The following is a 57,671-nucleotide window of genomic DNA, read 5'->3' on the forward strand; positions in this document are numbered from 1 at the left end:
TACTTTCTTTAATAGCTCGATATAAACAGGATCCTGCTTTAATAAATGATATTAAAGGTTTACTCAATAAGGTAGACATTAATTATAGAGATAAAGATGGTGATACGTTTTTACATGCTGCTATACAAGAAGAACATCAAGATGTTGTTAAACTCATACTAGAAAAAAGGGCAAGGATTGACATCGAAAATAATGCAGGTAAAACACCACTAAGCTTAGCTAATGAGCTTGATAATAGAAATCCTAATAAACAAAGTATCATTCAAATGCTAGATCAATCTTGGCAAAAGGATGATAAAAGGAAACGTAAACAACCTCCATCTGATCCTAATAAAAGGCAAAAATTTGATCAGGACAATAGCTTTCAATTTGCTGAGAAAACATTAAATCAACAAGATTATCAAGTATGGCTGACGCAGGAAGATGTTGCTAATATTGCAAGGATTAAATATGGGTGGTACGGAGAAAATAGTAATGTACTGTTTGAAGTGATTGGATCAGTAGGACAATTAGATGTTGAGTTAAAACGACATAAAGAAATACCAAAAGCACCTAGTAAACAATCACTGATATTTATTATCAATTTAAATAGTAATCATTGGGTAACACTGGTTATTATTCATCAAAATCAGCAATTTTCTGCTTACTACATTAACTCTTTTGGTGATGAAATAACAAGTGATATTCGTGATAAATTAAACTCAGCAATGCCAGGAATTCAGATCAGTAATCCCAAATTTAAGCAGCAAGAAGATGGTTATAATTGTGGAATATTTGCTTTAGAGAATGCGAGAATAATTAATGATAAAATAAAGTCTGGCAAGACTAACCTAGAAATTGAACAGGCATTGAAAGGTTATGAACTAACTTCAGATGATTTAAAGAACAAGAGGAAAGAATTTGCAGAAGAATTACAACAGCAAAAAGCTAAGCTTGATTATGAAGGAAGTACGCTAAATGATAGTAGTGCTAAAAAATCAAGTTCAACGGAAATACAAAAACCTAAAGCAGTGAAGAGGCCAAATAATGATCAAGAAGTACCAAACAAAAAAGTAAAACCTTCGTCTCAAAAATATTCTAAATCTGGATTGGTGCATACCTTACATGGAGATATTTATCAGCTAAAGTTATTAATGCTGTTTGTGAAAAGAGGATTAGATAGAGGGTATCTTTTTGAATTAGCAACAGAAATGGATGTAGCTGAAAAGTTTGATGATTTGGTTTTTCAATATGAAAAGAATAACGCAGATGGAACGGAAGAAAAGGTAGGGAGATTTTTGCAGGCTAAACATAAACAAGATGAGGATAAAAAGATCTCTGTTAATGATTTACTTACAGAAACAAATGGAGAATTTAGTCTACAAAAATACTTTATTTCTTATCGTAAAATCCAACAAAATCTGGAGTTTAAGAATAGTAATTTACAATATAAAGGTTTTATTATCTGTACGAATATTGGTTTTAAATTTGGTGATAAAAGAAGCAATCTGGAGCTAAGTGAAGATATTTTTGATCACGAGACGGATGAAAATGAAATCTTAAACACTAAGCTTTTTCAATTTAAGGATGAATTCACCGGAAGGGAGGAGATATTTTCAGTATTAAGAAACGCTCCTGATTTAACTAAGCTAGCAAAGGAACTTGCTGAATGTGTATTAGATGGTAAGTCTATAAGCAATGATAAGTCCAAAAATGATCTAAAAGGCAATCATTTTAAATCATATCAAAGTGCGTTGATAGACAAGGTTATTAATAAAGAAAGTCACAAACTAAGTGTTGATTTTGTGGAAGGACAGCAACTATCTTCAGAGACTGAAAATCTTCGAGTTGCCTTTGAAGAAGTATTTAATGATCGGAGAGAGTCTTTTAAATTAGATGATACACCTATTATAAAAAATTTAGAAAGCTTTGCTTCTGAAGTTGCTACACTAATAAAAAATCAACCTAATAATGTCGTTGAAGTTGAGAAAAGAAAGCGTGTTATAAAGGATAATTTTGATAAGTTAGCTGGTTATGCATTAATAAAAAAAGATAACAAGATAAAGTTTAGCACAGGATTTTTAAATAATGATGAATTGCCAGGTAATTTAAATATTTTTAGAAGAGAGTTACAAAGTAAGCTTCCGAATTTTGACCTTGGTCAATGCGAGTTTAAAATTTATAAAGACTTCAAAACTTGTGAGGAAATATATGTAGATAAGGATAATTTTTGGGAAAAAATAAAGGAAAAAGAATTAAAGTTGTTTAAGGATTTTGGGAAGCTAGATACTAATCTCGAATCTACAGGAAAATTTGTAGAAAAATTTGTTTCTTTGCTAGAAGAAAGTGAATCTAAAGAAAATCGAGTTGTAAAAATAAAAAGAACAGACAAAATTATTAGCAAAAATATCGATAAATTAGCCCAACACGTATTGATTGAAGAGAAAGATGAGATTCGATTTAGCTCAGAATTTTTGAGCGATACTCAACTACCAGGTAATTTAAATGATTTTAGATCTCAATTAAAAGCTAAACTTAAGGAGCTTAATTTTGATTGGAACGTACTTAAAGAGTATAAATTTTATATCGGTAATTTTCCTAAATTTAGTTTGCCAAATGATAGTATCAAAGAAATAGAAGAAAATATAAAAGATTTTTTAAAAGAATTAAGGTTTGCAGTCAATCAGCCAAATGAAGATAAGCTTGGTGAAATGATTAAAGACGAGTTGGGTAAAGAATTTAACACGATTGATAGGAAGAATGTTTATGGTAGGTTCTTGGAGAAAATGCTGGATTGGATGAAAGATAAAGAAGGAAAGTTTTTCACACACGAGGAAGGAAAGAATTTTTTTGAAGGAATAAGGAAAGAGATTTTAGGGACAATTTGGTTTAATATGAAAGATCCAGTAACGTTATTCACTGGAAGAAAAAGAGAGTTAAGTGATTTACATAAAGCATTGCAGCGAAACCAAGGTAAAGATAAGTTTACAGTAATATCACAGATGACCTCTATTAGTGGTTTGGGAGGAATAGGTAAAAGTGAATTGGCTAGAAAGTATGCTTATGATCATGAGAATGATTATGATGGCAATGTTATATGGATAAATGCTGAAAATTATGGTACTCTTGAAGACTCTTTTCTTAATTTAGCTAGAGATAATAGATTAGGTATTCCTACAAAAGATAGAGATGGAAAAGAAAAGACAGTAGAAGCTACTGTTAAAGAGATATATGGTTTTTTTGCAAAGAGGAAAAGTTTATTTATTTTTGATAATGCTGAAAATAATGAATATCTAAATAGATTCTTACCGCTGCGTTCTTTAGCGCCTGATGTTAATAAGCCTTACATTTTAATTACTTCTCGTAATCGAGAATGGGAAAAAGGAATAGAAGTTATGGATTTGAATGAATTGAAACTAGAGAATGCTATAGAGTTTGTGAGGAAAGGGCTAGGTATATCTGAAGAAGATGAATCGCAAGACCAAGAGATAAAAAATTTAGTAGAAAAACTACAGCGTTTTCCTTTAGCTATACAACAAGCAATAGCATATATTGAATACCAGAGAGTAACAGGAGAATTTGGAATTAATGATTATTTGAAAGAATATGAAAAAAAGACAAAAGATTTACTTGACTCAAAATTATTTAGAGGAATCGATAATTGCTACGCCAGAACAACTTTTACAACTTGGAAAATTACAATTGATAAAATAGCTAGTAATGAACAACATGGAAAATTAGCTTTAAAGATTTTGGATACTATTTCTTACTTTGCACCTGAAAACATTAGTAGAGAAATATTTTTAAGTTTAGCAGAAGGTGATGAAGAAAAGTTAAAGTCAGCTTCTAGGTTACTTGTGAAGTATTCTATGGTAAATGGTGAGCAAAAGCAAAGTGTATTAAGTATTCATAGATTAGTGCAAGAAGTAACAAGGATAAATTTAAAAGATAGAGAAAAAGAGGTTTTAAGGAAAGCACTGGAATTATTTCAAGGTGATAGTAGTCAAATCAATCTATTTGACGATAATTTCCGCCTAAATAATGTAGATCATGCCATATCTGTTTGGAGGTATGCAAATAACCATAAAGAATTGGTGAGGGAATTTAGTAGTTTACCTGTCTTGATTGTTAGCGAACTAAATGCTAGCCTAAGATATCAAGAGGCTTACTTGTTTGGTAGCAATGCATTAAAATTATTAGAAAAAATATTGGGTGATAATCATCCTTCTGTTCTATCAATGATGAATAACATAGCGTCTGTATTGTATACTCAAGGTAAAGATGATGATGCATTGGAAATTTATCGAAAACTAAAGGAGAAATCATACATCATTAACAAATTAGTAATGCCAAAACGTGTGTTTCTTTTTGATAATTATATAGGACTAATACTGAACAGGCAGGGTAAATATGATGAAGCATTAGAAATATTTTCCCACCTATATAGTCTAGTTAAGGAAGGCAAAATCAATTCTGACGGTAGCATAGAGCATAATATAGGCCTCACACTATCAGAACAAGGTAAACTTAATGACGCTATGGAGATGTTCAAGAATGCTCTCAAGCAAAAGGAAGAAGTATTAGGGCCTGATCATGAAAGCACTTTAAATACGAAGAATAGCATAGCTGCAGTGTTAGAAAGGCAGGGTAAATATGAAGATGTGCTTAAGATGCATTGGGAGATTTATGAGAAAAGAAAAAAAAATTTGGGGCCAAATCATCCAAATACTTTAACTACTTATGGTAATATTGCTCTCTCATTAACTAAATTAAGTAGATACGATGAGGCTTTAAAAATTGCAAATGAAGTTGAGAAAGAGAGGGAAAAGTTATTTCCAAATCATCCACGTACACTTAAAGGAAAGTTACTTATAGTTGAAATTTTAGGTGCTCAAGGTAAGTATGACAAGGCACTTGAGAAGTGTAAAAAGGTTTATGAGAAAAGAAAAGAAGTTTTGGGGCCAAATCATCCAGATACTTTGACTACTTTGGATGCTTGGTATGGTTTAGCTTTAAAATTTGCAAAACAGCGTAAATATGATAAGGCTCTCAAAGAGCTTAATGAGGTTCTTGAAGAAAGAAAAAGGATATTAAAACCTAATCATCCAGATATTTTACAAACTGAGGATGCAATAAGTAAAGTACGTCGAGCTCGAGATAATGGTGCTGATATTAATTTTAAGATCGTGGATCGAGAATTGTTCTCTGCAGCACAAAAAGGTCAATTAGAGGTTGTTAATGAATTATTAAGCAAAGGTGTTGAGGTTAATGTTCAAACTGCTGATGAAGGTGTTACACCATTACACTTTGCAGCACAAAATGATCACGCTAGAGTTGTCGAGAAGCTATTGGAAGGAGAGGCTGACGTTAATGCTAAAGATATAAACGGATCAACAGCGTTGCACATAGCAGCACACAGAAATTATCTGGATGTTGTTAATGCTTTACTAAAAGGAGATGCTGATGTCAATTGTTATGATAATGCACTTTTTAGGCCACTGCACTTTGCTGCACAAGAAGGTCATACCAAGATTGTAGAACTGCTATTGAAAAATGGTGCAGACATTGAAGCTACTAATATTGATGGTCTAACACCTTTGTATATAGCGGCATACTATAAACACTTGGATGTTGTAAAGATTTTACTAGAGGGAGGAGCTAACATTGATGCTGTTAATAAGCATAACATGATACCAGACTTTATAAATAAAGTTCTTTTATCAACTAAACAATTACCTAATGCAATTAGACGAAAGCACAATAAATCTGACGTACAACGATTGCTTGAAGATGGGGCAGTGATTAATTATTTTTCTGATACTAGTCGCTTAACATCGTTGCATTATGCTGTTTCCGGAGGAAATTTAGATATTGTGGTATTATTGTTGGGAAAAAAACCTGATGTTAACGTTGCTGACGAGGATGGTTGGACACCGCTACATTATACTGCCCAAGACGGCCACTTAGACATTGTAAAATTGCTGCTAGACCACCGAGCGGATCCTACTGTTCAAAATAGTGATAGAAAAACACCACTTGATTTAGCTCAGGAAAAATCATCTCAAAATCCACAAGTTTATCAAGAAATTATAAAGATTCTTACTGAATCTATTAATCAACAGCAAAAAACTGATCCTATAAATCAAGGAGGTGAAGTTTCGTCTGAAGAATGTTTACCAGGTCCAAGTTCAGGAAATAGGAGGAAAAGAGAAGCTAAAGGTGAATGTTTATTCACCTGGGAAGACGTGGATGAATTTAATGAGGAGAAGGATGAAAAAAGAGATTTTGATAAGATTAAGATAGATAGCGAAAAGTTTGTCAGTTACATTAAAGATTTGCCGAAAGAAAAGCAGAGTCAGCTAATTCAATTGGCCAGTGGGGTAAAAGTTACTGGTGAATCTCAAAGTTTGGTTAATAAGCTCATTAGTAATCAAAAAGTTATGAGTCATCTGAGTAGAGTTGGAAGAATCTCAGGCATGACTATGCATGGCATGATGGCTAAAAATGTATTAGCTGACTTTTTAAATGGAGATTATCAAGGTGTAGCAATTAATGTTGGTTTTATAGCAGGTGGTCAAGGATTTGCTAAAGTTGCTGAAGCTGCATCTCTCAAAGGGCTTAAATTAGCTTCAGAAGGAAAGTTATTACTTGGTAGATCTTTAAGAGCAGCATCTCCTTTCCTTGCTCGTGGCACTTCTGCCTTTGTTGTCTATGACCTAGTAAATCAGGTAAAAGCATTTAAAAATGGTACTGAAGAAGCATTGGTTGGCGTAGTAGGAGATAGTATTTACTTAGGTGTTGATGCTGCAGAGATTGGTATAGAAATTGCTGAAGCTTTTGAGGTATTAGAAGGAGTATCATCTATTACTGGACCTATAGGAGCTACAATTGGCGCTGTAGTATTTGTTGGTACTGATATTTACATGGCAGTAAAAAGAGTTGATAAAATTGACCAGATTATTCATCTTAAGGGAAATGAAAGATTTATTGAAGGGTTGCGTGCATTTATTGGTATGCAACCTGAAAAACATATAGAAGAGTTAATAGAAGAAAAACAACTTTATAATCAATTAGTTAAACAAGGACTTGAGTATTTAAAACAACATAGTGATATTCAAAGCTATGTCTTTCCTACTGGTAAGTCGGTTGTAGATTCTTGTCGTAAAGTATCATATAAAACAAGTATATGTGACAGCGGTGGATTGGGAGGTAGATGTTTAAAAACACGTACAGTTACACGTTATGCTGAGGAATGTACAACCAAGTTTGAGGTAGATTTAGACAATACAGTACAGCTTGATAGAAAAAGAACTGATATAAAATGGAGCAGAGCAAAGCCAGATAATCCAAGTGGTGGAGAATTGTTTTGTTTACCTCGAGGAAATCATGAACGTGTTCCAAGTTATGGATCTTATTTATGTGAAAATGCAATTGGTTTATCTACTAAAACAGGGAATCATACTCTCATTAACTTGGGAGAAGGTACAGATCATGCAAAAGGATTTATAGATAGTCCGAATATCTTTGTAGTGAATAATGGATCTAAAAGATATTTCGGTGGTAATAAAGACGATATATTTATTTTACAGGGAAGCTCTATAACAGGATATTTTTATGGAGAAGGTGGAGTGAACACTTTAGATCTTACATCATTTGCTCCAGAAAAAGAATCTATAGATGTAAAATTACATATAGGACAGGTTGAAGATTATTATCGAAAAAACTTTTTTGGAATGAGTGGAATAAATAAGTTCTTAGGTAGAAAAGCTAAAGCAGATCAAGTGTTTATTACATGCGATAGTGATACTAGTGATATTAAGTTTGTAGATGGCCAAAGTGGTAGTGAAGGATTTGTAGATCACATAAACATACATGACAAGGATTGCGCTTATGAGATGCAAATAGTGGTAAGGCCTAATACCGTTATATACAATCGAGCATTGAAAGGAGATTTTCACTATATTGTACCATATGCACTTGGTAGCGCTAAAGTTGATTTCATTTATACTGCTGAAGCATTGAACTTAAATAATACTTTTGCATTTGAGTATGAGCCTGCTCAGATAAAAAATGTCGACGTGAGAAATATAAATGTACTAAATAAGACTTCACATATAATCACGTTCAATTTTTCACCAATGTCAGACAAGGAATTTAATATAACAATCTCTGGTGCATCTAATCCTTCTTATAGACTAGGTAATAATACTGAAATAAAAGTAGGAAATAAGGGTAACCTGTACATGCTTGAGAACACTAATAAATCAGTTAATGAAATTATAAAGGATTACTTAGTTGTAGCAAATCGACTAAATAAAATGTCATTTTTTATACAATCACTTTTAAGTAATGAGACAGTGGTAATAGGAAGTGGAAATCATGAAGTAATACATAATAATCCAGCGTATAGGAGTCACTTAGTGGGCAATGGTGGTGAAAATGTATATGTGATTGATTCTAAAAGGTTTGAAATTCCTCTACCTGAAGTGGTTATTTATGACCTTGATGTAGAAAGTTCAGTGGATACGATTGACCTGAGAAATTTAGTAAGGCAGGTAAGAGGTAAACTCTCAAATCAAGATCATTTTCAATTAAAAGTTCTAAAATCTGCAAATGATTTGTTATTAAAAGCAACAATAGTTGAAGTGAAGCCAACAGAAGATTCATCTGTAAGTAAGATGAGAAAACATGAGTATTGTACTGTGAGATTAAAAGATGGGGTTAATTGGTATAACAAAACTCATGTGATTGTGGATAATGCTCCTATGAAAATCAACCTTGATAATAATGAGTGGAGTTTGAAACCATTACCTTTAAAATTTGAAAAGGATAAAGAAGTTATTATTGTAACAAGTCAAGATATAGAAGAAAACACTGAACTAATAACACCTAAAAGAGCAGGAAACTATAGCTTTGTTAGTGATCATGGTAATGATCTAATAGTAACGAATGCTTTTGATGTTAATGTAGCTAAAAATGATCTATGTACGATAGTATTAAGTAAGTTTTATGAAAAACCTAAAATGGCAACATTATCAATAAAGTTTGCTGATAAGGAAATAATTCTAAAAGAGCATCAGGAAGAAATAAGTAGTGCAAGAGACGTGAATGTTGTGAAAAAAGAATATAAGGATCAAGTCTATAATGGTGTCTTCAATCATACAAAAAGCAGTCCAGAAGTTATTATGTTATCTGATCAACCTGTAACGCATAGACATAGGCATAGTGGACACAGAGAGCAAACTCGTCATCGTCGTAGTACAAGTAGCGGTATTAGGCCGACTGGATGGATAAATGATTTATTTGGTTGGGTAAGAAGCTCAATAAGTGGATTGTTAAGTTCTAAACCTGAGAGCACTCCAAGTTCTATCTCACAAGTAGATGCAAGAGTGGATGTAAATGGTACGATAATGTTACTTGACGTGTTTATTAGAAAAGTTACAGGTCAAAAGTATATTTCTACAGTAGATCAGCCTATATCTCCACTAGAAGCACAGGGATATGCATTAAATATTACAGGGAAATTTGAGAAAGTAGTAGAGCAAGCTGCAAAGGATAGTAAAATATCAATGCATCGACTAAATATTGATTTTGTGGGAATACAGAAAGAAGTTACAGGAAAAATCATGAGTGGTAAATTTAATGAGATTTCAGGGATTTTAAAATCATATGTAGAGAAAGCATGTCCTGGTGAAGAAGCTGGTAAGTTAAGTTCTAAAAAGTTTAACAAGTTTATAGCTCAATTTAATAAGGGTCTGCTAAATCAATCAATAGAGCAGATATTACACACCAAAAATGGTACATTAGAAGTTGATGGTGCAAAAAAACAGCAGACGAGTTTAGAGCCTCAAAGTTATTTAAGTAATGCTTCAGTTCACAGCCATTCAGAAGTATCAACTTGTCTTTCTGAGATAGGAGTAACCAAGCTTGGAGGTAATATCAATAGGTAGGTTATAATATAAGAGGTAATATGCCAAGTAGTGGAAAATTTAAAGTGAAGGTAGCAAAATTAGCCAAAATAATTAGGGATACCAGACCAAGTTTGATGGTCCTAATACTAACATGGATGAAGTAGACATTAAATGCTAAGTGGTTAATGTGTTTTCCATATTGAACTTACAGCACGTAGCTTTGATATAGAAGTTTGGGTAACGTTATGATAGTAATTTATATAATTCTATGTGCAATCTTTATAGCCATTTTAGACAGCTCACTAGATTCTTAATTAGGGGATATGTCTAACTTAGAAAAGGTTTTTATAAATGTTGAAGTGAATAAGTAGGAATATTATGTTTTTTCCTTGAGTTGTAAAATTTCAGAATGAGAGAGACCGGTAATTTGAGCTATAACATCTATAGAGACACCGGCCTTAAGTGAATTTTTTGCAACTTCAATTTTACCTTCAACTTTACCTTTTTGATGGCCGATGAGGATGCCTTCTTGTCTACCTTCTTGTCTACCTTCTTGTCTACCTTCATGTTTAGCATCATCAAGTTTTTGTTCCAAGATAGCAGCTTCTTTTTGTAAATCCATTACCCTTTCTTCATAAGCTACAAGATCTTTCTCATTCCAATGAAATTTATCTAACTCGTCATACGCTAACTTTATTATCGGTGACTTTTCTGCTATTTTTCTTAAATCTTCATCCGTAGTTTCTTCTGCATATTTAAAGAAAAATAGCCAACGATCTACTACATTTTCTAGCTGCTCTTCTTTACTCTTAGGAAACTTTGGCAACTCAATGAAAACAAATTGGAAATCTTTTAAATCATGCTCATTAGTTTTTTCATCTCTTATGGTATGGCTAGATATATAATCAAGCTTATCAGGAAATAAATTACAATTAGAAATAGCAATAAAGAAAACCTTCTTTAAATCAATGTACTTACCACCTTTATCAGCCTGCCTTGAGTAAGCCTTAGCAGCATAAAGTTGAGCACGTTTTTCAAAGCCTTTATCACGAGCAAGCTGCATTTCCGCAATATACCTATTTCCGAGAGAATCCTTACAGAGGACATCAACGATGCTTTGTTTATCAGAAGCAATCTCAGGATTCATAATGGTGCTGAGGAACTCAACATCCTGAATAGTATTGACTCCAGTAAAACCTAAGATATCATTCAAGAAGTGGATAAGGATATTCTTATTTTTTTCAGTACCAAAAATTTTCTTAAATGTTAAATCAAGCTTAGGATCTAAAAATTTTGAGAGAGCCATGACAAGTTAACCTAGAAAACATTAATAATTATACACAATTGTGAAGAAATGTTCAACGTTTTTGTGCTAAAGTCTATTAAGGTTAGCTAAATTTCAAGAGTCGGCAAAAAACTACCTTCATAAATGACCCTAGAATGCTACTACGCATCTTAGACGGTCCCTTTCTATATCTTTTTATCACCCTTCTGTAAAGTGCCTTAAAAGACCAGCAAATGGATATCATGAATTTAAAGCTGTGGGAGACATCAAATTGGTGTATAAAAACACGAATCTACAACGACATCGCTTAAGGAAATCAGTATCTATTAATATATTAATTTATTCATAAAAAAATAAATAAAAAAGATTGAGAAATTGATTTGACTTCACTCGAAAGCTATGGCTTTATGCCAATGCTGATAAAAAAACAGCAGTAAATATTTAAAAAAAGTTTGTTGTTAGTGAAGGGTAAATTATATGAATAAAAGTAAAGAAGAAATCGAATTCAGAATATTAGAAAGCAAAGGTAAAGCACTACTTGATCGTGAAATAATGGAAACGTTTCTAAGTGCAGTACATGAAAGGCCACAAGCTCAAGAAATTGCTAAAAATCTGGTGAATACTTATACGGGAGTAGGAAGGATTTTAGGTAGAGAAATGGATGACCTGAAAGTTATAGAAGGAGTAACTGATTCTGCAGTAGCAATGATTATGTGCGTTAAGGAAACACTAGAAAGGGTACTGAGAGAAAAGCTCAAGAGTGAGCCAATAATGGACTTACAAGGGCTAGTAGAGTACTTAAACGTAAGTATAGGCCACTCAGAAAGGGAATGTGTAAAAATACTGTACTTGAATAAAAGACGCCAATTAATTGGAGAAGAATCCTATATTGGTGAAATGGAAAAAGCACCAGTATATATAAAGGAGATTATAAGAAAAGCATTAATAAAAAATGCAACATTAATAATAATGTCACACAACCACCCTGGGGGAAGTTTAGAGCCTTCAGAAGAAGATCAAGAAGTAACGAAGAGCTTAGCAGCAGCATGTAGTACTGTAAGCGTTAGGTTATTTGATCACATTATCATCACAAGTGGTGGCTATTTTAGCTTTAGAGAAAACGGATTGTTATAGCAGAAAGTATTTGCAAATCTACTCATTATAATTTATACTGAGTAATAGAGTGTATAAACTAAGATTTATATACTTAAAAAGTATTTTTAATATGGGGGTTATATGACTAGTAAAGACAAGTTATTGAAGAAAATATTTGGTGCTCTTGAAAGCGTTGATATAGAGCAGTCTAAATTTGTGAGTAAAATTAATAACCAGAAGGAGATAAACCGGGAGACTTCCCCTAGCAGAAACATTCAAATCAACTACGGGAAAAGCCTTGACTATGTTTATGGAACAAAACCTTTAAATGATCAAGCAGAAGATTTAAATCCATTTGCTTCAAACTTGCAAAAAATAAAACCAAGTGTAAGCGAAAGTGAAAAGTTGAGCTGGTTTAAGAGTGCTGTGGTAAGAGCAAAAAGTCCAAATGAACTGCACAAGGCTGTAGACGAAGCACTAGCTGCTGGAGCAAGGCTAAATGCATGTAATGATGGGGAATGGAGTTTCGCAGAGTATGTAGTATTAGGTACACATTTTCATAAATTTGATAAGGTTGATCGTAAAAAGGTAATACGTAAATTAATGTTAAGCGGTGCAGAGTTTCATGATACTCTACTACAGAATAAACTGATAGGTGAAATCTATAATGAGCTACAGCCAGAAGTTCAACCACAGATAGATAAGCAACTAGAAGAACTAGAAAAAGCTGGCGAAAGTGCTGTTCAAGAAGGATCCTTAATAGATCTCGAGATAGACAATACAACATCATATATAGAATTTTCTGATAATAGCAAGGTAGAGGTAGCCAAAATACTGGAAGCAAACAGAGGTTTAATTTTAAGAATGGGCAATAATGCAGTAGAGGTTAAAAGTGAGAAGGGAGGTATAAGAAACTATATCGATATGTCAGATGAAAGCTCTATTATATTAGAATCAACTATGTTTTTTAAAAATTTTTTATTTGTGTAATTTTGCAAATTATATGGGCAATAAAAACCCGTTTGTCATAGAAATAGAATTTTATATCAAACAGCTACCACAGAAATTTCTGCTTAAGCCAATGAATATGTGAATAAGTACTTTAAGTTTGTGTATTATTCACAATATTCATTGTCAGTTACTACTGTGTGAAATAATCGCTGCTTTAAGTCTTGCATTAGCAATTACTATAATTTTTCGCATTAGAGCTGTTATAGCCACCATCTTCTTCTTACCACTTTCAACAAGCTTAGAATAAAACGCACCAAGTACAGATTTGGACTTTGCTGCAGCCATAGCAGCTGTAAAGAGCTTTGAACGAATGTTACTTCTACCACCTATAATCCTTCGATAACCAATAGCTTTACCACTTTCCTTAGGATGAGGTGCTACTCCGGCAAGACTTGCTACTTCTCTTCTGTTTAAGTAACCAAGCTCTGGCATTAAACACAAAAAATCTTGTGATAACTTTTTGCCTATTCCAGGAACTGTTTTAAGGATTTTTTGATGTTGTTGTAGCTCATGGCTTTCATCAATAATTTTTTGCATAGTGTCATTGAGTTCGTTTATTTGACTATTGAAAAATTCAATGGTCTTCTGGCAACTTTCCTTTATCTGGTCATTTTCAGGAGCTTCCAGTCTACACTTTTCCTGAGCTCTCATTTGCGTAATGTCGTCACGACGTTGACAAAGTGCAGCTAGAGTTGATTGTTCTTTTGACGTAGGTGCAAATAGAGAGAGAGTTCTATGGCGTTCACATCCATATTGAGCAAGAGCTCTTGCATCTGATCTATCAGACTTCGCCAAAGTTCCATGAGATAAAATAAAGCTTTTTACTTTACGAGTATTAGCTCGGTGCACAGCAATATTTTTGTCGGTAAGAAAATGTGATAAGCCAAGCTCATATTTCCCTGTATTTTCTAAAGTCACTAAAGAATTAGGTAGGACATCTGAAAACTCTTGGAACAATTGTTGCCAGCCAGAAGCATTATTGTCAAATTCGACAGCATTTTTCTGTTTGTGAATTGCAACGACATTTTTAAATTTTCCGATGTCAATGCCAATAAAATTTTGATAAGATGTAACCATAATAAACCTCGATAGTTTTAGTTAATTTAAGATTGTAAACGGGTGCATATATATGTCCCAAACAACTATTCAAACGTATCGAGAGATAGGGCTAGTGTACCTTGATTCTAACGGTTGTAATACCAATTTCCTCCCGGTCGCACACGCCCGTGGTAACCCTATTCCTAGTGAGCAGGGTTATCTTTCTCTCTTATCTCTTTTATATCACATTTCCATCTTACAATTTCCTACAAGCATTGGTAAGCTAAATGTTATATTGTACCACGATGTAAAAAAATATGATCAAGTACAAGTCAGAGTAGAAAACAAGGAAATGTGGGCTGAGTTACAAAAAAGAGGCGAAGAAATAGGAAAAAATTGCCTCTTTGGGGGAGTGAAGCTTAAGGAAGTGGTAGAAAGAGGTAATTTCACTAGATGTGGCATATGGAATGAAAAATATGCTATAAAAGAGATTAGTAATGATGAAGTATTGTCTCCGTGGGTAAATAGGATACGTGAAGGTAGTAAAGAAACTTTTAGAAAACTTTAATGTGTCTACAGTCAACTTTAAGGTTCCAGAGGTTTTTTCTTACCATTATATCTGGAGCCTTAACAAAATTGAGCTATAGTAGAAAATATTATACGCATGGTTGTTTTCGTGGAAAAAAGTCTAGACTGTGAAGTAGGGGAAAAAGTGAAAAATTGGAGGTTAGAGAGAGGTTATACTCAGAAGGATTTAGCTGAGAAAATTGGTGTAAAGTACTGGGTAATACTGCAATATGAGAAAGGGAACCGTAGAATTTCAATCGAAAGGTTGTACGCTATAGCAGAAGCATTGTCAGTAAGTATCACTGATCTCATTCCTGCATCAAAGGAGAAAATCGGCTTTAAGAATGAGGAAGGAGAAATATTAAATCTAGTAAGAGAATATAAAAAGATTAACGATCAGGAGTTACGTAAGATGTTTTGTTTGCTAACCAAATTTGTCCAAGTTAGTGAGAAAAGTAGTAGAAAATCGGAAAAAATAAAAATTGCAAAGAGTCTGGTTAAAGCAGGAGTTTCTGTTGACGTTGTTTCGAAAACAATTGGTCTCTCTGCTGATGAATGTGTTGAAGAAAAAGTTGGTTCTATCTACTACCAAATAGGCAAAAAGATAAAGGAATGGAGACTAGTGAGAGAGTATACTCAAAAGGATTTAGCGGAGAAAATGAGTACAACACGTGACGAAATAAGCAACTATGAACAAGGACGCGTAGCTACTCCACTGGGAAAATTATATGAGATAGCAGAAACATTATCGATTAGTATTACAGATCTACTAACAGAGGAAGATGAAGGTAGTAAAGTGGAAAATGAGCTACCGAATTTGATTAAAGAATACAAAGAAATTGAGAGCCAAGAACTACGTAATGCACTAATAAAATCTTTGTTTGAAGGGATACGGATTTGTGAGGAGAAAGTGAGAGAGATAGAAAGGATTAAAGTTGCAAGAGATCTAGTAAAAGGGGGAATTTCTATTGATATTATTTTGCAAATAGTTGGTTTATCCGCTGATCAAATTGCATGAAAATTTATTTCTAAGTAAGGTATATATGTTTGTTTCTGTAAGAGATGTTAGTTCTATACACTACAAAATAGGGCAAAAAATAGAAGATTGTAGATTAATGCAAAGGTGTACTCAAGCGGAGTTAGCAAGTAAAATCGGATTAGCATATAAAGAAGTAAGCAATTATGAAAATTGTAAGTTAAAAATGTGATATAAAAGAGATAAGAGGGAAAGATAACCCTACTCACTATAGGAATAGGGCTATCACGGGCGTGTGCGACCGAATGAAAATTGGTATTACAACCGTAGCCATCAAGGTACACTAGCCCTATCCCTCGATACGTTTGAATAGTTGTGTGGGACATATATGTGCACCCGTTTACAATCTTAAATTAATTAAACTATCGAGGTTATTATGATTGCATCTTATCAAAATTTTATTGGCATTGATATTGGAAAATTCAAAAATGTTGCTGCAGTGTACAACCAAAAAAACACTATCAAGTTCAATAATAATGATGCTGGTTGGCAACAATTGTTTCAAGAATTTTCAAATATTCTACCTAATTCTTTTGTAACTTTAGAAAATACAGGAAAATATGAGCTTGGTTTAGCACGTTCTCTTGTTGATATGAATGTTGCTGTGCATCGAGCTAATACTCGTAAAGTAAAAAGTTTTATCATATCACATGGAACTTTAGCAAAAACTGATCAATCAGATGCAAAAGCCCTTGCTCAATATGGTTTTGAACGCTATAGTGCTCTATCTCTATTTGTGCCTATGTCAAAAGAACAAACTGCCTTAGTTGCACTCTGTCAACGTCGTGATGACATTACGCAAATGAGAACTCAAGAGAAATGTAGGCTTGCAGCACCTGAAAACGACTATATAAAGGAAAGTTGCCAAAAAACAATAGACTTTTTTACCAATCAGATAAATGAGTTCAACGATGCCATACAAAGAATTATTGATAAAAATCCAGAGTTACAAAAGCGTCAAAAGATCCTGAGAACAGTGCCAGGAATAGGTCTCAAGCTATCTCAAGTTTTTGTGTGTCTAATGCCAGAACTTGGCTACCTAAACAAAAAAGAAGTTGCAAGTCTTGCTGGGGTTGCTCCACATCCAAAAGAAAGCGGTAAAACTATTGGTTACCGAAGGATAACAGGTGGTAGAAGCAATGTTCGTGCAAAGCTTTTTACAGCTGCTATGGCCGCTGCAAGATCTAAATCTGCACTTGGTGCTTTTTACTCTAATCTTATTGGTAGAGGTAAAAAGAAGATGGTAGCTATAACAGCTCTAATGCGAAAAATCATAGTAATTGCCAATGCAAGACTTAAAGAAGCAATTAATATGAAATAAAAAAATCTGCATAGAAAATAGGTTAACGGATATGTGCGTCTACACACATTTAAAGCACATATTCGTTAACCATAAAATCTAAGCAGTGGTTGCTGTTTGATATAAATTTCTTTCTGTATAAACTGGGATCTTTGTTGCCAAAATACATTTTTCAATTGAATAAAAATGCAAAATTATGAACAAATGAGACTAAACTCAAAAAATTTTAAAAAACATAGTTGATGGTTATACGCCACTACACTGTGCAGTATTCGCAAAAAGTTTAGAAAATGTAAAAGTACTGCTAAGGTCGGGAGCAGAAGTAAATGCTACTCAATATGTCAGTGGATGTACGCCACTACACTCTGCGTGCAAAATAGGAGGAGTTGAAATAATAAAAGAGCTAGTAAAAGCAGGAGCTGAGGTTAATCAACTGAATAAATATGGTGCAACACCAATGTATTACATCTGGGAAAGTGAAAAGCATTGTCTATGTGATAGCAAAGAGAGTGAAAAGGCGAGTAAATTTCTGAGAGAAAAAGGTGGAGTAACAAAAAGTAGAGAACTGACGTGCTATGGAATAGAGAGGCTAGTGGGAGAAATAGCAGACATGTTGAATGGGAGTTATTTACCAGAGTTAAAAATAATAGAGATAGAAGAAATAAGGAAGAGAGACAAATCACTAATAAAGGAGGAATGTCAAAATTTAGCAAGCAAGATAATAAGCCAAGTGAATGAAATGATTAATGAGACAGACTTAAGGTGGTAAATGGGTGGGGTAACTAAGATGTTCAATTTAAATAAGAGATTGGAAAAATTAAAGAAGAATTCATTTTATGTAATAAATGAAAAAGACGAAGGTGGTGATACAGTATTGCATCTAGCAGCACAATTCTCTGATGAAAAAGTAGTCAAGTTACTGATAGAAAGGGGAGCAGAAATAAATATAGAAAATAATAGCGGAGATACACCGTTACACCTAGCAGCATTTCTGGGAAAGGTAAAAAATATTAAGGCACTGATAAAAGGAGGAGGAGAAGTAAATGCTAAAAATGATGGAGGATATACGGCATTACATTGTGCAAGCATGATGAGCTGTGAAAAAACGGTAAGGGAGCTAATAAAAGCAGGATCAGATGTAAATACTAGAAATTATATAGGAAGGACGCCACTACACGGAGCAGTATTTATGAGGGAGATAAAGAACGTAAGAGCAATATTAGAAGCCAGGGGAGATGTAAATGAGAAAGATGATAAAGGATATACACCGATAGATTTGGCATATATGGGAAATAGCGAAGAGATCATGAGAGAATTAGTAGAAGGTTATGGAAGTTGATTGAGAAAAGGAAGAAAATGGTAGAAAAGGAAGTGTTGTTATTAGAGAGAAAATCGTTATCAGAACTGAGAAAAATATGGAAGAAGGTATATGGAAAAGAAGCGCCTAGATACTCAAAGAAATATCTGATACCAAGATTAGCTTATAGAATGCAGGAAAAAGTATATGGAAAAATGTCAAGAAAAGGATTAAAAAGACTAGAGTATCTGGCAGATCGGCTAGAGAAGGGAAAAAGAATAAGTAGCGATAAACTGCCAGTAGAGGGAACAGAGCTAATATTAGAGAGAGGAGAAGAGACGCATGCAGTAATGGTAACAGATAAGGGTTTAATCTACCGAGAAGAATTTTTCACATCATTATCAGCAGTAGCCGGAAAAATAATGGGAATGAGCTACAACGGACCTTTATTATTCGGTATGCGTGATAAAAATGAAAATTGAAGAGAATAAAATGCTAAAAGAAGTAAGGTGCGCGATATATACAAGAAAATCAAATGAGGATGGACTAGAACAAAAGTTTAACAGTCTTGATGCGCAAAGGGTAGCATGTGAAAAATATATAAAGAGCAAAGAAGGCTGGGTAGCATTGGCAAAAAAGTACGACGATGGAGGATATTCAGGAAAGAATTTAGAAAGACCAGCGATAAAGGAATTATTTGAAGATGTAAAAAAAGGAGAAGTAGATTGTGTAGTAGTATATACTCTGGATAGGCTATCAAGGGAAACAAAAGACAGCATAGAAGTAACATCATTTTTTAGAAGGCATCGAGTAAATTTTGTAGCAGTAACGCAGATATTTGACAATAATACGCCAATGGGAAAGTTTGTACAAACAGTGTTGTCAGGAGCAGCACAGCTAGAAAGAGAAATGATAGTAGAGAGAGTAAAAAATAAAATAGCAACATCAAAAGAACAAGGATTATGGATGGGTGGAACTGTGCCGCTAGGGTATGATATAAAAGATAAAGAATTAATAATAAATGAGAAAGAAGCAAAGACAGTGAAGCATATATTTGAAAGATATTTGGAGCTGAAGTCAATGGCAGAACTGGCAAGGGAATTGAATAGTCAAGGTTACAGAACAAAAGCAGATATTTTTAAAAAAGCGACGGTGAGAAGAATAATAACAAACCCAATATATATGGGAAAAATAAGGCATTATGAGAAAGAGTATGAGGGAAAACATGAAGCAATAATAAAAGAGGAAAAATGGCAAAAAGCACAGGAATTGATAAAGAATCAGCCATATAGAAAAGCAAAATATGAGGAAGCGCTGCTTAGGGGAATAATTAAGTGCAAGAGCTGCGGTGTAAATATGACACTGACATATGCAAAAAAGGAGAATAAGAGATATCGATATTACGTATGCAACAATCATTTAAGGGGAAAAGGTTGTGAATCAGAAAACCGAAATGTAATAGCAGGAGAAGTAGAAAAAGAAGTGATGAGGAAAGCGGAGCAGATATATGAAAATTGGAGAGAAAAGACCGAAGAAAAATGGGAAAATTTAAGTTTTGGAAAGCAGAAAGAAGTGGTGAAAAAGTTAATAAAGGGAGTAATGGTAAAAGAAGATGGAATAGAGGTGCATTCTGAATCAGAGGAAAAATTTATACCAATGAAGAAAAAAGGAAACAAATGCACAATAGTAGAACCAGAAGGAAAAACAAATAATGCGCTACTGAAAGCAGTGGTAAGAGCCCATGCCTGGAAACGGCAACTAGAAGAGGGAAAATACGAAAGTGTGAAGGAGCTGAGTGCCAAAATTAATATAGGTACAAGACGTATACAGCAAATTTTGAGGCTGAATTATTTAGCACCAAAGATAAAAGAAGATATAGTAAATGGGAGGCAGCCAAGGAGTTTGAGGCTAGTTGATTTGAGGGAAATACCGATATTATGGAGTGACCAACTGGAGAAATTCTACGTACTGGCATCTTAATTTACAAAAGCAATAGGAGATCGATGTGCCAGAAAATTAAAAGTATTGCAAAAGAAGCTGCTATGGAGGAATCAAGCTAAACTATTACACATAGAAACTGACACTCAATTAATGTAAATATATCAATGAAAATAATAAGAATCTTAATATATTCAACCTATGTAAAAAACTAGCAAAAAAATGCTCCAACAGAAACACCAAATGCTTCCAATGACCCCTATTCAGCTGATATGTAATACTGCAGAAGAAAAACTCATTATACTCCAAAAATCATAAGCATAGAAATGACTTTTTTAGAAATTATCTTAAGCTATTAACTTAATAGAGTTTTCTCAACAAAAAAATACAGAAGGAAGGTAAAAGATCTTCTGCTTGGGCTTTTGTTAGGAAACTCCATTTACTTGTTGGTTAGCTACTTCTAAGTCAGGTTTATCTAGCTTATCACTGGGCTTTGATACTGAATATGTAATACAACCAGCAATAACTCCTATTACTAACGCAGCTGCTACAGCTATGCCAGCTATAGCTAATATTGATAATTCAATACCAATAACACCGCATCCAATACCTACTGTCAGTGCAGCTATAACACCACAAACACTACCTGTTATTATTGCTTTACTACGACGTGATTGATCATTTTCTATCTGTTGTAAAAGATCTATCTTATTTCCACTATAAAATTTGTTCCCTGAATGAAAACTAAGCAATTTAAGATTTGGAAAGTTATCACTTTTTAATAATGCTTTTGCACCTTGAAGATCAATATTGTTCCATCCTAAATCAAGCGTAGTAAGATTTTTAAGGTTCTCACTATTAGCTAAAGCCTCTGCTCCTTCTTTACCAATATTGTTCCCTATTAAATTAAGCGTAGTAAGATTTTTAAGGTTCTCACTATTAGCTAAAGCCTCTGCTCCTTCTTTACCAATATTGTTCCCTCTTAAATTAAGCGTAGTAAAATTTTTAAGGTTCTCACTATTAGCTAAAGCCTCTGCTCCTTCTTTACCAATACCACAATGGTTGATAGAAAGTTCTGTGATATTTTTGTTCTCTTGCAAAAAGCTTAGTAATTTCTTGATATCTACTCTTTTCTTCACCAACAATAATTTATTGTCATTAACATGCTTATTGAAATTCATTTTTATACCTCATTGATTATTATATTAGCAAATATTGTAATAGTTGTCAATCTATTAATAAATTAAATGAAAATTTATAGAAAATACTAAACCCTGTAGCGTCATAAAAATCTTGAATGTTTACTTTTTCAAAACACTAAAAATAGTGCATATGTTTATGAGAACAAGCCACGTAAAGGTAGGGTTGTAAAAATAGAAGCTTGAAATCTTTATAATGAGGTTAGGCAAAACAGTTCGTATGTAGATTTAGCTAAAGTAAGCCAATATAGATGATTTTAGCGTATAATAGAATTACTATAAAAAAAGTTCGCACAGAACAAGCGGTAGACCATAAGATCCCAAAACAAACTCTTCTCGTGCGACCCGAAAGTCATGAAATCGTGATGGTTAAATTCCATCCGCCCTAACATCGGGTTGAAAGCATAATCCACACTTTAGAAAAGTGGCGACTTTCTAGGGTGCAAGCATGGATTAAAAAGGGGTAATATTAAACTTTGTAATAAATCCCCCTAAGAAAGTTAGATATGGTTACGAAAGGAACTTATGTCTGAATTGTCGTTATTCGTGATATGCGAAATAAAGTTGATACGCATAAACCAAAAGGTACGGAGGAATGAATAATTGGAATGAGAAGGTCTAATTAAGATGTTTTCAATCTCCCGGCAAATAGTAAGAACCTAAGTCTAACGTGAAACGATTTCATGGAACGGAGTAACCACATGGAAGCTCTTATTATCCTTTGTTTAAAAAGGATAACTAAGAAGGTGGCCCACTGAATGCTTCTATGTGGAGGGATTGTTTAAGAAGCTAATGCCTAAAGTAATATTTGGGATATGCAGACGTAAACACTGTAGTTTGGAAGGTAAAGTTGTGAATAGTAGTGAATATGTTATGAGCCAACAAAATGTTAGGTATGAATGGAATGAAACTCCCTGGCGTAAGCTGGAGAAATCTTCATTTAAGCTACAAAAACGAATTTACCGAGCTTCTAAATGTAATGATATCAAGAAGATGCATAAACTTCAGAGATTATTACTAAAATCAACAAGTGCAAGAATGCTCGCTGTTAGGAGGGTAACTCAGGATAACAGAGGGAAAAAGACTGCAGGTATTGATGGAAAGTCTAATCTTAATAAAAAGGAAAGATTGCTATTAGCAAATTCTTTAAATATAAGAGAAAAGGCAAAGCCATCAAGAAGGGTATGGATCCCAAAATCTGGTAGGCCATCGGAGTATCGCCCGCTCGGTATTTCTACAATAGCAGATAGAGCAAAGCAAACACTTGTCAAAATGGCACTAGAACCGGAATGGGAAGCAAAGTTTGAGCCTAACACTTACGGTTTTAGATCTGGTAGATCGTGTCATGATGCAATAGCAGCTATATTTATCGCACTTGGTCAGAAAACAGCATTTATATTGGATGCTGATATTTCCGGATGCTTTGATAATATTAAACATTCTGCACTGCTCGAAAAACTTAATACCACACCAACTCTAAAGAGAATTATAAAAGGATGGTTGAAAGCAGGCATTATGAAAGATAAAAAGTTTAATCCCACTAAACGTGGCACAATTCAAGGTGGAACAATTTCTCCATTACTTGCATGTGTAGCACTATATGGACTAGAACAAAATATCAAAGAAGAACTTAAGGAAGAACTTTTCCAATATGCGAAAAAGAAATATGGTAGAGTATCTCGCAAACAGGCACAAAATTCAGTTAGTGTAATTACGTACGCCGATGATTTTGTGGTTTTACACGAGAGCGAAGAACTTGTCTTGAAGGCAAAGGTTCTAATCGAAAAATGGCTAAAACCCGTCGGATTAGAATTAAAGTCATCAAAGACAAGAATTGCACATACACTAAAATCCCTAAATGGGGAAAAGCCAGGATTTGATTTTCTTGGATTTTCAATAAGGCATTATCAAACACGTCAAAATAAGAGTGGTTACAAGTTATTGATTAAACCAAGTCGTAAATCTATAAGCCAACACTTGTTATCTATTAAACATAAGCTTAAAGAGTTGCGAGCAGCACCACAAGAAGCTGTAATAAAAGAACTTAATCCAATAATAAGGGGTTGGAGCCAATATTACACCTCTGTAGTCTCAAGTAAAGTCTTTAACTTACTAGACTACTCTATGCATAACAAACTTTGGAAATGGGCTGTCTATAGACACCATGACAAAAGAAGGTGTTGGGTCAAAAGAAAATACTTTAAAAAGTATGGTAGCGACAATTGGAGGTATATGGTAAGTAACAAGCTATATCTTATTAGACATAGGGATCATGCTATTAAACGATATATCAAAGTAAATGGAAATAGGTCTCCGTATGATGGAGATTGGCCATACTGGGGGAATCGTTTAAGTAAACTACCAGATCACGAGTAATAAAATTACTGAAGTTACAGCAAGGTAAATGTAATTATTGTTATCTTTGGTTTAGGTTTAACACATGTACATCATCAAGATTGCAATAATAACATGAAAAATCTATCCTTGCTTCATAAGCACTGCCACGATCAATTACATGGAAGTATGCATACCAAATTAGAGAGAAGCCGGATGATGGGAAACTATCAAGTCCGGTTTTGAAGTCGAGTGGGGAGAGGTGACTTTCTCCACTTAGATAACACGCTAGCTGGTTTTTGGTGCTGGAAATGGCTATATTATTTAAGTTCTTAATAAAATATATTGTCAAATTAGCGCTAATCCATTCGAAAATCGTAAAGAAAATCAGAGTAAATTTATAGCAGAAATAAAATCTAAAAACAAAATGGGCAAGCTTTGTCACAGCACTGGAAGCCCAAAACTGTAAATAAAGCAGCCTAAAAATAAAATACCAAAATATGCATTATAACTTGCTTTGCCGATCTTGACTAATTACTATATGAGAAGCTTGATATAGTTAGATTTTTATGTAAAACAAGCGGGGGTTTTTATGCTGAAGGTAGAACACCAAATAGATTATTCAAAAAAAGAAGGGGTGAATTCACAGGTCGTTAAGCCACTGGAGGAAGAACAGCGTATAAGACAAGTTAAAAGATCTTCTCAATATAGCCAGGAGCAAGATTTACAGCAGCAACTTGATAGTAGGCCTAGCTTAAAGCGCTTTAAACGTTCAGATGATAACTTAAAGTTACCAAAGAATTTTAAGGTAGGACAAGCGATTGCAGATGGAAACTGTTTCTTTGATTCGTTTAGACAAGGACTAGAACAACAATTAGGAATAAAAGTTACCGTTAAACAACTGCGGCAACATTGTAAAGAGTTTGCACAAAATAATCCACCAGAATGGTTCATAAATGCTATTGCTAACAGTCATGATAATAATGGTGTGGTGCGTAAGGAAACTCCAGATTCTTATACAGGAAATATTCTAAATAGCAATAGATGGGGTGATCCTGAAGTTGAAGGTAGAATACTTTGTAAAAAATATAGAGTAAAGCTACATGTTATTGAGAAGCATAATGTAGATGGAGAAGAGGTACGTACAGATCAAATCATAGATAGTGAAAGTTCTAAGCCTGTAAATAGTATGAATTATAATGAAGAAAATACTATACACGTAGTAAACGGAGGTAATGCACATTTTGAACCAGTACTTAATAAAGCAAAAATAAGAAATGCAATCCAGCAAGAAAATCATCTATCTTCTTCTTATAATTACCAGCCTGTTGATTCTATTAATAATAGAGCTGATTCTTCTCAACCAGGAATTCCTAGTCAACAAACTTCCCTTGATAGTCAACCCAATCAGCCAAACATTGATAATCAAAGAAAATCTTACGTGTCACAAGTTAATACCAATAGTCATGAAAATATAGAATTAAATAGATTTTTACTGCTGTCATCTAGGGAATCATTCGAGAATGAGTATCAGAAACTTCATACTAAAAATGAAAAAATTATTCATTATGATACAGAGAGGAAGAAGTATTATTATATTAATAATCAAGGAAAAGTTGACATAGATGTAAAAGACATTGGTTATAAAAAAAGAAAAAATCTTTATCTTCAAACTTTAAGTGAGCTTGAAAAAACGATACAAGCAGGAGATATTAATAGATTAAGAAATTTAAGTAAATTAATTAGCTTCATACATGGAATAGAAGATAAGACATTGATAAAAACATTTTATAATGATGACAGTAACCCAATTAGAAATACCAATTTGATCATTTTAGCATGTAAATATAATCAGCCTAAATTGCTTGATTATCTGCTCAATCAATCTCAAATTTTACATTATTTATCTAGTGAAGGCCATATAAAACAAGTTGATATGAAGAAGACAGCATTCTATCACGCTATGTGTTCTGGTGATGTTAAATTGCTTGAAATGCTTTACGATTACTGGTCTGGTGACCTTCATTGGTTAGGACATAAAACAAGATATGATGAAAGTCATGTAGTTGAAAATTTAAAAGTATTGAATCAATTACTAATTAATGCTCGTGATGATTATGAGAAACAATTAGAGATTAGAAAAGGATTACCTCAACAAATGTTAGTTGATATTTACAGTATAATTAAATTTAATTCTTTTCAAATTGAGCTATATAGTGAACTTAGCAAGTTAAGAGCTAATAGTAAGATTGGTACCACGGATCCTTCTGAGGCTATCACTAGAAAACATGAGATTGAAGCTATAAAAAACATGATTCTTACTATTTTCCGTGTGTATGAAAAATATTCAAATGAAGACGAGGCTAGGTTACGAAAATCTTCACTTAAAGATGAAGCAGGAATAAAAGAGCTTTTGCTAGATAAAAGCACATTATACTCGAAATACATGTTATACACAATGTATGAATTATACTTTCGCAAACTAGATTTTAACGTATCCTTACTAATTTTAGATAATTTATACTTGCTAAAGCAAAGGTTAAAAATGCCAGGTAGGTCATATCAAAAAATAGAATCTAAGCTATACCATTTTATTTATCACGTTAGTGAGGGTTGGGGCTTTTACTTACCTAAGAGAAGAGAAAAATTAACAAGTATAGATATAGGGCTTCATAAAGGTTTTTTTGTTGGTGTAAAATCAACTATTGATCAAGACAGATTAGGTTATAGTGCAGTAATATATCTCGAAAAAAGAGATTTTCAAAAATGCTTATATAAATTTAAAGATGAGCTTGAGAAGACTAGTATTATAGATAATATCAGAGAAAAAGTAACTAAGATGCCTGATGAGGAAACGAACAGTTTGACGCTGTTGCCATATATGAGAGATGATTTTTCTCTTAAGAAAATTTTATATTATATGAAAGAACTATCATCAGTAGACTTAAAAATGGAAAAGGAATTTGGTCAGTTAATTATTGAGAGAATTTTGCAAGTAATTGGAGAATTTCTTAAGAGTACTGATGAATCTCTTCATTTATCACCTGCTACAGAAGCGTTACTTCAAGTAGAAATACCTATAGAAACAATTAGACAGCTAAAAAGCTTAAGAGATTTGTTATCTCATGTGGATAAAGGACAATTACTCACAAGGATAGAGATTGAAAAAAACAAAGGTGATATTTTTGATAAAGTTCATGAGGACTTACAGAAAATAAAAAAAGGAATTAATGAAGTTATTAAGATTCATAAACCGAGAGTAGATAAGGCATTAATTCAAAAAGGGATAGATCTTCTAAATGAAAGGATTAAGGAAATGCCTGAAGAAGTACGGAAGCCTGAGGTGCTTATTTATTCTAGCATGGTAGGAGATATAATAAATAATTATGGTTATTTTTTTAAGATGTTTCAGGATGGTTTTTTCAGGCGCACTTGGAGTCACACTGGTCTTTCAATGCAACTTCTGAAAGAAGTTACGTTAATCTCGGTTAATCAAAACATGCTGGTAAAAAAAAGAGAGAGTGCTAGGAAAAGTATTAACGGTATTATGATGAGTAAGTTTACACAATATATCAAAACTATACAACACATACTACAACGTATTGACAATCATAATAACAATTGGGATCATATTAAAGGTTTGTTACTTCAATTAAAAGTTAACATTAGTACACTGGATTATCCCAACGAAGAAGATGTAAATAAAATCAGGAAGGAATTGAAGGGTGGTGACATAACGTTGGAGAATAAGGAAGGAACCTTATCACCTATAAGGGAAAAATTGAAGCTAGTTGGAGATTTAAAGCCGCAGTGGAACTTTATTAAAAGATTACTAGAGTTTATAGTGAAAGAGGTTGATTTTTTTGATTCTAACCCTCTTGAAATAAAAGGTAGTTACTATACAGGTTATTTTGAACATAGCATTATTAACAGTTTCCCTAGCAAAGAAGGGGTGAGGAGTATTAATCTCCTCTTGGAAATGATAGAGGGAGAGTTGTATAGAAATGGTCATAGTCATAGTGTACCTCCAAAAACTGTATTATTACTTGAAAGCGATGAATTTAAAGGAATAAAAGAGTTAGAAAATATGCTAAATAAGAATAACTATGTCACTAAAGAGGAAAAAGATATTGTATTAAATAATATTTCCGCTGAAAAAAAAGAGGTTGGTTCTGCAAAATTAAGATTGATTAGCCATTATAATAAGAAAGTTACCTTGGAAAGAGATGAATACGAAAGGTTAGTCAATATATTGGAGATCAAAAAACAAAGTAAAGGGGAATTAAAATCTGGTTATAGTGATACAGAAAATTTTATAAGTCATCAGAGTGTAGTAAAAGACTCCCATAGTAATTATGAAAGCCTATTACAGAAGCTAAATGAAAATGTTCCTATTGATAGAAAAGATCACACAAAATTTGTTACATCACTTAAACTGAATAATAAATCAGAAAAAATACTGTTGAACCTAGTTATTGGAGAAAAGCGAGATCCTAAGCTTCTTGAGTGTTTAAGTAATAGGGTAACTCTATTAAAAAAAGTTTTATTAAACACGAATGAGACACCAAAAAATCAACTAGTATTACGCTACATGCATGACAAAAAGTTTCGAGCACTAGTAGAATTACTTCTTATTGATTTAATGAATATTTTGAAAGAAAGTAAGCAAAAGAAATCACTGAATAAAATTTCTAAGTTGCTGGCCGAGATTAATTTGCGTAATATCTTAGAGCATGGTAATCCCTTGCTTGAGATAGTTGGTAATGTATTAGATTCAAATGATTTACCAACAGAACTAATCTCTAAGGCTTTAACATTTACTGAGGATGAAAAATCAATTAATGCTCTTTGTGCATTAATCGGAGAGGATATAGATCCTGTTAAAATTAAAAACAATCAGATAGATATGCTGAGTCAAGAGCGGCAGAATTTAGTTAATGAATTAAAAAAAGCCAATAAGTGGCAGGATTATTTAAAGCTCATTCCCACAGATTATCAGCAACAGAGCCAGCAAGGAGGGAGCAAAGTATTGAATCAAGTTGATGATCAAAAAGCAAAAGATGAGGGATTACTTAAGGCTGTAAAAGAAAAAGATGCCAGTGGTACTCGAAATTTTATTGATCAAGGAGCAAACGTTAATTTTATTGATGGTCATGGTAAGGCATCTATGCACTATGCTGCTATGAGTGGTAACAAAGAAATAATTGAAGTGCTACTAAAAAATAATGCTAATATAAATATTGCTGATAAAAAAGATGGCAGAAGTCCGTTACACTATGCTGCTATGAATGGTCACGAAGAAGCAGTGAAAATTCTACTGGTAAAAGGTGCCAATATACGCATTACTGATAAAGATGATAGGGGACCATTATACTATGCTAATCAACGTAAACATGAAGATATTTTTTTTCTACTTGCTCGTGATTTAACTGTACAAGTTGGTTACTCTCTAAAAGAATGTTTACCAGGCTCAAGTCATAGGAAGAAAAGAAACGCTGAAAATGAATGTTTATTTACGTGGGAAGATGTAGATGAGTTTAACGAAGAAAAAGATGAAATAAGAGATCTCAGTAAGATTAATATAGATAGTAAGAAGTTCATTCGTTATCTTGAAAATCTACCAGAGGAAAAACGTTCTCAGCTTATTCAATTAGCAAGTGAGGTTAAAATTGGAGGTAATTCTCAAGGCCTTGTGAGTAAGCTTATCAGTAATCAAAAAGTTATGAGTCATCTGAGTAGAGTTGGAAGAATCTCAGGCATGACTATGCATGGCATGATGGCTAAAAATGTATTAGCTGACTTTTTAAATGGAGATTATCAAGGTGTAGCAATTAATGTTGGTTTTATAGCAGGTGGTCAAGGATTTGCTAAAGTTGCTGAAGCTGCATCTCTCAAAGGGCTTAAATTAGCTTCAGAAGGAAAGTTATTACTTGGTAGATCTTTAAGAGCAGCATCTCCTTTCCTTGCTCGTGGCACTTCTGCCTTTGTTGTCTATGACCTAGTAAATCAGGTAAAAGCATTTAAAAATGGTACTGAAGAAGCATTGGTTGGCGTAGTAGGAGATAGTATTTACTTAGGTGTTGATGCTGCAGAGATTGGTATAGAAATTGCTGAAGCTTTTGAGGTATTAGAAGGAGTATCATCTATTACTGGACCTATAGGAGCTACAATTGGCGCTGTAGTATTTGTTGGTACTGATATTTACATGGCAGTAAAAAGAGTTGATAAAATTGACCAGATTATTCATCTTAAGGGAAATGAAAGATTTATTGAAGGGTTGCGTGCATTTATTGGTATGCAACCTGAAAAACATATAGAAGAGTTAATAGAAGAAAAACAACTTTATAATCAATTAGTTAAACAAGGACTTGAGTATTTAAAACAACATAGTGATATTCAAAGCTATGTCTTTCCTACTGGTAAGTCGGTTGTAGATTCTTGTCGTAAAGTATCATATAAAACAAGTATATGTGACAGCGGTGGATTGGGAGGTAGATGTTTAAAAACACGTACAGTTACACGTTATGCTGAGGAATGTACAACCAAGTTTGAGGTAGATTTAGACAATACAGTACAGCTTGATAGAAAAAGAACTGATATAAAATGGAGCAGAGCAAAGCCAGATAATCCAAGTGGTGGAGAATTGTTTTGTTTACCTCGAGGAAATCATGAACGTGTTCCAAGTTATGGATCTTATTTATGTGAAAATGCAATTGGTTTATCTACTAAAACAGGGAATCATACTCTCATTAACTTGGGAGAAGGTACAGATCATGCAAAAGGATTTATAGATAGTCCGAATATCTTTGTAGTGAATAATGGATCTAAAAGATATTTCGGTGGTAATAAAGACGATATATTTATTTTACAGGGAAGCTCTATAACAGGATATTTTTATGGAGAAGGTGGAGTGAACACTTTAGATCTTACATCATTTGCTCCAGAAAAAGAATCTATAGATGTAAAATTACATATAGGACAGGTTGAAGATTATTATCGAAAAAACTTTTTTGGAATGAGTGGAATAAATAAGTTCTTAGGTAGAAAAGCTAAAGCAGATCAAGTGTTTATTACATGCGATAGTGATACTAGTGATATTAAGTTTGTAGATGGCCAAAGTGGTAGTGAAGGATTTGTAGATCACATAAACATACATGACAAGGATTGCGCTTATGAGATGCAAATAGTGGTAAGGCCTAATACCGTTATATACAATCGAGCATTGAAAGGAGATTTTCACTATATTGTACCATATGCACTTGGTAGCGCTAAAGTTGATTTCATTTATACTGCTGAAGCATTGAACTTAAATAATACTTTTGCATTTGAGTATGAGCCTGCTCAGATAAAAAATGTCGACGTGAGAAATATAAATGTACTAAATAAGACTTCACATATAATCACGTTCAATTTTTCACCAATGTCAGACAAGGAATTTAATATAACAATCTCTGGTGCATCTAATCCTTCTTATAGACTAGGTAATAATACTGAAATAAAAGTAGGAAATAGGGGCAACCTGTATATGCTTGAGAACATTAATAAATCAGTTGATGAAATTATAAAGGATTACTTAGTTGTAGCAAATCGACTAAATAGAATGTCATTCTTTATACAATCACTATTAAGCAATGAAACTGTTGCAATAGGAAGTGGAAATTACGAGGTAATACATAATAATCCACTACAAAAGAGTCACTTAGTGGGCAATGGTGGTGAAAATGTATATGTGATTGATTCTAAAAGGTTTGAAATTCCTCTACCTGAAGTGGTTATTTATGACCTTGATGTAGAAAGTTCAGTAGATACAATTGACTTGAAAAATTTAGTACAACAAGCAAAAGGTAAGTTCTCAAATAGTTTTGAATTACAAGTTCTAAAATCTGCAAATGATTTGTTATTAAAAGCAACAGTAACTGAAGTAAAGCCAACTGAAGATTTGCCTGTCAATAAAATAATAAAACATGAGTATTTTACTGTGAGATTAAAAGATGGGATTAATTGGTATAACAAGACTCATGTGATTATGGACAATGTTCCTATGAGAATTAACCTTGATAACAATGAGTGGAGTTTAAAACCATTACCTTTAGTATTTGAAAAGGATAAAGAAGTTATTATTGTAACAAGTCAAGATGTAGAAGAAAATACAGAATTAATAACACCTAGAAAAGGAGGAAACTATACGTTTGTTCGTAGTAATAGTAATGATCTAATGATAACGAATGCTTTTGATGCTAGTATTACTAAGAATGACCTATGTAGTATTACACTCAGTAAGTTTTATGAAGAACCTAAAATGGGAACATTATCAATAAAGTTTGCTGATAAAGAAGTAGTCTTGAAAGAGCATCAGGAAGAAATAAGTAGTGCAAGAGACGTGAATGTTGTGAAAAAAGAATATAAGGATCAAGTCTATAATGATGTCTTCAATCATACAAAAAGTAGTCCAGAAGTTATTATGTTATCTGACCAACCTATGGCTCACAAGCATAGACATAGCAGACGCAGACAGCAAACTCGTCATCGTCGCAGTGAGAATATTACAAGTAATGGTACAAGACCATCTTCATGGATAAATGATTTATTTGGTTGGGTAAAAAGCTCAATAAGTGGATTATTAAGTTCTAAATCTGAGGGAACGTCAAATACTAAGAGTTCAATCTCACAAGTTGATGCAAAAATGGATGTAAATGGTACAATAATGTTGCTTGACGTGCTTGTAAGAAAGTTTACGGGTAAAAAATATATATCTGGAGCAGATCAATCTGTACCTTTATTAGAAGCAAGAGGTTATGCACTCAATATTACAAAGGGATTTGAGAAAGTAGTAGAGCAAGCTGGATTAAAAAGTGGTGTATCAATGCATCGATTAAATATTGATTATATAGGAATGCAGAAAGAGATTACTAGAAAAGTCATGAGTGGTAAATTTAATGAAATTTCAGGGATTTTAAAATTGTATGTAGAGAAAGCATGTCCTGATGAAGAAGCTGGTAAATTAAGTCCGAAGAAATTTGACAAGTTTATAGCTCAATTTAATAAGGGTCTGCTAAATCAATCAATAGAGCAGATATTACACAACAGGGATGGTAGATTAGAAGTTGATGATGCAAAGCAAATGAGTTTAGAGCCTCAAAGTTATTTAAGTAATGCTTCAGTTCACAGCCATTCAAAAGTATCAACTTTTCTTTCTGAGATAGGAGTAACCAAGCTTAGGGGTAATCTCAATAGGTGAGTTATAATATAAGGGGTGGAGCTATAATATGCCAAGTAGTGGAAAATTTAAAGTGAGGGTAGCCAAAATAATTAGGGAAACCAGTAGCAAGTTTGATAGTCTTAATACTAAAATGGATGAAGTAGACATTAAATGCTAAGTGGTTAATGTGTTTTCCATATTGAACTTACAGCACATAGCTTTGATATAGAAGTTTGGGTAACGTTATGATAGTAATTTATATAATTCTATGTGCAATCTTTATAGCCATTTTAGACAGTTCACTAGATTCTTAATGAGGGGATATTTCTAACTTAGAGAAGGTTTTCATAAATGTTGAAGTGAATAAGTAGGAATATTATGTTTTTTCTTTGAGTTGTGAAATTTCAGAATGAGAGAGACCGGTAATTTGAGCTATAACATCTATAGAGACACCGGCCTTGAGTGAGTTTTTTGCAACTTCAATTTTACCTTCAATTTTACCTTCAATTTTACCTTCAATTTTACCTTCAATTTTACCTTTTTGATGGCCGATTAGAATGCCTTTTTCTTCTCCAACCCTAACACCTTCATCAAATTTTTGAGCAAAAGCAGCCACTTCATCCATTAGACGTTTTTTCCTTTGCTCGTATGCTAGTAACTCTTCTTCTGACCAATTAAACTTATTCATCTCTTCATAAGCTCGTTTTATTATTACGTCACTACCAACTATCTTATCTAGATCCTCTTCCCTTGTTTCTCCTGCATATCTAAAAAAGTAACACCATTTTTCTACTATATTTTCTAGTTGGTCTTCTTTTGTCTTTATAAATTTTGGTAGTTCTATGAATACGAAGTAAAAATCCTTTAAGTCATGTTCAAAGCTATTTTGATCTAAAATGACATGATTAGATTTGTACTCAGCCTTATCTGGAAAAATAATACAATCAGCAACAGCAATAAAGATAATTTCTTTGAGGTTATGATAATCATCACCTTGATCAGCTTGACTTGAGTAGGCTTTGGCAGCATAATATTGAGCACGTTTTTCGAAGCCCTTGGTCTTAGTGAACTGCATTTCTATAATATATCTTGAACCTTGAGAGTCTTTACAAAGAACATCGACAATACTCTGTTTTTTAGCGGCAATTTCAGGGTCTAAAATGGTAGCTAAGAATTCAACATCGTGAATAGCAGCCAAGCCAGTAAAGCCTAAAATATCGTTCAAGAAATGAATAAGAATATCTTTATTCTTCTCGGTGCCAAATATTCTTTTGAAGGCATAATCGTTGCGTGCATCAAGAAATTTAGAAAAAGCCATGAGAAAGTAAGATAAAAAGCATTAATGATTATACACAATTGTGAAGAAATATTCAACTAAAATGCAAACATTTTGTATATCTTTATTTTGTAGTATTAACCTATATAATATTTATGGCAAATATCTCGATAAGGTACCAAATAGCGCAAAAAGTAAGGAGCTGGAGGTTAAAAAGAAAATATACCCTAAAAGATTTAGCAGGCAAAGCAAACATAAACTATCATACACTGATAAGATACGAGCAAGGAACATGTGGCATTCCAACTGAAAAGTTAAAAATCCTAGCAGAGGCGTTATCAATTCCTATTAGAAATCTCTTTCCAAGACGAAAAGTGCTAAAAGAGAGCAGTTGTTTTGATGAAGCTAGGAGCCAGGAAATGTATAATTTTATAGAAAAATACAAAAGAATAGAAGGACGAAAAGCAATTTATGCATTAACCAAATCTATCCGAACTGAGGAAGAAAGTAATATAAAAGCAGCAAGAATAAGAATTGCAAAAGATCTAGTTAAGGCAGGGTTTGCTACTGAGATTATCTATCGAGCAACAGGCTTATCAATTGAAGAATATGCTGATAAAGAGAGATACGAGCCAAACAGAGGGCAAGAGATCAAGAAGTGGAGAATAATCAGAGGATATACACAAGAAGAGTTAGCAAAAAAGCTTAATGTGGGACCCTCGCAAATACATCATTATGAGCAAGGTAGCGTTACTCTTTTAAGTGAAAGGTTGTGGGAGATAGCAAGAGAATTATCAGTGGATACTGAAGATCTGATAAAGGAATACAAAAAAAATGATTGCAAGGATGGTGAAGCAGAAAATGAGTTATTAGGTTTGGCAAGAGAATATAGAAAAATTGACAATCAAGAATCACGAGATGAGCTAAATATATGGGTAGAATTTCTATTGCAAAGAAAGCAAATTTACAAAGAGAAGATTGATAAAATAGAGGGAATGAAAGTTGCAAATAATTTACTTCAGTTAGGTTTTTCTACTGATGTTATTTCTAAAATAATTGATTAACAACAACCTTTTTACATAACTTGAAAATAAATATGTATTAATATCTTTACCTATTCATGAAAAAATAAGTAAAAAAGATTGAAAAATTGATTTGACTTCACTCGGAAGCTATGGCTCTATGCCAATGCTGATAAAAAACAGCAGTAAACAATTAAAAACAATTTGTTATTAACGAGGAGTATATTTTATGAATAATAGTGAAAAACTTACAGAAGAAATAGAGAGAGTATTACAGAGTGGAGGAGGAAGTGCTCTGTTTGATCGTGAAATAATGGCAGTGCTTCTAGGAGCAGTTCATGACAGAAAGCAAGCACAAGATGTTACTAAAACTTTAATGGATAATTGCCCAGGAATAGGAGAAATTTTAGGACGAGAAATCGATGATCTGAAAATGATAGAAGGAATGACCGAACATGCAGCCGCAGCAATTGAATGTGTTAAAGAAGCTTACAAGAGGGCACTAAGAGAAGGGTTAAAGAGAGGCCCGGTAATGGATAGTCAAGAAAAGCTGATAGAGTATGTAAGGGTAAACATAGGCTTTTCAGCAAAAGAAGCTGTTCAGATAATATATTTGGATAAACAGAACCGTTTGATAAGAGATGAAGTTTATTTTGGTACAATAGACGAAGTACACCTATCTGAAAGGAAAGTGGTAAAAAAGGCGTTATCAATGGAAGCAGCATCAATAATATTAGCTCATAATCATCCAGGAGGGAGTTTGGAACCGTCAGAAGATGATAAGGTTATGACTAGAGAATTAGTATCAGCATGTCAAGGAGTGGGAATTGAACTAGAGGATCACATTATTATGACAGACAAAGGATATTGCAGTTTTAAGGAAAGAGAGCTGTTAGTAGGGTCGAGAACTGGCGCGCCTCTTTAGGGTTTGGTGGGGGAGTGTTAAATAAACTGTGTCAAACCGCATTTTTAATTCAACTCAATTTTCAATCTGTTCGGAAAGAAAATATCAAGTTGAGACACGGTTAATGCCCAATTTTGTACAGACATTGTCCATTTCTCTTCCACCTTTTTTATAGCACAATATACCTGTTTGTACAAGGCACTTATGCTGGTAAATGAGCCCTTGGTTTTGGTAAATTTTCTGATTTGTCTATGCAGGCCCTCAATTGGATTTGTAGTGTAAACCAGCCTTTTCACTGGGTCAGAATACTTAAAATAGCCAGACAAATTTTCCCAATTATTCTGCCAAGACTTTATAACCATTGGATATTTCGTGCCCCATTTTTCATCCAGCTCCAGCAAATAATTTTCAGCAATTTCCTTGTTTGAAGCCTGATATATTTTCTTCAAATCGCTCATAAAACTTTTCACATCTTTGCTAGACACATATTTCAGCGAGTTCCTTATCTGATGCACTATACATAGCTGCACCTCTGCATTAGGGAACACGCTATTTATAGCCGTAGGAAAGCTTTTCAGCCCATCTACACAAGCAATTAGAATATCCTCTACACCCCTTTCTTTGAGGTCATTTAACACACCGAGCCAAAAGTTAGCTCCCTCACTTTCAGCCAAATAGAAGCCCAAAACCTCCTTTTTGCCTTCTTGATCTACACCTAATATGTTATACATGCATTTGCTTACACACCGTCCGTCTTCTTTGACTTTGAAGAACATGCCGTCCATGAAAACTATCGGATATACAGACTGCAGCGGTCGACTGCGCCATTCATTTATCACTGGCAGTAATTTGTCGGTAATGCTTGATATCTCTGCCGCTGATATTTTGTGGTCATAAATTTCTTCAACATGCGATGCTATATCTTTGTAGCCCATGCCACTTGCAAACATACTCAGGATCTTTTTTTCAAGCTCAGGATGTAGATTAGTTTGCCTTTTCTTAACCGCCTGAGGTTCAAAACTCCCATTTCTATCTCTTGGCGTGAAGAGTTCAAATGATCCTGAACTTGTATTCAAAGTCTTTGAATTTCTACCATTTCTTCGGTTGTTTTCTTCGCTTTCAGTTGACAAATGGTTTTCTATCTCACCTTCCAGGCTCACCTCTAGCAGTTTTTTTATAAATGGTGTTAATGCACCATCTCTTCCTGTCAATGGTCTTCCTTCTCGTATAGATGATAAGATATTTGTTTCTAATTCTTTATAGTCTACCAAACCGGTAGTTCTATTTGCTATTTTTTGACTCATGTCAAACCTCCATTTTTTATATCAATTTATTACTTTACTTCTCGGTTTGACACAGTTTATTTAACACTCCCTTTGGTGGCTGATCCATTATTTTCATGTTGGTCCTCAATCCAAAATTCCCATGTTTACGTTTCCAATTCCCGCCTCATCAAACGCAGCATGCGGATTTCCCGCACTACGCTTTCCTAGTAGATTCTTACCAAAGTTTATAACATATTGTGCTGGTAAGGCTTTCGGAACGTAATATCTTATTCTATAGTCCGAATATAGACCAAGGGTCTCATATATACATTCGCTACTCCACCTTTCCCAACCAAATCCTTTTGCTTTTCTGGCTTGCATCATATTGCGTCTTGTTTTCTTCTCTACCCACTGTTTAACGTAGCTGAAGCTTCGACTTGAGTTTCCTATTCTAAAGTAGTTTACCCACCCTCTCAATATTGGATTGATGATCTGAATCACTCTCCTTATTGGTTGCGATTTATAGTTACTGAATACCTTCTTCAACTTTTGAAGTAGGCTTGTTCGTGTTTTCATCTGTGGTGTTATCTGTACTCTCCACTTTCCTTGTTTTGTAATTTTCTTTCGAAAGTCAAATCCTAGAAAGCCGAATGTTTCTCCTCTCTTTAGATTGGCAATTTTTGTCTTTTCTTCATTTACACTTACTTCTAGTTTTGCTAATTCTTCTTGTAACCTTTTGTACACTAATTTCTCGAGCCATTCCCATCTCTGGTGCCCATCTATCAGTATCACTAAATCGTCTGCCCATCTGGCGTATTCTATACGTTGATATTTTTCTTCCCTGGTCACCTCTTTTGCTCTCTCTAGCATTTTGTCTACCTCATTGAGGTATATATTGCTCAACAACGGTGAGATCGGCGACCCTTGCGCTATTCCTCGTTTTCCTCCTACCTTAAGGATTAGCTTGATCAAGTGCATGATTTCTTTATCATTTATTCTCTTGGCAATTTTCTCCATGAGAATATGATGTCGTACGTTATCAAAATAGGATTTCAGGTCTACATCAATACATTTTGTATTGCCTTTGATTGCTGCTTTCGCTACTCTGCTTACTGCTTCATGCGCTTTTCTCTTGGGTCTATATCCATATGATCCGTCCTGAAAGTCAGATTCATATATCGGTTCAATTATTAGCTTTAGTGCACTTTGCACTATTCTATCCCGGATGCAGGGTATGTTCAACGTTCTGAGTTTTCCCCCAACTTTTGGTATTTCCTTTCTCCGGTTCCTATTTGGGCTATAGGTTTTGGTTATTAGTTCATGTCTTATTTGCTGAAGATACTTTTCTAAGCCTTCTGCCTCTATCGATTTGAATGTTACCCCATCAATTCCTGGTGCCCCATTGCTTTTCTTTGTTAGCTTATATGCTTCTTCTAGTGTCTCCATCTTGCAGACGTGTACATAGATTCCCCAGAATCGCCATTCCGGTTCTGCTTTCGCTTTGATATATATCTTTCTTCTCAGGTCTTGTAATTTTATTGGCATTTTTGTCATTTTTACCTTTACCTTCCTTTTGTTAAAAGATCTCTACTAGTAGGGTGCCTTTGCTCCATGGGCGTTACCCCACTTCTTCGCTACTACACACCCATCCGCCACCCTTTCATCTTCGGTTCATTTCCTGTTTTCCAGTTATAGAACCTACCACTCCAAGGTTTTTCTCCTTGGGATGAGGAGGGTTTCTCCAGTTGCTTTATATGTCCTTATTACCATGCTGCCACTATCACCCCGCTAAAGTAGGTATGCTGTATCATTCGTGTTTCAGCCTCCTATATTGCTTTCGCCCTGGTTCAGTGGGCTCGGCCTTTAGTACTTAGAGTTTTTCGGGGCCACCCATGTGTTCGTTTTCACTGCGGCCTGGTAATTCGCCATTATCCTACGATAACGTTGTCGGTAGGCTTCAACATTTTGGTTTCCCTCCACATTGCTACCCTAGCTACAGGACTCCGACTTTTATCCTGGTGGGTCTGACTCCCACTGAACATCTTCACCTTCTCTGGACACACTGAACCACAAACTAAAGCTTTTCGGTTACTTGCCAATCAATCAGCTAATTGGGCAAAGTGGGATGATGATCTTTTAAAGGTAGAAATTCAAGAGCTAGAAGATTTGCAGTTTGATCTTAAAATGACAGGATTTGAATTGGAAAAAGTTCAACGGTTTCTCGATGATTTTGATGGTGAAAAAGAAGATCTTTCTGACTTAGCTATTGATGACAAAAAGGTAGAAATAACAAAACCAGGTGATCTATGGATTTTAGGTGATCATCGAATCTATTGTGGTGATAGCTCTGTAGTTGAATCATATAAAGCGCTTTTAGATGGTAAAATGGCAGATATTACTGTTTGTGATCCTCCATATAACGTTGATTATGGTAATAGCCAAGACAAAAAGATATTAAATGATAATCAAGGTGAAAAGTACGAACTTTTTCTCTATGACATCTGTTCCCATATTTTAGCATATACGAAAGGTGCAATTTACATCTGCATATCATCATCAGAGTTTTCAACGTTGCAAAAAGCATTTGAGGAGGCAGGAGGAAAATGGTCAACATTTATCATTTGGGCAAAGAATCACTTTACGCTAGGTAGATCAGATTATCAAAGACAATACGAAGCAATGCTCTATGGATGGAAAAGCGGCAATAAACGTGAGTGGCATGGAGGAAGAAATCAAAGTGATCTATGGTTTTATGATAAGCCAATACATAACTCACTGCACCCAACAATGAAGCCAGTAGAGCTAATGGAGAGAGCAATAGTTAATAGTAGTAGATCTGGAGACATAGTTCTTGATCCATTTAGCGGCTCTGGAAGTACACTGATTGCATGTGAGAGAACAGGAAGAATTTGTAGGACAATAGAGCTAGATTCAAAATTTGTAGATGTAACCATAAAACGTTGGCAAATATATACCAGAAGAGATGCCATTTTAGCCGGTACTGGCAAAACTTTTGCACAAATTCAAGAAGAAATAAAGGGGCAAAAAAAGTGGAAAAGATAACGCAAACAGAATGGGCAAGAGAACAAGGATTTTCAAAGCAATATGTCTGTTATTTAGTAAAAAAAGGAATAGTTGAGTTGGAGGATGGTTTGGTAAGTAGAGAACAAGCAAATGAAGCAGTGGCAGCAATAAGAGATCCAAGTCAACCACTGAGAAGAAAAAACTATTCAGAAAACGGAGAAAAACTTTCCACGATGTTGCTTAAAACGCGAATAAAAAATGAAATGGAACGTGGCAAATTGCTTGAGGCAAAGGCAAAAGCTGAGATTGGTGAACTTGTAGCAGTAGAGGAAGTAAAGCGCGAAGCATTTAATGTAGCAAGAGTTGTCCGTAATAATTTGCTTAATATTCCAAATAGAGTTTCAGCACTGCTTGCATCACTGAGTGACACTGAAAAGATTCATATGACGCTAACTGAAGAGATTACAAACTCACTTGAAGAATTATCTAACGCTAAATTTTAATAATGTCTGCTAACTTAAGTTTAGAACTAATAAAATGCCTCATTAATCAACCTGGATTAGATGTTAATGTTAGAGGGTTAAACGGAAAAACACCACTACATTGCGCTATAGAATTTGACGAATTAAGTATGGTGGACTTGTTACTCACGAAGAAGAACATTAATCCTTTTGTAGAAGATAATGATGGTAAAACATCTCTTGATTACGCCAAAGAGGGGAAAAAAGCAGAAATATTACAAGCACTAATTAATAACAAATACGGATCAGAACAAGATAACTTACTTCATTTAGCTGCAATGATAGGTGAAGTTAATGCAGTTAGATATTTGATAGGAAAAGGTATTGACGTTAATGTACGAAATGCTTTGCATCATACTCCATTACATCTAGCAGCAGGAATAGGACATGCAGAAGTTGTAAAGATCTTGATAAGAGAAGGAAAAGCTGAAATAGATGTCTTTGATGGACGAAATCAGACACCAATGCACTATGCAGTTAATAACAAGAAGTTGGAGATAGTAAAGTTATTACTGGAGCTAGGAGCAGATGTAAATAGCGCACGTGTAGGACAAAACTCGATGAAATTATCACCTGTGCATATAGCTGTAAGTAATACTAATTACGATGAAAGGGATTTATGTCTTGATATTCTCAAATGCTTAATAAAGGAGCCTAATGCTCAAGTCAATTTGCAGGACTACGAAAATAGAACACCTCTACATTACGCTGAAAGACTTAAAACAATAGAGGTCTTACTAACGCGAGAAGATATAGACCCTCTGGTAAAAGACGATAGCGGCAAGACACCATTTGATTACGCTAAACCTGAGATAAAGAAGGCTTTGGTGAGTAATAAATACGGTTTTGAAAAGAATAGTCTACTCCATTTAGCTGCACAAATGGGAGAAATTGAGATTGTAGATGCAATTTTAAAAGAAGAAATCAATATTGATATTGTAAATAATAAAGGTCTATCACCGATTTACCTTGCTGCGGAAAAAGGGCATTTACATGTAGTAAAGTTATTGCTGAAAAAAGGAGCAAATTATACACATGTTCTGCACTTAGCAATCAAGTCAAATAATTTAGAATTGCTAAAAACTTTATTTAAAGAAAAGAGCATCAAATTACCAGACGAGATAGGCAAGTCTGTACCAGTTTATTATAGGTGTATAGAACATAGAGATGCAAAAGTAAGAAAATACAATAGTGTGATCTGTGTTTTTACCTCAGTAAGTGCAGTAGCAATAGCGGTATATATAGGGTTAACAGCAACAACAATAAGCAGTGCAATCATTTTTGCAACAACAACAGGGATATTTGCGATTATTATAGCACTAATGATAAGTGAGATGAGCAAAAGATATATAGAAAACGAATTTCAGAAAAAGATGTTTATGGAATTGGAGGAGTGTAGTTCTACTGTTAATGATGTTGCAATTGTGAGTAGATGCAGACAATGATATACGCCACATCATTTTCTGAAGGTTTAAGACCAGATCCCCAGCTTAAAGTATCAGAGTGGGCGAATGAGTATCGAGTTCTAGCACCAACTGCAGCATCAGAGCCAGGTAAATGGAGAACGGAAAGAACTCCTTATTTAAAAGAAATCATGGATTCACTATCTCCATCTTCTCCAGCGGAGAAAATAGTATTCATGAAAGGAGCGCAGATTGGGGGAACAGAAGCTGGTAACAATTGGATAGGCTATATCATCGATCAAACACCAGGGCCAATGCTAGTAGTACAGCCAACAGTTGAAATGGGAAAACGTTGGTCGAAGGGAAGATTTGCACCGTTAATAGAGAGTACGCCATGTTTAAAAAGTAAAGTAAAAGACCCAAGGTCAAGAGATTCGGGCAATACTGTGCAAAGTAAGGAGTTTCCAGGTGGAATAGTAGTAATAACCGGAGCAAATAGCAGTGTAGCACTGAGATCTATGCCAGTAAAATATCTCTTTCTTGATGAAATAGATGCCTACCCAGGAGATTCAGGAGGAGAAGGAGATCCAGTTTTACTCAGCATAGCCCGAACTAATACATTTGCACGACGAAAGATTTTTTTAGTATCAACACCAACGATTCATGGAATAAGCAGAATTGAGAAAGAATTTGAAGCTACAGACAAGAGATATTTTTTTGTACCATGTCCGCATTGTAATTATTACCAAATTTTAAAGTGGTCACAAATAAAATGGGAAGATAAAAATCCAAATACAGCACACTATATGTGTATAGAATGTGGTGAAAAGATAGAAAATCATCAAAAGACAGAGATGCTAGACCGTGGAGAATGGAGAGCTACAGGGGCAAAAGAAGGGGAGAAAAAAGGATTTCATCTTTCAAGTCTTTATAGTCCAGTAGGCTGGTATAGTTGGCAACAAGCAGTAGAGGACTTTCTCCATGCAAAGGAAAGCGAACAATTACTGAAGGTTTGGATAAATACTACGCTTGGAGAAACCTGGGTAGATAAAGGAGAAGTACCAGATTGGAAGCAATTATTTAACAGGAGAGAATTTTTTCCCGTAGGCACAGTACCAAAAGGTGAAGTGGTTCTCACAGCAGGAGTAGATGTCCAAAAAGATCGGTTAGAAGTAGAAGTTGTAGCATGGGGAAAAAGCCGTGAAAGTTGGTCAATAGACTACCGAGTATTTGAAGGAGATACAGGAGGAGGAGAAGTATGGGGAAAGCTTTCGGAGCTCCTCAATCATCATTTTATTGGTGAAAATGGTCTTGAATATATGATAAGTATGATGGCGGTTGATGCAGGGTATGCAACGCAGGAAGTGTATAATTGGGTAAGGAGTCATCAAGGCTCTGGAAGAGTAATGGCAGTGAAAGGTGTAAATAAAGCACTAGTACCACTTAGCAGCCCAAGTAGAGTAGATATAACAGTTGGTGGTCAAAAGCTAAAGAGAGGAATAAAGCTCTGGCCAGTAGGAGTATCGATATTAAAGTCAGAGCTTTTTCAATTACTTAATATTTTAAAAGAAGAAGAGGGAAAATCTCTACCTGGATATTGTCATTTTCCAGAATATGCACCTGAATATTTTAAGCAGTTAACGGCAGAGCAATTGGTTAGCAAAGTGGTGAAAGGATACACCAAACAGGAGTGGCAAAAGGTAAGAGAAAGAAATGAAGTATTAGACTGTAGGATTTATGCAAGAGCTGCATCTATTGCGCTTGGAATCGATCGTTGGCCAGAGAGTAAATGGAATAGTTTAAGTGAAAAACCAGAAAGTAAAAAGCCTAAAAAAGTAAGACAGAGTAAGTGGCTTGGTAATCAAAATGTACAGTGAAGAATATTTAACTCAAGTTGAGAAAGCAATTCAAAAACTGCAAAGCGGAGAAAGAGTAGTATCAATTGCATATGGTGACCATGTTGTCCGTTATGCAGAAGTAGATATAAATGATTTACTAAGCTTAAGACAACGTATTAAAGCTGAACTGAAAACCGTAGCCAAAAGAAAGATTATTTTTTCAACGAGTAAAGGGATCATATAATAATAAAAATCGTTGAAAGGAATTTTATGACAAAAGTTATAGCAAAAGAATACACAGAATTTTTAGAGCAGCTAAAAGAGCAGATTGCTACTAGTCGTTATAAAGCAGCATTAGCAGTAAATAGCAAACTCATTGTGCTTTATCACTATATTGGTACAGAGATCTTAAGGCGCCAAAAAGAACATGGTTGGGGTGCTAAAATCATAGATCAGCTAAGTAAGGATTTAAGAAGCGCATTTCCAGAAATGAAGGGGTTTAGTGCTAGGAATCTTACGTATATGCGCCAATTTGCTGCAGAATATCAAGATACTGAATTTACGCAGCAGGTTGCTGCACAATTGCCTTGGTTTCATATTGTAGTTATTTTAGATAAAGTAAAAGATCGAAAAGAAAGACTATTCTATTTTCAAAAGGCTATAGAGCACGGTTGGTCACGTAGTATAATGGTGATGCAAATCGAACGTGAATTGCACAAACGTCAAGGAAAAGCTGTTACTAACTTCAAAGATAAATTACCTTCTCCGCAGTCAGATTTAGCACATTATACATTAAAAGATCCATATATTTTTGATTTTTTGAGTATAGGAGACGATGCTCACGAAAGAGAAGTAGAAAAAGGTCTTGTAGGCCATGTGGAAAAATTTCTGCTAGAGCTAGGGGAAGGATTTGCATTTGTTGGTAGGCAATTTCACTTAGATGTTGGAAATAAAGACTTTTATATTGATTTATTGTTTTACCATTTAAAGTTACGTTGCTTTGTAGTAATCGAGCTAAAAGACAAAGATTTCAAGCCAGAGTATGCAGGTAAAATGAATTTTTATCTTTCAGCCGTTGATGATTTACTAAAGCACGAAACAGATCAACCATCTATAGGATTAATTTTATGCAAGTCAAAGGATAACGTACTAGCTAAGTATACACTGAAAGACATAAATAAACCGATAGGGTTGGCAGAATATAAAATTACTGAAAATCTACCAAAGAATATAAAGGCAGCTTTACCAACAGTAGAAGAGCTAGAGGCTGAGTTATCCAAAGTTTCAGATAAAGAAAAGTAATGCTACTCAAATCATTCAAGCAACTATTCAATAAACCAAAACCAAAAAGTTCTGCATGGGACGCTGCAGGATCAGGAAGAAGGATAATGTATTGGCAAGAAGAAACAGGAAGCATAAACAATTTGCTGTCTCAAAGCCTTGAGCACTTACGTAGTCGATCACGTGATATGGTGAGAAAAAATCCATATGCAGCAAATATCATTGATACAATAGTAAGTAACTCTATTGGAACAGGAATAAAACCGCAATCAAAAGCAAGAGATGGAGAATTTCGAAAGAAAGTACAAGAATTATGGCTGAAATGGACAGATGAAGCAGACAGTGGCGGAGTAAGTGATTTTTATGGATTACAAGCTCTAGTATGCAGAAGTATGATAGAGGGAGGAGAATGTTTTGTACGTTTAAGAACGAGAAAGCTAGAGGATAGATTTTCTGTACCATTGCAACTGCAAGTACTTGAGTCTGAACATTTAGATAATAAAACAAATCAAACTTTAGCAAATGGTAATGTAATAAGAAACGGGATTGAGTTCAATAGAATTGGGCAGAGAGAAGCATATTACTTATTTAGAGAACACCCTGGTGAAAGTACCTTTGGAGAGTCAGTAAGAGTGCCAGCAAATGATGTTTTACATATCTATAGACCACTAAGACCTGGGCAAATTAGAGGAGAGCCATGGCTTTCTAATATACTACTAAAGCTTTATGAGCTTGATCAATACGATGATGCAGAGCTGGTGAGAAAGAAAACTGCAGCAATGTTTGCTGGATTTATTACAAGACTTGACCCAGAAGCAAATATTTTAGGTGAAAGTGAGGCAAATGAGCATGGAGTAGCACTATCAGGCCTAGAACCTGGTACTATGCAACTACTTGATCCAGGTGAGGATATAAAGTTTTCAGAGCCATCTGATGTTGGAGGAAGTTATGAAGCATTCATGAGACAGCAGCTAAGGGCAATAGCAATAGGCACAGGGATAACATATGAGCAGCTAACAGGAGATTTAACCGGTGTTAATTATTCATCAATCAGAGCGGGATTAATAGAGTTTCGTCGTCGATGCGCTATGCTGCAACATAACATTATAGTATTTCAGTTTTGCAGACCAGTATGGAGTAGATGGCTAGAGTTAGCAGTACTTTGTGGAGAACTCTGTATAGATGAAAAAGTAGTAAAAGCAGCGAAAGAAGAAGTAAAATGGATACCACAGGGATTTGATTGGGTGGATCCACTGAAAGACCAGCAAGCACAGCAAATGGCAGTAAGGAATGGATTTAAGAGTCGAGCAGAAGTAGTATCAGAAATGGGTTACGATGTAGAAGAAATTGACCAAGAAATAGCAGAAGATCAAAGACGTGCAAGCGAACTGGGCTTAAGTTTTGATTCTGAGGTTACTGCAAATCAAGAGGTGATATGAAACAACAATGGCTAAACAGATGTGTAATGGTAGAACCAAGGAGTTTTGAGTTACTGTCACTACAAACAGGAAAGCAGCCTATCTTTAAAAATATAAAACATGCAGTAAGAAATAGTGAAAGAGGAATAATACCGATACATGGCATTTTAACTAAAAAACCTGGTGCATTTGATGAAATGCTCGGAATGACATCATATGAGCAAATAGAAGAACAAATTACACAAGCATTAGCAGATAGTAGCATAGAGACAATTATGCTGGAAATAGACAGCCCAGGAGGGGAAGTAAATGGAGTGTTTGACCTAGCTGATTTTATTTATGAATCAAGAGCAAAAAAGAGAATTATCGCAATAGCAAATGATGATGCATACTCTGCTGCATATGCTATAGCTTCTAGCGCTGAGAAGGTATTTGTGAGCAGAACTTCTGGTGTTGGCAGTATTGGAGTAATAGCAAGTCATATAGATCAAAGTAGATTTGATGAAAAGCAAGGTATTAAGTACACCACAATCTTTGCTGGTAGTCGAAAGAATGATTTAAACCCACATGAGCCAATGACGTCTGAAAGTCTGGAAAGCTTACAAAAAGAAGTAGACCGACTATATGAAATGTTTTTGCAGCTAATAGCAAGGAACAGAGGTCTTTCAATTGAAAAGATTCGATCAACAGAGGCAGGGCTATATTTTGGGGAGAAAGCAGTAGAAATAGGCCTTGCAGACGGAATTACAATTCTTTCATCTATTAATAAAAACAGGAGTATTACTATGAATGAACAAACTACAAATGACCTAGAAACTGATAATTTAACCAAGTATCGTACTGAAGTTCTTGAATTAATACGTTTATGTAATTTATCGAAGGTACCAGAAAAGATAGAAGAATTTATTGAGCAAGGCGTAAGTGTTGAGCAAGCCAGGGAAGTTTTAATGGAATTACTTGCAGAGAGAACGAAGAAGACAGAGATACTGAGTGCAATACCACAGAATTCAGGAGAAGATTTAATGATACAGGTAGCAAGAAGTCGTAGGAGTTAAAGTATTTTTATAACCGCCGTATATAGCATTGATAAAAGCGGCGGTAAGCAGTTAAGGAGAGAAATTTATGAGTTGTATAAGCGAACAAAATAATCTGGGTGACTTATTAAAGTATGAGGCATCAAGTCTATATTCAAGAGATCAGATAACAGTAGCAAAAGGGCAGAACCTAAAGCTTGGTACAGTAGTTGCCAAAAAGACGGACGATGGTTTTATTAGAGTACTTAATCCCATTGGAACAGATGGCACACAAACAGCAATAGGTGTAATAACAAGTGATGTAAACGCAACGGAAAACACCAAAGCAGTAATCATTACTCGTATAGCAATGCTAGCAGATCATGCAGTGGTGTGGCCAGCAAATATCACTGAGGAGCAAAAGGCTGAAGCAATAAAGCAACTTGAAGGACGAGGGATCATCCTTCGCAAGGGAGTTTAACTAAAATTAATAGGAAAAAAGGGAGAGAAAAAATGCAAAATCCATTTACAAATACAGCATTTAGCATGACGGCACTAACAAATGCGATGAATATATTGCCGATAAATTATGGACGAGTTGAAAATCTAAATTTATTTCCAAATAGGTCAGTAAGATTTAGACATATTACCATAGAAGAGCATAATGGAGTTTTAAGTCTATTGCCAACACAAGTTCCAGGAGCACCAGCAACAGTAGGAAAAAGAGGAAAAAGAAAGGTAAGAACATTTACGATTCCACATATTCCACATGATGATGTAGTGTTACCAGAGGAAGTACAAGGAATAAGGGCATTTGGATCAGAGAGTGAACTTAAAGCGCTTGCAGATGTAATAACTGATCATTTGCAGCTAATGAGAAACAAACATGCAATAACGTTGGAGCATTTGCGAATGGGAGCGCTCAAAGGAATAATTTTAGATGCTGATGGGTCAGAATTATTAAATCTGTACAACGAATTTGAAATCACGCCAAAAGTAGTAAATTTTGCCCTTGGAACAGCAACAACAGATGTAAAGCGTAAGTGTCTGGAAGTATTGCGACATATTGAAGACAACTTAAGTGGTGAATATATGACGGGAATTCATGCACTCATAAGCCCTGAGTTTTTTGATGCACTTACTTCTCATACTAAAGTGAAAGAAGCATATGAGAGATGGCAAGAAGGAGCAGCGCTTCGGAATGATATGAGGTCAGGGTTTACGTTCTGTGGAATAACGTTTGAGGAATATAGAGGGCAAGCAACTGACCCTGAAGGAACCGTAAGAAGATTTATAGAAAGAGATACAGGGCACTGTTTTCCACTAGGAACAGCGAGCACATTTACAACATATTTTGCACCAGCAGACTTTAATGAGACAGTAAATACTCTTGGACAGCCACTATATGCAAAACAAGAGCCAAGGAGGTTTGATAGAGGAACTGATTTACATACACAGTCAAATCCTCTGCCAATGTGCCATCGTCCGGCAGTTTTGGTAAAAATTAGTTCTAGTTGATGAATATAGGGAGATTATTAGAAGATTGTTTTGATCATCTAGGAGTGGAAGCCATATATTGTAATCGAAATAAGGAAGGTATTCGTAAAATAAAAGTGCTAATTAAACGTCCTGAGACTACGTACTCTCTAGGTGCAGATGGAGCATTAACTCAGCAAATTGCTTCTGTAGAAATACGTGATCAGGACGTTACTTCCTTTAGCATAGGTGATTATATCAAGATTGAAAAAAGGTTCTACAAGATTTTTGAACCACCGTTAAAAGATTCTTCGAGTGAAATATGGAAAATTGAGGCAATAGAAAGTGTTTGATTAGTAACAATATTAATGAAATAATCTCCAATATTGAAAGAAAAGAGCAGAAAATAAAACTGGCAACTATAAAAGCGTTAAACAAAACGGCACTATGGTTAAAAGCGCAAGCAGCTAAGGAAATCAGTGAGGAAAAGAAGATAAAATTAAGTTTGATAAGAAAGAGATTAAGAATTTTTAAAGCAAAAACAAGCAGATTAGAAGTGTTAATTAGAGCAAATCTCTATGACATTAGAGCATCGACAATTGGCAAAATACAAAAAACAAGAAGAGGATCGAAAGTAGGAAAGCACCAATTTATAGGAGGATTTGCAGCAGTTATGCCAAAAGGAAATAGCGGTATGTTTAAACGTGAAGGAAGAGCAGCATTGCCAATAAAGGAAGTAAAACTACCGCTGGAACCAGAGGCTTCAAGGATAATAGGAAATCTTGTTAATTATGAGGTTGAGAAAGTATTTACAAAATTTTTTGAACGTGAATTAAGTTATATTACAGAAAGTGTATGAATTTCAAAGATTTGCATAACGCAATCTGCACTACGCTGAAGAAAGAAATTTCTGTGATACAAACATGCGAAGTATATCCAGCAATAAGGAAAGAATTAGTAGCGCCAGCGGTATTTGTAGAGCTTGTGAGTTTAGAATCGGGAAAAGATCCTGGAACAGAGGAATTAGCCCTGAAAGCAAGATTTGAAGCGAGAATTGTAGTTGATGGAACAGTCGAGTATTCCTCGTTAGTTGTAAGGTCATTAGCAGCAGAAGTAGCAAGAGTAGTAAATAAAAATACTTGGAACGTAAAAAATATTTCTCCTGCTGAATTTCTCTCTGCAGAGCCTGATGGATTTAGACCCGAATTAGATGCATATTTGGTGTGGATGGTTGATTGGAGTCATCAGCTTCATTTAGGTAAATCGATATGGACAGAAAATAAGATTAAGCCACATACCATAAACGTGGGAAATATAAATGTTGGATCATAATTTTGCAATTTCAGAGCTAAGTAGAAAATTAGCGAATATCATTCGTATAGGAGTTGTAAAAGAAATAGATTATGAAAAAGCAAAAGTAAGAGTTAAAATAGGAGATATTGTAACAGATTATCTGCCATGGATAACAAGTAAAGCAGGAAAAGATAGAGATTGGTCTCCGCCAGATATTGATGGACAGGTTATGGTATTTTCTCCTCTTGGTGAACTATCATTAGGAGTGGTGTTAGCAGGAATATATCAGGAAAAATACCATGCACCAGAGAATAAAAAAGAAATAAATAGTATAAAATTTCAAGATGGAACAAGATTGTTATATGATAAAGAAAGACATCATTTAGAGATTGAAGTAGTAGATAAAATAACACTGAAAGCTGGGGAATCGAGCATAGAAATGACAAAAAGTGGAATAAAACTGAAAGCAGAAAGGATCGACTTAAATTGAACAAAGGAATAGTGAGGTTAGGAGACTACTGTGGAGAAGCTATACCACATTTCTGCATTAGCGGCAGTAATAATGTTTTTGTAAACGGTAAGTCAATGTGTAGACAAGGAGACAGTTTTAGTGAAGGAAGAGCATTAACTGAAGGATCAAAAACAGTGTTTGCGAATGGTCTTAGTGTAGGAAGAGTAGGAGATATAGTTTCATGTGGTTTTAAAGTAATAAAAGGTAGTGAAAACGTGTTTGCAGGCTAAAAATGCGTGGGATGAGCAATAAAACTGGAAAAGCGTTAGAAGGAATAGAGCACTTAAAGCAATCGATAATTGATATACTAACCACTCCAGTAAACAGTAGAATAATGAGGAGAGATTATGGCTCAAGATTATTTGAATTGGTGGATAAGCCAATAAATAGAGATTTAACTTTGGAAATCTATTCAGCAGTAGCAGAAGCTCTACAAAGGTGGGAGGAAAGATTTAAGCTAGAAAAAGTAAAAATGACAGAGGTGAAAGAAGGAAAAGTAACGCTTGACCTAGAAGGATTATACTTACTAAGCGGGAAAAACATTCATTTTGATGAAATTGTAGTTTAAAGATGCAGCAGCTAAATATTGTAGAAAAGCTAAGTTATGAAGAAATCTTTTCGAGAATGAAGGAAGAGTTAGTCCGTAGAGATGAAACCTTTTCAGCATTAGTTGAAAGTGATCCAGCGATAAAGATTCTTGAGGTAGCAGCATGGAGGGAATTGTTACTAAGACAAAGAATAAATGAGGCAGTAAAAAGTAATGTACTGAAGTTTGCAATGGGAGAAGATCTTGATAATTTAGCTGAGTTTTATGGTGTAGAAAGGGAAAAAGGGGAAGATGATGAACGATTTAGAAAAAGAATTAAAGCAAAGATAGTAGGCTCAAGCACGTGTGGAAGCAAGGAGTATTATAGGTATTATGCACTGTCAGCAGATAGTAGAGTAAAAGATGCACTAGTGGAATCACCTATACCAGGGAAAGTACAAATTTCAATCTTATCAACACAATTATCCACAACTGGCATAGTGTCAGAAGAGCTACTAGAAATTGTAAAAAAGCAGGTTACTAGAGATGATATAAGGGTTTTAACAGATACAGTAACAGTAATTGGTTGCAATATTACGGAAATAGATATTCACAGCAGAATGAGCATAAGTCCTGTAATATCGAAGGAGGAAATCAAGAAGCAGTTCATTAAGAAGTTTGAAGCAAATAGAAGGCTGGGATGGAATGTTACAAGATCTTGGATAATAGCAAATTTGTTTGTAGAGGGTGTAGAAAACGTAGAATTAATCGAGCCAAGAGAGGATGTTGTGGTTCTGGGGAATGAGTGTGCAGTGCTTGGCTACGTCAAGTTAGATAGGATTTAAAACGTATTTTTTTGCTTTGTGGAATCATAAAAGTTTCACCAGTGAGAGGATTACGTGCAATAAGTGGTTTAAGGTTTACTGGATAAAAATGACCAATGTTAGGGAGACGAAAGTATTGATTTTCTTCCAGAAGTTGTAACTTATTTTTTAAAGTATGGATAATATGGTTAAATATTATGGAAAGTGTTTTCGATATTAAGAACATCTTTATTTTTGATCAGTTCTGCAATGATCTCTTGCTTACTCATAAGCTACCTAAATAAAGGAAATTAAAGCAACTTGAAAGAAAAGACAAATGAAAAGTTTATTACCGCCAAACGCAACAAAGCAAGAGCGAGCACTGGTTAATGCAATCGATTATAAAGTTGATCCAAGCAGGATAAGAGGATTTAAATTTAGCCTAGGGGAAAAAGTATTGCCGTGGTTGGTTGAAGAATACGGGTTAGAAGAAATTCTACGCTGGGCAAAAGACAAAAGAAGAGCGATAAAAGAAGGGGTAGAATTTCAGCGTTTAAGAGGAACACCAGCATCCCTGAAAATAGCATTAAAATGGGCAAATATAGATGATATTACAATCATTGAGGAACCTCCAGGAAAACATTTCTTTGAATTACAGATAGGGATAAGAGACGTACCAAATGATTTCTTTGTAGATGCAGTAGTAGAGCTTGCAAAACTATCATTGCCTGCAAGATCGAGACTAATGAGAATTTTTAACGATCACTACAACATTGGTAGGTTCATTTTAGATGAAAGTTTTTTTGGAAATTTGTTATCGGATTACTCAGGTGTAAAAATAGAAGAAGATGGACCGGTGTTATCATTTGGGAGAGTAAATTTTTTCAGGTCTAGTGGTCCAGTTATTAGGATTATAGAAAACTATCTACGCGATCATTATGAACGAGCTTTAAGCAATGATATATATCGCCTAGATGTAGCAATACTTGGAGAAACCGAGCCTCACACAAAGAATTATAACGGTATTTATGAAAGAAATCATGTGTGGTATAACTTCAAAGCGCTATATCCGCTACCACAGAGCTTATTACCTGAGATTAAGTTTGCGAAAGCGCAGATAGTATTATCAGATAGCTGGAACTTGGGGGAAATAAACGCATGTTTTCCAGTTGGTAGTGTGGAAGAAAAAGGAAGTAAATTTTTACTAGGAAGTAGCAAACTATCTGAACAACTGTGGAATTTAAAATACAAGCCAATTTTAGAAAGGTTTAGCGTTACTCACCACTACAAAGTAGAAGATTTTACCAACCAGAAAGTTATAAGATTTGGTGTGGCAGAACACTATGTTCATTTTGAAAACAATTTAGATTTAAAGCAAAAGGACGCAATACACGAGTTAGAAAGTTACATTTTGGTATTTTACCCAGGCGTACTAACGTGGCACGAACATCGACATTTGAACAGAAGTTGGAAAAATAGTCAAGTAATATCTATAATAAGTTAAGTACTTATATTTATATCCTCATATATTATGTTAATAATAGGTAAAAGTGTATGAAATAAAAAGAAAAAGACTTGCTTTCTCATGCTAAAACGGACATGACTTGAATAGCAGCAGGTAAACATAAGAAATTTGTCTGGCGCTAGAAAAGCTAATTTTGTGAGGTATGCAATGGGGTTCAACGAAGAAAAGAGAGAATCTTTTAGTAAGTTTTTTAAAGAAGTATCAAGTAACGGATTTAAAAATATTAATAAAAGAAATGAAGAAGGAGAGACGATATTACACCAAGCAGTAGAAATCTCTGATTACAAAACAGTAAGGTTATTAATAAATAAAGGAGCAAATGTTAATGCAAGAGATAAAAAGGGTTATACACCACTACACTGTGCAGTATTTGCGAAAAGCTTAGAAAATGTAAAAGTACTGCTAAGAGAAGGAGCAGAAGTAAATGCCACTCAATATGTCAGTGGATGTACGCCATTGCACTCTGCATGCAAAATAGGAGGAGCAGGAATTGAAATAATAAAAGAGCTAGTAAAGGCCGGAGCTGAAGTTAATCAACTGAATAAGTAAGGTGCAACACCAATGTATTACATATGGGAAAGTGAAAAGTATCGTCTATGTGATAGCAAAGAGAGTGAAAAGGCAAGTAAATTCTTAAGAGAACAAGGAGGAATAACAAAAAGTAGAGAACTGACGTGCTATGGAATAGAGATGCTAGTGAGAGAAATAGCAGACATGTTGAATAGGAGCTATTTACCTGAGTTAAAAATAATAGAGATAGGAGAAATAAGGAAGAAAGATAAGTCACTAATAAAGGAAGAATGTAAAAATTTAGCAAGCAAGATAATGAGCCAAGTGAACGAAATGATAGATGAAGTGTTGAAGGCAGACTTAAGCAAGATGTGGTGAGGAGGGAGCTCAAAAAAAAGAGTTTGGTTGCGAAAATTTCAAAGGGAAAGTGAGGTATGTTATGTCAAGGAAAGAAGCAAGGAATGTTTTTGATAGGTTATTGAAAGCATTATCAGAAAACAGGTTTCAACAAATAAATGAAAAAGACGCAGCAGGTTGCACAATATTGCACCGAGCAGCACAGGTGTCAGAGCCAGAAGTAATAAAGTTATTAATAGAAAAAGGAGCAGGTACAAACGATAGAAACAATAGAGGCGAGACACCGTTGCACCTAGCAGCGTTTTTAGGAAGAAGAAAAAATGTGAAAGTGCTGATAGAAGGAGGAGCTACAGTAAATGCAAAATCAAACAATAAAGCAGTACCACTACACTTAGCCTGTTTAGCAAGAAGAATAGGAACAATAGAAGAGCTGATAAATGCAGGAGGAGATCTTGATACAGTAGATAAATTTGGATGTAGCCCACTAAACTATGCAAAAATTTACCCGAAAGTGACAAGTTATCTAGAAAAGAAGGGAGTGAATATGAGAGATGTAGAAGTGATGTATGGAGAAGCAAACAAGGCAATAGAGGAGGTAATGGAGAAACGAAACGTAAATGAATTACAACTAGAGGAGGTAGATTTAACAGATTAAGCATGTAGATTTATATCTTAATATAATATGTGGAAAAAATGTGTAAATTTAGCAAAAAAAACTTGCTTTTTATGCCGAAACAGCCCTAAGTGAAAAAGTAGCTGGTAAATAAACAAGATTTGCTAAGCGCTAAAGTGAGCCAAATTGGAGCCACTTTATATTGCATTAATAGCTGAGGAAAGTTATGGTAAAATTTAGTCAGAAAGAAAGAGAAGAGTTTAATAAGGCGTGGAAAGAAGTATTAGATAACTCAATAGAAGATATTAATAAAAAAGACACAAAAGGAAGGACGATACTACATTACGCGGTGGGAATGCCAGATCCAAAAAAAGTGAATTATTAATCAAAAAGGGAGCAGATGTAGATGCAGCAGATGCCGGGAAATATAGACCACTACACCTAGCAGTGATGGGGCAACGTCTAGAAAATATAAAAGAGCTGATAAAGGCAGGAGTCGATGTAAACGCAGTGGAACGAAGTAGCAAATTTGCTCCGTTGCATCTTGCCTGCATGGTGGCAGAGATAAAAATAGTAGAAGAGCTAGTAAAAGCGGGAGGGAATGTAGAGCAAAAGGATAAATCTGGCAAAACGCCAATGGATTATGCGAGAAATAGTAAAGAGATAAAAGAAGTGTTAGAGAACGTAAAAATGGCAAATAAGCAGAGAGAGTTTATAGAAAGAGTAAGGGTTGTATCGGAAAGCACGGCAGCAGGTGTGATAGTGGCAAAGGAGGAGCTAGAAACTGTGGATGAAAAAGTGCTATAGCGTTTTTAAAAATTCAGAAGTGCTGTGTTTGAAAAGGTGATTATATGGAAAAAAAAGTAGAAAAAGAGGTAAAATGTTTAGAGAAAAAAGCGTTGGAAGAGCTGAGGAAAATATGGAAGAAGGTATTTGAGGAAGAGGCACCTAGATACTCAAAGAAATATCTGATACCAAGATTGGCGTATAGGATACAGGAGAAAGCGTATGGAGAAATGTCAAGAAAAGGTGCCAAAAGACTGGAATACCTAGCAGATCGGCTAGAGAAGGGAAAAAGAATAAGTAGCGATAAACTGCCAGCAGTGGGAACAGAGCTGATATTAGAAAGGGGTGAAGAAACGCATGCAATAATGGTAGTGGATACAGGATTGATCTACAGAGAAGAATTTTACACGTCATTATCAGCAGTGGCAGGAAAAATAATGGGAATGAGCTACAACGGACCTTTATTATTCGGGATGCGTGATAAAAGTGGAAATTGAGGAGAGAGAATGCTAAAAGAGGTAAGGTGTGCGATATATACAAGAAAATCAAATGAGGATGGGCTAGAACAAAAGTTTAATAGTCTTGATGCGCAGCGAGTAGCATGTGAAAAGTACATAAAGAGCAGAGAAGGGTGGGTAGTATTGCCCAAAAGGTACGATGATGGCGGATTTTCAGGAAAAAATTTAGAAAGACCAGCAATAAGGGAGTTGTTTGAAGATGTAAAGGCAGGAGAAGTGGACTGTGTGGTAGTATATACGCTAGACAGGTTATCAAGGGAAACAAAGGACAGCATCGAAGTAACGTCATTTTTTAGAAGGCACCGAGTAAATTTTGTAGCAGTAACGCAGATATTTGACAATAATACGCCAATGGGAAAGTTTGTACAAACAGTGTTATCAGGAGCAGCACAACTAGAAAGAGAGATGATTGTAGAGAGAGTAAAAAATAAAATAGCAACATCAAAAGAGCAAGGATTATGGATGGGAGGAACTTTGCCATTTGGGTATGATGTAAAAGATAAAGAGTTAATAATAAATGAGAAAGAAGCAAAAACAGTAAAGCATATATTTGAAAGATATTTGGAGCTGAAGTCAATGGCAGAGTTGGCAAGAGAGTT

41 protein-coding genes and 5 pseudogenes (2 of these 46 cut by a window edge) are annotated in these 57,671 nt (G+C 34.6%); 39 read left to right on the forward strand and 7 right to left on the reverse strand.

Features of this window, described 5'->3' with window-relative positions; translation table 11 throughout:
* Positions 1–9,929 carry the 3' portion of an FxSxx-COOH system tetratricopeptide repeat protein gene (gene fxsT, locus ONG78_RS04680; protein ID WP_264377788.1) on the forward strand. Its footprint begins 160 nt before the window's first position, so 9,929 of the gene's 10,089 nt are visible here — the last part of the coding sequence; its start codon lies beyond the left edge, outside the window; the stop codon is at positions 9,927–9,929.
* Positions 9,930–10,266: 337 nt separating this feature from the next.
* Here the strand turns inward: fxsT and ONG78_RS04685 are convergent, their stop codons facing one another.
* Positions 10,267–11,196: an Rpn family recombination-promoting nuclease/putative transposase gene (locus tag ONG78_RS04685; RefSeq protein ID WP_264377789.1), complete on the reverse strand. Its 930-nt coding sequence runs from the start codon at positions 11,194–11,196 to the stop codon at positions 10,267–10,269.
* 456 nt (positions 11,197–11,652) lie between these two features.
* Here ONG78_RS04685 and ONG78_RS04690 point away from each other — a divergent pair, with 456 nt between their 5' ends.
* Positions 11,653–12,309, forward strand: a complete 657-nt coding sequence (locus tag ONG78_RS04690) for a JAB domain-containing protein (protein ID WP_264377790.1) — start codon at positions 11,653–11,655, stop codon at positions 12,307–12,309.
* Positions 12,310–12,411: 102 nt separating this feature from the next.
* Positions 12,412–13,224 (forward strand): annotated as a pseudogene (locus tag ONG78_RS04695) (hypothetical protein); the annotation flags it as partial.
* A gap of 180 nt (positions 13,225–13,404) precedes the next feature.
* Here ONG78_RS04695 and ONG78_RS04700 read toward each other — a convergent pair.
* Positions 13,405–14,358 (reverse strand): IS110 family RNA-guided transposase, encoded by a 954-nt coding sequence (locus tag ONG78_RS04700; RefSeq protein ID WP_264377791.1) that lies wholly within the window; start codon positions 14,356–14,358, stop codon positions 13,405–13,407.
* Positions 14,359–14,572: 214 nt separating this feature from the next.
* On the opposite strand from ONG78_RS04700, the pseudogene ONG78_RS04705 reads away from it, so the two are divergent.
* The 8 genes and pseudogenes from ONG78_RS04705 to ONG78_RS04740 form a co-directional block, all read left to right on the forward strand.
* Positions 14,573–14,887, forward strand: a pseudogene (locus ONG78_RS04705) (hypothetical protein); the annotation flags it as partial.
* A gap of 96 nt (positions 14,888–14,983) precedes the next feature.
* Positions 14,984–15,904: a WO male-killing family protein Wmk gene (wmk, locus tag ONG78_RS04710; RefSeq protein WP_264377792.1), complete on the forward strand. Its 921-nt coding sequence runs from the start codon at positions 14,984–14,986 to the stop codon at positions 15,902–15,904.
* 25 nt (positions 15,905–15,929) lie between these two features.
* Positions 15,930–16,094: a helix-turn-helix domain-containing protein gene (locus ONG78_RS04715; RefSeq protein ID WP_264377793.1), complete on the forward strand. Its 165-nt coding sequence runs from the start codon at positions 15,930–15,932 to the stop codon at positions 16,092–16,094.
* Positions 16,095–16,298: 204 nt separating this feature from the next.
* Positions 16,299–17,243 (forward strand): IS110 family RNA-guided transposase, encoded by a 945-nt coding sequence (locus tag ONG78_RS04720; RefSeq protein WP_264377456.1) that lies wholly within the window; start codon positions 16,299–16,301, stop codon positions 17,241–17,243.
* Between the two features lie 220 nt (positions 17,244–17,463).
* Positions 17,464–17,991, forward strand: a pseudogene (locus ONG78_RS04725) (ankyrin repeat domain-containing protein); the annotation flags it as partial.
* Entirely contained in the window at positions 17,992–18,561 is a 570-nt protein-coding gene (locus ONG78_RS04730) for an ankyrin repeat domain-containing protein (RefSeq protein ID WP_264377794.1), read from the forward strand.
* Between the two features lie 17 nt (positions 18,562–18,578).
* On the forward strand, positions 18,579–19,001 hold the full coding sequence (locus ONG78_RS04735) for a DUF2924 domain-containing protein (protein WP_264377795.1): 423 nt from the start codon (positions 18,579–18,581) through the stop codon (positions 18,999–19,001).
* A 10-nt stretch (positions 19,002–19,011) separates the two neighbouring features.
* Entirely contained in the window at positions 19,012–20,499 is a 1,488-nt protein-coding gene (locus ONG78_RS04740; protein WP_264378068.1) for a recombinase family protein, read from the forward strand.
* Positions 20,500–20,882: 383 nt separating this feature from the next.
* On the opposite strand, the gene ONG78_RS04745 is transcribed toward ONG78_RS04740, so the two are convergent.
* Positions 20,883–21,638, reverse strand: a complete 756-nt coding sequence (locus tag ONG78_RS04745; protein WP_264377796.1) for a leucine-rich repeat domain-containing protein — start codon at positions 21,636–21,638, stop codon at positions 20,883–20,885.
* An 810-nt stretch (positions 21,639–22,448) separates the two neighbouring features.
* Here ONG78_RS04745 and ltrA (ONG78_RS04750) point away from each other — a divergent pair.
* Entirely contained in the window at positions 22,449–24,032 is a 1,584-nt protein-coding gene (gene ltrA / locus ONG78_RS04750; RefSeq protein WP_264377797.1) for a group II intron reverse transcriptase/maturase, read from the forward strand.
* Positions 24,033–24,582: 550 nt separating this feature from the next.
* Positions 24,583–33,228 (forward strand): ankyrin repeat domain-containing protein, encoded by an 8,646-nt coding sequence (locus ONG78_RS04755; RefSeq protein ID WP_264377798.1) that lies wholly within the window; start codon positions 24,583–24,585, stop codon positions 33,226–33,228.
* 337 nt (positions 33,229–33,565) lie between these two features.
* Here ONG78_RS04755 and ONG78_RS04760 read toward each other — a convergent pair whose 3' ends face one another.
* Positions 33,566–34,507, reverse strand: coding sequence for an Rpn family recombination-promoting nuclease/putative transposase (locus ONG78_RS04760; protein WP_264377799.1), 942 nt, complete (start codon positions 34,505–34,507; stop codon positions 33,566–33,568).
* 113 nt (positions 34,508–34,620) lie between these two features.
* Between ONG78_RS04760 and wmk (ONG78_RS04765) the strand changes: the two genes are divergently transcribed.
* Together wmk (ONG78_RS04765) and ONG78_RS04770 are read left to right on the forward strand one after the other, a co-directional pair.
* Positions 34,621–35,529, forward strand: a complete 909-nt coding sequence (wmk, locus tag ONG78_RS04765; protein WP_264377800.1) for a WO male-killing family protein Wmk — start codon at positions 34,621–34,623, stop codon at positions 35,527–35,529.
* A gap of 187 nt (positions 35,530–35,716) precedes the next feature.
* Positions 35,717–36,412, forward strand: coding sequence for a JAB domain-containing protein (locus tag ONG78_RS04770; RefSeq protein ID WP_264377801.1), 696 nt, complete (start codon positions 35,717–35,719; stop codon positions 36,410–36,412).
* A gap of 44 nt (positions 36,413–36,456) precedes the next feature.
* On the opposite strand, the gene ONG78_RS04775 is transcribed toward ONG78_RS04770, so the two are convergent.
* A complete protein-coding gene (locus ONG78_RS04775; RefSeq protein ID WP_019078875.1) occupies positions 36,457–37,695 on the reverse strand; it encodes an IS256 family transposase in 1,239 nt (412 codons plus the stop codon).
* Positions 37,696–37,800: 105 nt separating this feature from the next.
* On the reverse strand, positions 37,801–39,210 hold the full coding sequence (gene ltrA, locus ONG78_RS04780) for a group II intron reverse transcriptase/maturase (RefSeq protein ID WP_264377598.1): 1,410 nt from the start codon (positions 39,208–39,210) through the stop codon (positions 37,801–37,803).
* 510 nt (positions 39,211–39,720) lie between these two features.
* On the opposite strand from ltrA (ONG78_RS04780), the pseudogene ONG78_RS04785 reads away from it, so the two are divergent.
* The 17 genes and pseudogenes from ONG78_RS04785 to ONG78_RS04865 form a co-directional block, all read left to right on the forward strand.
* Positions 39,721–40,719, forward strand: a pseudogene (locus ONG78_RS04785) (DNA-methyltransferase); the annotation flags it as partial.
* Entirely contained in the window at positions 40,707–41,183 is a 477-nt protein-coding gene (locus ONG78_RS04790) for a hypothetical protein (protein WP_264377802.1), read from the forward strand. The pseudogene ONG78_RS04785 and the gene ONG78_RS04790, both read left to right, overlap by 13 nt.
* A 2-nt stretch (positions 41,184–41,185) precedes the next feature.
* Complete coding sequence (locus tag ONG78_RS04795) at positions 41,186–42,646, forward strand: ankyrin repeat domain-containing protein (protein ID WP_264377803.1); 1,461 nt, start codon at positions 41,186–41,188, stop codon at positions 42,644–42,646.
* Positions 42,643–44,481, forward strand: a complete 1,839-nt coding sequence (locus tag ONG78_RS04800) for a phage terminase large subunit family protein (RefSeq protein ID WP_264378069.1) — start codon at positions 42,643–42,645, stop codon at positions 44,479–44,481. Before ONG78_RS04795 ends, ONG78_RS04800 begins: the two co-directional genes overlap by 4 nt.
* Positions 44,471–44,686 carry a gpW family protein gene (locus tag ONG78_RS04805; protein ID WP_253309294.1) on the forward strand — a complete coding sequence of 72 codons (216 nt, stop codon included), beginning with the start codon at positions 44,471–44,473 and terminating at the stop codon, positions 44,684–44,686. Before ONG78_RS04800 ends, ONG78_RS04805 begins: the two co-directional genes overlap by 11 nt.
* A 26-nt stretch (positions 44,687–44,712) precedes the next feature.
* Positions 44,713–45,744 (forward strand): PDDEXK nuclease domain-containing protein, encoded by a 1,032-nt coding sequence (locus ONG78_RS04810; RefSeq protein WP_253309293.1) that lies wholly within the window; start codon positions 44,713–44,715, stop codon positions 45,742–45,744.
* Positions 45,744–47,162 carry a phage portal protein gene (locus tag ONG78_RS04815; RefSeq protein ID WP_264377804.1) on the forward strand — a complete coding sequence of 473 codons (1,419 nt, stop codon included), beginning with the start codon at positions 45,744–45,746 and terminating at the stop codon, positions 47,160–47,162. Before ONG78_RS04810 ends, ONG78_RS04815 begins: the two co-directional genes overlap by 1 nt.
* A complete protein-coding gene (locus tag ONG78_RS04820; RefSeq protein WP_264377805.1) occupies positions 47,159–48,196 on the forward strand; it encodes a S49 family peptidase in 1,038 nt (345 codons plus the stop codon). The genes ONG78_RS04815 and ONG78_RS04820 overlap by 4 nt, the downstream gene beginning before the upstream one ends.
* A 67-nt stretch (positions 48,197–48,263) precedes the next feature.
* Positions 48,264–48,635, forward strand: a complete 372-nt coding sequence (locus ONG78_RS04825) for a head decoration protein (protein WP_264377806.1) — start codon at positions 48,264–48,266, stop codon at positions 48,633–48,635.
* Positions 48,636–48,667: 32 nt separating this feature from the next.
* Positions 48,668–49,672, forward strand: a complete 1,005-nt coding sequence (locus ONG78_RS04830; protein ID WP_264377807.1) for a major capsid protein — start codon at positions 48,668–48,670, stop codon at positions 49,670–49,672.
* On the forward strand, positions 49,672–49,983 hold the full coding sequence (locus ONG78_RS04835) for a head-tail joining protein (RefSeq protein WP_264377808.1): 312 nt from the start codon (positions 49,672–49,674) through the stop codon (positions 49,981–49,983). Before ONG78_RS04830 ends, ONG78_RS04835 begins: the two co-directional genes overlap by 1 nt.
* Positions 49,980–50,489, forward strand: coding sequence for a phage tail protein (locus tag ONG78_RS04840; RefSeq protein ID WP_405197778.1), 510 nt, complete (start codon positions 49,980–49,982; stop codon positions 50,487–50,489). The genes ONG78_RS04835 and ONG78_RS04840 overlap by 4 nt, the downstream gene beginning before the upstream one ends.
* Positions 50,486–50,962: a hypothetical protein gene (locus tag ONG78_RS04845; RefSeq protein WP_264377809.1), complete on the forward strand. Its 477-nt coding sequence runs from the start codon at positions 50,486–50,488 to the stop codon at positions 50,960–50,962. Before ONG78_RS04840 ends, ONG78_RS04845 begins: the two co-directional genes overlap by 4 nt.
* Entirely contained in the window at positions 50,949–51,413 is a 465-nt protein-coding gene (locus ONG78_RS04850) for a phage baseplate assembly protein V (protein ID WP_264377810.1), read from the forward strand. The genes ONG78_RS04845 and ONG78_RS04850 overlap by 14 nt, the downstream gene beginning before the upstream one ends.
* Entirely contained in the window at positions 51,410–51,664 is a 255-nt protein-coding gene (locus ONG78_RS04855) for a PAAR domain-containing protein (protein WP_264377811.1), read from the forward strand. The genes ONG78_RS04850 and ONG78_RS04855 overlap by 4 nt, the downstream gene beginning before the upstream one ends.
* Before the next feature lie 2 nt (positions 51,665–51,666).
* Positions 51,667–52,002: a GPW/gp25 family protein gene (locus ONG78_RS04860; RefSeq protein WP_264377812.1), complete on the forward strand. Its 336-nt coding sequence runs from the start codon at positions 51,667–51,669 to the stop codon at positions 52,000–52,002.
* A 2-nt stretch (positions 52,003–52,004) separates the two neighbouring features.
* Positions 52,005–52,805, forward strand: coding sequence for a baseplate assembly protein (locus tag ONG78_RS04865; protein ID WP_264377813.1), 801 nt, complete (start codon positions 52,005–52,007; stop codon positions 52,803–52,805).
* On the opposite strand, the gene ONG78_RS08015 is transcribed toward ONG78_RS04865, so the two are convergent.
* Positions 52,786–53,010: an HU family DNA-binding protein gene (locus ONG78_RS08015; RefSeq protein WP_405197779.1), complete on the reverse strand. Its 225-nt coding sequence runs from the start codon at positions 53,008–53,010 to the stop codon at positions 52,786–52,788. The two genes, ONG78_RS04865 and ONG78_RS08015, sit on opposite strands and share 20 nt — an antisense overlap.
* Positions 53,011–53,100: 90 nt before the next feature.
* Between ONG78_RS08015 and ONG78_RS04870 the strand changes: the two genes are divergently transcribed.
* The 7 genes and pseudogenes from ONG78_RS04870 to ONG78_RS04900 all read left to right on the forward strand — a co-directional run.
* Positions 53,101–54,267, forward strand: a complete 1,167-nt coding sequence (locus ONG78_RS04870; protein ID WP_264377814.1) for a phage tail protein — start codon at positions 53,101–53,103, stop codon at positions 54,265–54,267.
* 168 nt (positions 54,268–54,435) lie between these two features.
* Positions 54,436–55,176: pseudogene (locus tag ONG78_RS04875) on the forward strand (ankyrin repeat domain-containing protein).
* A 61-nt stretch (positions 55,177–55,237) separates the two neighbouring features.
* Positions 55,238–55,810 carry an ankyrin repeat domain-containing protein gene (locus ONG78_RS04880; RefSeq protein WP_264377815.1) on the forward strand — a complete coding sequence of 191 codons (573 nt, stop codon included), beginning with the start codon at positions 55,238–55,240 and terminating at the stop codon, positions 55,808–55,810.
* A 184-nt stretch (positions 55,811–55,994) separates the two neighbouring features.
* The gene (locus ONG78_RS04885) at positions 55,995–56,153 is read left to right on the forward strand and encodes a hypothetical protein (RefSeq protein WP_264377816.1); all 159 of its coding nucleotides are present in this window, start codon (positions 55,995–55,997) and stop codon (positions 56,151–56,153) included.
* Between the two features lie 65 nt (positions 56,154–56,218).
* On the forward strand, positions 56,219–56,575 hold the full coding sequence (locus ONG78_RS04890) for an ankyrin repeat domain-containing protein (protein ID WP_264377817.1): 357 nt from the start codon (positions 56,219–56,221) through the stop codon (positions 56,573–56,575).
* Positions 56,576–56,619: 44 nt separating this feature from the next.
* Positions 56,620–57,051, forward strand: coding sequence for a DUF2924 domain-containing protein (locus ONG78_RS04895; RefSeq protein WP_264377818.1), 432 nt, complete (start codon positions 56,620–56,622; stop codon positions 57,049–57,051).
* 9 nt (positions 57,052–57,060) lie between these two features.
* Positions 57,061–57,671, forward strand: partial view of a recombinase family protein gene (locus tag ONG78_RS04900; protein WP_264377819.1) — the 5' end (the start) only. 883 nt of this gene lie beyond the right edge of the window; the window shows 611 of its 1,494 coding nt (coding positions 1–611); the start codon lies at positions 57,061–57,063; its stop codon lies beyond the right edge, outside the window.

This window comes from Wolbachia endosymbiont (group B) of Philonthus cognatus (genome assembly GCF_947179345.1).
Classification (GTDB): Bacteria; Pseudomonadota; Alphaproteobacteria; order Rickettsiales; family Anaplasmataceae; genus Wolbachia.

Excerpts from the sequence above, each read along its gene's own strand:
- ONG78_RS04825 (WP_264377806.1), top strand. The coding sequence starts at position 48,264 with ATGAGTTGTATAAGCGAACAAAATAATCTGGGTGACTTATTAAAGTAT.
- ONG78_RS08015 (WP_405197779.1), bottom strand. The coding sequence starts at position 53,010 with ATGTTCTTAATATCGAAAACACTTTCCATAATATTTAACCATATTATC.
- ONG78_RS04745 (WP_264377796.1), bottom strand. The coding sequence starts at position 21,638 with ATGAATTTCAATAAGCATGTTAATGACAATAAATTATTGTTGGTGAAG.
- ONG78_RS04880 (WP_264377815.1), top strand. The coding sequence starts at position 55,238 with ATGTCAAGGAAAGAAGCAAGGAATGTTTTTGATAGGTTATTGAAAGCA.
- ONG78_RS04735 (WP_264377795.1), top strand. The coding sequence starts at position 18,579 with ATGGTAGAAAAGGAAGTGTTGTTATTAGAGAGAAAATCGTTATCAGAA.
- ONG78_RS04895 (WP_264377818.1), top strand. The coding sequence starts at position 56,620 with ATGGAAAAAAAAGTAGAAAAAGAGGTAAAATGTTTAGAGAAAAAAGCG.
- ONG78_RS04835 (WP_264377808.1), top strand. The coding sequence starts at position 49,672 with ATGAATATAGGGAGATTATTAGAAGATTGTTTTGATCATCTAGGAGTG.
- ONG78_RS04800 (WP_264378069.1), top strand. The coding sequence starts at position 42,643 with ATGATATACGCCACATCATTTTCTGAAGGTTTAAGACCAGATCCCCAG.
- ONG78_RS04845 (WP_264377809.1), top strand. The coding sequence starts at position 50,486 with ATGAATTTCAAAGATTTGCATAACGCAATCTGCACTACGCTGAAGAAA.
- ONG78_RS04850 (WP_264377810.1), top strand. The coding sequence starts at position 50,949 with ATGTTGGATCATAATTTTGCAATTTCAGAGCTAAGTAGAAAATTAGCG.
- ONG78_RS04730 (WP_264377794.1), top strand. The coding sequence starts at position 17,992 with ATGGGTGGGGTAACTAAGATGTTCAATTTAAATAAGAGATTGGAAAAA.
- ONG78_RS04770 (WP_264377801.1), top strand. The coding sequence starts at position 35,717 with ATGAATAATAGTGAAAAACTTACAGAAGAAATAGAGAGAGTATTACAG.
- ONG78_RS04865 (WP_264377813.1), top strand. The coding sequence starts at position 52,005 with ATGCAGCAGCTAAATATTGTAGAAAAGCTAAGTTATGAAGAAATCTTT.
- ONG78_RS04690 (WP_264377790.1), top strand. The coding sequence starts at position 11,653 with ATGAATAAAAGTAAAGAAGAAATCGAATTCAGAATATTAGAAAGCAAA.
- ONG78_RS04775 (WP_019078875.1), bottom strand. The coding sequence starts at position 37,695 with ATGAGTCAAAAAATAGCAAATAGAACTACCGGTTTGGTAGACTATAAA.
- ltrA (WP_264377598.1), bottom strand. The coding sequence starts at position 39,210 with ATGACAAAAATGCCAATAAAATTACAAGACCTGAGAAGAAAGATATAT.
- ONG78_RS04885 (WP_264377816.1), top strand. The coding sequence starts at position 55,995 with ATGGTAAAATTTAGTCAGAAAGAAAGAGAAGAGTTTAATAAGGCGTGG.
- ltrA (WP_264377797.1), top strand. The coding sequence starts at position 22,449 with ATGCCTAAAGTAATATTTGGGATATGCAGACGTAAACACTGTAGTTTG.
- ONG78_RS04700 (WP_264377791.1), bottom strand. The coding sequence starts at position 14,358 with ATGGTTACATCTTATCAAAATTTTATTGGCATTGACATCGGAAAATTT.
- ONG78_RS04870 (WP_264377814.1), top strand. The coding sequence starts at position 53,101 with ATGAAAAGTTTATTACCGCCAAACGCAACAAAGCAAGAGCGAGCACTG.
- ONG78_RS04685 (WP_264377789.1), bottom strand. The coding sequence starts at position 11,196 with ATGGCTCTCTCAAAATTTTTAGATCCTAAGCTTGATTTAACATTTAAG.
- ONG78_RS04805 (WP_253309294.1), top strand. The coding sequence starts at position 44,471 with ATGTACAGTGAAGAATATTTAACTCAAGTTGAGAAAGCAATTCAAAAA.
- wmk (WP_264377800.1), top strand. The coding sequence starts at position 34,621 with ATGGCAAATATCTCGATAAGGTACCAAATAGCGCAAAAAGTAAGGAGC.
- ONG78_RS04820 (WP_264377805.1), top strand. The coding sequence starts at position 47,159 with ATGAAACAACAATGGCTAAACAGATGTGTAATGGTAGAACCAAGGAGT.
- ONG78_RS04830 (WP_264377807.1), top strand. The coding sequence starts at position 48,668 with ATGCAAAATCCATTTACAAATACAGCATTTAGCATGACGGCACTAACA.
- ONG78_RS04890 (WP_264377817.1), top strand. The coding sequence starts at position 56,219 with ATGGGGCAACGTCTAGAAAATATAAAAGAGCTGATAAAGGCAGGAGTC.
- ONG78_RS04720 (WP_264377456.1), top strand. The coding sequence starts at position 16,299 with ATGATTGCATCTTATCAAAATTTTATTGGCATTGATATTGGAAAATTC.
- ONG78_RS04715 (WP_264377793.1), top strand. The coding sequence starts at position 15,930 with ATGTTTGTTTCTGTAAGAGATGTTAGTTCTATACACTACAAAATAGGG.
- ONG78_RS04740 (WP_264378068.1), top strand. The coding sequence starts at position 19,012 with ATGCTAAAAGAAGTAAGGTGCGCGATATATACAAGAAAATCAAATGAG.
- ONG78_RS04755 (WP_264377798.1), top strand. The coding sequence starts at position 24,583 with ATGCTGAAGGTAGAACACCAAATAGATTATTCAAAAAAAGAAGGGGTG.
- ONG78_RS04860 (WP_264377812.1), top strand. The coding sequence starts at position 51,667 with ATGCGTGGGATGAGCAATAAAACTGGAAAAGCGTTAGAAGGAATAGAG.
- ONG78_RS04795 (WP_264377803.1), top strand. The coding sequence starts at position 41,186 with ATGTCTGCTAACTTAAGTTTAGAACTAATAAAATGCCTCATTAATCAA.
- wmk (WP_264377792.1), top strand. The coding sequence starts at position 14,984 with ATGGTTGTTTTCGTGGAAAAAAGTCTAGACTGTGAAGTAGGGGAAAAA.
- ONG78_RS04760 (WP_264377799.1), bottom strand. The coding sequence starts at position 34,507 with ATGGCTTTTTCTAAATTTCTTGATGCACGCAACGATTATGCCTTCAAA.
- ONG78_RS04815 (WP_264377804.1), top strand. The coding sequence starts at position 45,744 with ATGCTACTCAAATCATTCAAGCAACTATTCAATAAACCAAAACCAAAA.
- ONG78_RS04810 (WP_253309293.1), top strand. The coding sequence starts at position 44,713 with ATGACAAAAGTTATAGCAAAAGAATACACAGAATTTTTAGAGCAGCTA.